Raw genomic sequence first — 55,061 nt, forward strand, 5'->3', positions numbered from 1 at the left:
CACCTACACCGACATCTTCAGCGACTGGCTCTGCGATATGGCCGCCGTCGAACCCAGGCTGCTGGGCATCACCCCGGCGATGCGCGAAGGCTCGGGCCTGGTGCGCTTCAGCAAGGAATATCCCGAGCGCTACTTCGACGTCGCCATCGCCGAACAGCACGCCGTGACGCTCGCGGCGGGCATGGCCTGCGAGGGCAGCAAGCCGGTGGTCGCGATCTATTCGACCTTCCTGCAGCGCGGCTACGACCAGTTGGTGCACGACGTGGCGATCCAGAAGCTGGACGTACTGTTCGCGATCGATCGCGGCGGCGTGGTCGGCCCGGACGGGGCCACGCATGCGGGCAACCTGGACCTGAGCTACCTGCGTTGCGTGCCGCACATGGTCGTGATGGCGCCGGCGGACGAGAACGAATGCCGGCAGATGCTGAGCACGGGCTACCACTTCAATGGCCCGGCCGCCGTGCGCTACCCGCGCGGCACCGGCCCCGGCGTAGCGCTGCAGACGACGCTGGATACCCTGCCGATAGGCAAGGCGGACGTTCGCGTGCGCGGCAACCGCGTGGCGCTGCTCGCGTTCGGATCCACCGCTGCCGCTGCAGAACAGGTCGGTCGCGAGCTGGGCCTGACCGTGGTGAACATGCGCTTCGTGAAGCCGCTGGACCGCGACCTGATTCTCGAGCTGGCGAAGACCCACCAGGGCTTCGTCACCATCGAGGACAACGTGGTAATGGGCGGCGCAGGGTCCGGCGTCGCCGAACTGCTGAATGCCGAAGGCATCTCGCTGCCCGTGCTCCACCTGGGCCTGCCGGACGAATTCCAGCACCACGCCAGCCGTGAGGATCTATTGGCCGAAGCCGGTATCGATGCCAGCGGCATCCGCGCCAGCGTGCTGAAGCGCTGGCCTGTACTCGCGGCCACGCAGACACCGATGACCGCGGCGGGCTGAAGCCGCGCCGCGAGGTGAAGTGTCGCTGGTCCCGCGCAGCGCGCGTTACTCCGGCGCTTCCACCGTGTAGCCCCGCGCCTGCAGCGCCGCGAGATAGCCGTCGGGCTTCACCAGATCCCATACCGACAGCGTGGCGAAGGTGATGCGGTTCTTGCGCAGGGAGGCGTCCGCCATTTCGAGCCACTTCGCACGCACGCGGGCGTCGATATCGCGGACGCCGTGCTTGCGTGCCGTGTCGGTGTCGAACCACGCCGACTCGCAGGCGGCGCGCTCGTCGGCCCGGGCTCCATTGCGGATGGCCGTCCAGTCGCCCACCGCCCAGGCGCGCGCGCTGGCTGCGGATTGGGGGAGTTCGTGTTCGATCAGATCGAGCGTCTTCCGAAAGCACGCCAGGTCCTGCGGCTTCAACGTCTCCTTGCGGAAGTCCGCCAGGGCGCCCTTGGGGTCTTCCAGGGTGATCTTCAGCTGGGTCGGCGTGCGCTTCATGCCACGCGCCTTCAGCGCGCCCTCGATTACCGGGGTGACGACGCCGCCGGCATTCTGCAGGCCGCTGCGGGACAGGGCCTTGCCATAGAGTTCATAGACCGCAATCAGGGGACGCTTCTTCTCGACGCCGCCGTCGCGCCCCATGTAGCGCTGCTTCAGCACGGACCAGCGCGCGTACAGTTCCGGCGGAAGGACGTCCTGCAGCTTTTCGCCATCAGGATTCTTGGCGGCCTTCAGCGCCGAGGGCAGCATCGACAGGCCGCGGAAGAATCCGACATCGGCATTGACCGTCACGCCTGGCGGACCGAGGACCTCATCCGCCAGCTGCAACACCTGCGTCACTTCGTCCGATCGCCACGTCATGCCCTTGGGGAGCGGCGACTGGGTACCCAGCAGATAAAGCAGATGGTCGCCATGGCGCACCTTCCAAAGACCCGGCCCCGGCTGCATACCGGAGACGACGACCGCCTCCATGTCGATCACGCCTTTTTCGTCCACCACGACCGTGTCCGCACCGGTCGCTCCCGCATCCTGCGCGATGGCGATACCCGGCATCAGTGACAGCGACAGGCAAAGCAGCACTCGGTTGAACGACAGACGCATCCTGGCGACTCCATGTGGAAGAGTCGCGAGTGTGCCCGTGCCCAGGCGAACCGGCATGCAGTGCCGCGCAGCCGGGCGGGGAATCGTTCAGGCGACCTTGCCGCCCGCCTCCCGCAGCGTCCGCGCTACCTCGCTGCCGCTCTGCATCAGCTCGAACCCCTGCCAGCTGAAACCCGGCGATACCGAACAATCGACCAGCGTGAAAGCGCCCAGCGAACGTGCGCTTTGCCACACGCCGGCCGGCACGACCTGGTTGGATTGCCCGCCCCGCGCGGAGGTGTCCAGCTGGACCCGCGTCAGGGTGCGCTGGTCGGGATCGAACATCGACAGTTCCATCGGACTGCCGTCGTGCCAGTCCCAGACCTCGGTCGCGTCGACGCGGTGCCAGCGGGTCACCACGCCTTCCGGCAGCAGGAACTTGATGGCGGTCAGCGCGGGCCGCTCGATTCCGTTGACCTCGGTGCGCTTGGCGGACTCGTAGACGCGCCGGAAGTAGCCTCCTTCCGGATGCGGCGCCAGTTGCAGGTCACGGATCAGGGCATCGGTCATCGAAGGCATGGTCGGTCCTGCGCGTGATAACCGTGGGCCATCCTGCACGGCGGCGGACGACGGGCACAAAAAAGCCCACGCATGTGCGCAGGCTTGATGTCGAACCGCGATTGGTCGGGACGGCCGGATTTGAACCGACGACCCTCTGCCCCCCAGGCAGATGCGCTACCAGGCTGCGCTACGCCCCGAATCTCGCGGATCGGCCCGCCTTGCGACGGGCCGCGCATTATAGCCGGAATTCTTCGGCGACTCCCAGCAGGAGCGCCGCCATGCCTCACCGGCGGAGCAACTGGAGGATTTCCTCCAGCTCCATCCGCACCTGGCGCACGATCTGCGCGCTCATCGCCGATTCCTGCTTGGCGCCCTCACCCTCGAGGCGCAGGCGCGCGCCGCCGATGGTGTAGCCCTGTTCGTACAGCAGGCCGCGGATCTGGCGCACCATCAGCACGTCATGGCGCTGGTAGTAACGGCGGTTGCCGCGACGCTTGGCGGGCTCCAGGCTGGGGAACTCGGTCTCCCAGTAACGCAGCACGTGCGGCTTCACGTCGCACAGCTCGCTCACTTCACCGATGGTGAAGTAGCGCTTGGCCGGAATCGGCGGAAGCTCGCGGTTACTGCCCGGATCCAGCATACGTTTCCACCCGCTCCTTGAGTTTCTGCCCCGGCCGGAACGTCACCACGGTGCGCGCCGAGATCGGGATCTCTTCACCGGTCTTGGGGTTGCGGCCCGGACGCTGGTTCTTGCGCCGCAGGTCGAAATTGCCGAACCCGGACAGCTTCACCTGCCGACCCTGCTCCAGCGCCTCGCGCAGCACGTCGAAGTACGCATCGACGAATTCCTTCGCCTCGCGCTTGTTCAGGCCGACCTCGTCGAACAGACGTTCGGCCATTTCCGCCTTCGTCAAAGCCATGGATTACTGCATCCCCATTGCGGCCGTCACCGGCCCAGCCACTGCCTTCACACGCTTCATCCGCGGATCTTCGCGCCATGCGCGGCGTCGATCGCGGTGACCACGGCGGCCACGACCTGCGCCACCTCGCTCTCAGTGAGAGTGCGTGAGTTGTCCTGCAAAATCAAGCCCATAGCGAGACTCTTTTGACCGGATTCGACCCCTTGTCCCACGTAGCGGTCGAACAGCTGCACGTCCCGCAGCAACGGCCCCGCCGCCGCTTTCGCAGTGGCGGCGAGCGCCGCCCAGGACACCGTCTCCGGGACGACGAACGCGAGGTCCCGGCGGACGGACGGGTAGCGCGACAATTCCATCGCGCGCGGCAGCGCACGGACGCTCAACGGCGCTACGTCCAGTTCGAACGCGAACACCTCCGCATCCAGGTCCAGCCCGCGTTGCAGGCGCGGATGCAGTTGCCCGATCCAGCCCAGGCGCACACCGTCGCGGTAGACGTCGGCCGACCGGCCGGGGTGCCCATGGACGGCGGTCGAGGGACGGAATTCGAGGTTCGCGCCGGCCAGCGACGCCACGCTTTCCAGATCGCCCTTGAGGTCATGGAAATCGACCTTCCGCGACGCCGCGCCCCACTGTTCGCCGAGCGCCTCACCGGTGACGGCCGCAGCGATGCGCAGCGTTTCGACCGGCGCATCGCCGGGTCGGACCGGCGCGTGGAACACGTTGCCGATCTCGAACAGGCGCACGCGGCCCGCCTGGCGCGCGGCGTTGCGCTGCAGCGCAGCCACGACACCAGGCAGCAGCTGTGTGCGCATGATCGCCAGTTCCGCGCTGAGCGGGTTGGCCAGCGGCACGGCACCGTCGCTGGCGTTCCACTGCGAAAGCCATTGAGCGTCGACGAACGCGAAATTGACGGTCTCGAAATAATCCCGCGCCGCCAATTGGCGACGCACCATGCCCGGTTCGACCCTCGTCTCGCTGGGGGCCGCAATGCGGGTCGCGCCGCCGGGCAGTGTGGTGGGCACGCGGTCGTAGCCGTGGATCCGCGCGAGTTCCTCGATCAGATCTTCCTCGATGGCGAGATCGAAGCGCCGGCTCGGCGCAACAACGCGCCAGCCTTCCGCAACCGTGGTCGCCTGCAGGCCAAGGGCACGCAGGATGCGTTCGATCTCGGCATCGGGAATGTCCACGCCCAGCACGCGTGCCACGCGCGCGCGGCGCAGCAGGATGGTGGCGGCCTGCGGCAGGTGGTCGGAAAGCACGGCCTCGGTGGTCGGACCGGGCACGCCACCGGCCACATCCAGTATCAGGCGCGTGGCGTATTCCACCGCGATACGCGGCAATTCCGGATCCACGCCGCGCTCGAAGCGATGGCCGGCATCGGTGTGCAGGCCGAGTTTGCGGCTGCGCCCGATGATGGCGGACGGCACCCAGTGCGCGGCTTCAAGGAAGACATTGCGCGTGGCGTCGGTGACCCGTGTATCGAGCCCGCCCATGATCCCGCCGAGCGCGACGGCGCGCGCGCCATGGCCCCCCTGTCCATCCGAAACGACCAGGAAATCCTCGTCGAGCACGGCCGTGCGGCCATCGAGCAGGGCAACGGTCTCCTCAGCGCGCGCAGGACGCACGACGATGCCGCCCACCAGGCGGTCCTTGTCGAAGGCGTGCATGGGCTGGCCCAGCTCGAGCATCACGTACTGGGTCACGTCGACCAGGAAACTGATCGGACGCACCCCACTGCGGCGCAGGCGTTCGGCCATCCATACCGGGGTAGCTGCCTGGGCGTTGACGCCTTCGATCACGCGGCCGGCGAAGCGCGGCACCTTCGCCCCGGCCTCCAGCGCAACTTCCATCGTTACCGGGCTCTGCGCGTGCACCGGCGCGTCGTCCAGTGGCTTCACTTCACTGCCCAGCGAGGCCGCCACGTCGTACGCGATACCGCGCACGCTGAAGCAGTCGGCGCGGTTCGGCGTCAGCTTGATCTCGATGCTGGCGTCGGGCAGGCCGAGATAGCCGGCGACCGGCGTGCCGACGGGCGCGTTGGCGGGCAGTTCCAGCAGGCCGGAGGCATCGGCGTCGATGCCGAGTTCCTTGGCCGAGCACAGCATGCCGTTCGATTCCACGCCCCGCAGCTTGGCCGCCTTGATGGCGATGCCGCCGACATTGGCGCCGACCATCGCCAGCGGCGCGATCAGACCCGGGCGCGCGTTCGGCGCGCCGCATACGATCTGCAGCAGACCACCCTGCCCCGCATCCACCTGGCAGACCTGCAGGCGATCGGCTTCGGGATGCTTCGCGCATTCGACGATGCGCGCGACGATGACGTTTTCCAGACCCTCGCCCAGCACCGTGACGTCCTCGACCTCCAGGCCGATGGCAGTCAGCGTTGCGGACAGCTCATCGCGGCTGGCTTCGGTGGGGACGTGGCTGCGCAACCAGTTTTCAGAGAACTTCATCGTTCGTTGTCCGTAGGGCGGGTCCGGGCCCGCCGCCTTCAAGAGTCAGATATCGAGGGGTGCGTGCGGTGCGACGCGTTACGCGAACTGCTTCAGGAACCGCACGTCGTTCTCGAAGAACGCGCGCAGGTCGTTGACGCCGTAGCGCAGCATCGCGAAGCGCTCCACGCCCAGGCCGAACGCGAAGCCGGTATAGCGCTCTGGGTCGATGCCGCAGTTCCGCAGCACGTTCGGGTGCACCATGCCGCAGCCCAGCACTTCCAGCCAGCGCGTGCTGCCGTCCGGCTGCTGCCATGCGATGTCGACTTCCGCGCCCGGCTCGACGAAGGGGAAGTAGCTGGGGCGGAAACGCATTTCGAAGTCGCGCTCGAAGAACGCGCGCACGAACTCGGCCAGCGTGCCCTTGAGGTCGGCGAACGTGGAGTGCTCGTCCACCAGCAGGCCTTCGACCTGGTGGAACATCGGCGAATGCGTCTGGTCGCTGTCGCTGCGATAGACCTTGCCCGCCGCGATCATGCGCAGCGGCGGCTGATGGGCGTCCATGTAGCGCACCTGCACACCCGAGGTATGCGTGCGCAGCAGGCGGCCGTCGCCGAAGTAGAACGTGTCGTGCATGGCGCGCGCCGGATGGTGCGGCGGGAAATTCAGCGCCTCGAAGTTGTGCCAGTCGTCCTCGATCTCGGGACCGTCGGCCAGCTCGTAACCCAGGCGGCCGAAGATGTCGGCGATGCGCTCAAGCGTACGGCTGATCGGATGCAGGCCGCCGCGGGTGCCGTTGCGGCCGGGCAGCGTGATGTCGATGGTCTCGCCCGCCAGGCGCGCATCGAGGGCGGCGTCTTCCAGCACGGACTTGCGCATCGACAAGGCGTCGCCGATCGCATCCCGCGCACGATTGATGGCTTCGCCCGCCGCCTTGCGCTGGTCGGCGGGCAACGCGCCCAGTTGCTTCAGCTGGGTGGTGATGCTTCCGCTCTTGCCCAGCAGGGCGACACGCAACTGCTCCAGCGCATACGGCGACTGCGCCGCTGCGATGTCGGACAGGGCTTGCGTGGACAGGGATTCGATATCGCTCATTGGATGTCCATGAGAGGGTGTTTTCTCGTGGGAGCGACGTAAGTCGCGATGAGGCGCACGGAACGCCCATCGCGACTTACGTCGCTCCCACAGGGCAGAACCACAAAAAACAATGGGGAAGGACTCGCGCCCTTCCCCACGTGTTTCCGGCGATCGACTGCCGGAGTGCTTTACGGTGGAGACGCGGCTTACGCCGCGAGTGCGCCCTTCGCCTTTTCAGCCAGGGCCGCAAAACCGGCCGCGTCGTGCACGGCGATGTCCGCCAGCACCTTGCGGTCCAGGGTGATGCCAGCCTTCAGCAGGCCGTTCATGAAGCGGCTGTAGCTCAGGCCATTGATGCGGGCCGCCGCGTTGATACGCGTGATCCACAGCGAACGGAAGTTGCGCTTCTTCTGCTTGCGGCCGATGTAGGCGTACTGCTGCGCCTTGATGACCGCCTGCTTGGCGACGCGGAACACCTTGCGACGGGCGTTGTAGTAGCCCTTGGCCAGGGTGAGGACCTTCTTGTGACGGCGACGCGCCATCACGCCACGCTTAACTCGTGCCATGTCTCAGTCCTCAGAGGTAGGGAAGCATGCGGTTCAAACGGCCGCTGTCCTCGGCGCGAATGATATTCGTCGCACGCAGGCCGCGCTTACGCTTGGTCGCTTTCTTGGTGAGGATGTGGCTACGGTTGGCGTGGCCAGCCTTGAACTTGCCGGATGCGGTCTTGCGAAAACGCTTCGCCGCCGCCCGGTGGGTCTTGATCTTGGGCATTGCTATGTCCTTGACGGGTTTATGTCACTGATCCGGGCGGCACCCTTTCAACGCTTTGCGGCTGCGCCGCGAAGACTGAAAGGCCACTCTTTCCATCCATGCCCATATCGGCTTTTAAGTCGTTGATTCCAGAACGGAACCCCCGACGGGTCCATCGGCTGCGAGCAGCCTCCCGGCGTACCGGGCCGCGTATTATGCCCGCTGCTGTTTTCTCTTGCAAATCCGGCCACTTAGCGGAAAAGCGAAAGGCGCCTTGCGGCGCCTTCCCCTCACCCTTTGCCCTCTCCACGCTTGCGGGGCGAGGGGAACAGTAGGCGTCAGCGGCCAAGCCGCTGACATCACTTCTTCTTGGGGGCGATCATCATGACCATCTGACGGCCTTCCAGGCGCGGACGGGACTCGATGACGATCTCGTCGCCCAACTCGGCCTCGATGCGCGCGGCCATCTCGCGACCCAGCTCCTGGTGGCTCATCTCACGGCCACGGAAACGGATGTTGACCTTGACCTTGTCGCCTTCTTCCAGGAAGCGGCGGATGTTGCGCATCTTGATCTGGTAGTCGCCCTCGTCGGTGACGGGACGGAACTTGAGTTCCTTGATCTCGACCTGCTTGGTCTTCTTCTTGGCTTCGTTGGCCTTTTTCTGCATTTCGAACTTGAACTTGCCGAAGTCCATGATCTTGCAGACGGGCGGTTCGGCGTTCGGCTGGATCTCGACCAGGTCCAGGCCTTCGTCTTCCGCCTTGGCCAAGGCTTCGTCGCGCGAAAGCACGCCGATCATCTCGCCATCGGAACCGATCACGCGCACCCGCGGCACGCGGATCTCGTGATTCTTGCGGTTTTGCTTGTTGTCAGGGGTGCTGATGTTGCAGTCTCCAGGGAGGGGTGCACCGGTCCGCGATGGACCGGAACCTTATTGCGCGGCGTGCTCGCTGCGCAAGCGTTCGGCGAAGGCGGCAACGGACATGCTGCCCAGGTCTTCCCCGGAACGCGTACGCACGGCGATGGCGCCATTCTCCTTCTCGCGGTCGCCGACCACCAGCAGGTATGGCACCCGCTGCAGCGTGTGCTCGCGAATCTTATAGCCGATCTTCTCGTTCCGCAAATCGGCCGCCACCCGGAAGCCTTGATTTGCAAGGGTTTTCCTGACCTCGGCCACGTAATCGGCCTGGGCGTCGGTGATATTCATCACGACGGCCTGCTGAGGGGCCAGCCAGGACGGGAATGCACCAGCATGGTGCTCGATCAGGATGCCGATGAAGCGCTCCATCGACCCCACGATCGCCCGGTGCAGCATGACCGGGTGCTGGCGCTGGCTGTTCTCGTCCACGTACTCGGCGCCCAGGCGGCCCGGCATCATGAAGTCCACCTGCATCGTGCCCAGCTGCCAGGTCCGGCCGATGGCGTCCTTCAGGTGGTACTCGATCTTCGGGCCGTAGAAGGCGCCCTCGCCCGGCAGTTCCTGCCACTCCACCCCGCAGCTGCGCAGGGCGGCGCGCAGGGCGGCCTCGGCCTTGTCCCAGGTAGCGTCGTCGCCCAGGCGGGAATCGGGGCGCAGGGCGATCTTGATCTGGATGTCTTCGAAACCGAAGTCCGAGTACACCTTCAGCGCCTGCTGGTGGAACGCCGTGACCTCGGCCTCGATCTGGTCTTCCGTGCAGAAGATGTGGCCGTCGTCCTGGGTGAAGCCGCGCACGCGCAGGATGCCGTGCAGCGCGCCCGATGGCTCGTTGCGATGGCAGGCGCCAAACTCGCCGTAGCGGATCGGCAGGTCGCGGTAGCTGTGCAGCCCCTGGTTGAACACCTGCACGTGGCCGGGACAGTTCATCGGCTTGACCGCGTAGGTGCGGTTCTCCGACTCGCTGAAGAACATGTTTTCCTTGTAGTTGTCCCAGTGGCCGGACTTCTTCCACAAGGCGACGTCGAGGATCTGCGGGCAGCGCACTTCCTGGTACCCGCTGTCGCGGTAGACCTTGCGCATGTACTGCTCGACCACCTGCCAGATGGCCCAGCCCTTCGGGTGCCAGAACACCAGCCCCGGTGCCTCTTCCTGCAGGTGGAAGAGCTCCTGCTGCTTGCCGATCTTGCGATGGTCGCGCTTCTCGGCTTCCTCAATGCGCTGGATGTAGGCCTCCAGCTGCTTCTTGTCGGCCCAGGCCGTGCCGTAGATGCGCTGCAGCTGCTCGTTTTTCGCGTCGCCGCGCCAGTAGGCGCCGGAAATGCGGGTCAGCTTGAACGCCTTCAGGAAGCGCGTATTGGGCACGTGCGGGCCGCGGCACATGTCCACGTATTCCTGGTGGTAGTACAGGCCCATGGCCGTCACCTCCGGACCCATGTCCTCGATCAGCCGCAGCTTGTATTCCTCGCCACGTGCCTTGAAGACGTCGATCACCTCGGCGCGCGGCGTCATCTTCTTGATGACGTCGTAGTCCTGCGCGATCAGCTCCTGCATGCGCTGCTCGACCGCCGCCAGGTCTTCCGGCGTGAACGGGCGCTCGCTGTAGATGTCGTAATAGAAGCCTTCGGCGATGACCGGGCCGATCACCATCTTCACGTCCGGATACAGCTGCTTGACCGCATGGCCGACCAGGTGCGCGCAGGAGTGGCGGATGATCTCCACGCCCTCTTCGTCCTTCGGGGTGATGATGCGCAGCGCGGCATCGTGGTCGATGATGTCGCTGGCATCGACCAGCACGCCATCGACGGCACCGGCCACGGTGGCCTTGGCCAGGCCGGCGCCGATGGACTGGGCCACCTGCATGACGGAGACGGGATTCTCGAACTCGCGGCGGCTGCCGTCGGGGAGCGTGATCGTGATCATCGGTTGGGCTATCCAGTTGCCTGCGAACAGGGCTTTGGCATCGGAAAGTCCGGCCATGGATGGCCGGGCTGGTGTTCAGGGACGAACGAACGACATGAAAAAAGCGCCACGAGGGCGCCTACGGGATGCAGTGCCTCGGGCAATACCAGGTTCAGGCGGTGGTAGTGCTCATGTCGCACGCTCGGCCGGCGTTTCCGCGGGCCACCTCGTGAATACGGATGGCGCATCGGGCTGGCCCCAGAACTCCGGAATCCACGCTTTGGAAGCGTGGTGGGCGGTACAGGGTTCGAACCTGTGACCCCTACCATGTCAAGGTAGTGCTCTACCGCTGAGCTAACCGCCCGGTCTGCCCTTTGCAGGGGCGCGAATTCTAGCCCGGAAGCAGGGTCGCCGACAACCGCTGCGAACAGGGCATGCATCACCCCCCCAGGCTGGCCGCCTTGAGGCGCTGGATCTGATCGCGAAGGCGGGCCGCGTCCTCGAACTCCAGGTCGCGGGCGTGCTGGTACATCTGCTGCTCCAGCGCCTTGATCTTCGCTACCGCCTTGGCCGGATCCATCACCCCGTACTCGGCAGGTTCTTCCGCCACGCGACGCGCCTTGCCGCGGCCCGTCTTGCCCTCGTTGGCCGCCTCACTGCGGGCACCTTCCAGGATGTCCACGATGGGGCGCGCCACGGACTTCGGCGTGATGCCATGCTCCTGGTTGTACTCCACCTGCTTCTCCCGGCGACGACTGGTCTCGTCGATCGCCGCCTGCATCGAGCGGGTCATCTTGTCCGCGTACAGAATGGCCTTCCCGCGCAGGTTGCGCGCGGCGCGGCCGATCGTCTGGATCAACGAGCCCGTGGAGCGCAGGAATCCTTCCTTGTCCGCATCGAGGATAGCGACCAGCGACACCTCCGGCATGTCCAGGCCCTCGCGCAGCAGGTTGATGCCGACCAGCACGTCGAACTTGCCCAGACGCAGGTCGCGGATGATCTCCACGCGCTCCACCGTGTCCACGTCCGAGTGCAGGTAGCGCACCTTGATGCCGTGCTCGCCCAGGTACTCGGTCAGGTTTTCCGCCATGCGCTTCGTCAGCGTGGTGACCAGGACGCGGTCGCCCCACGCCACGCGCTCGTTGATCTGGGACAGGAGGTCGTCGACCTGCGTGCCTACGGGACGGATCTCGACTTCCGGGTCGATCAGGCCGGTGGGCCGCACCACGAGTTCGACGACCTCGCCCGCGGACTCGCGCATTTCATACGGTCCCGGGGTGGCGGACACATAGATGCTGCGGGGCGAACGCGCCTCCCATTCCTCGAAGCGCAGTGGGCGGTTATCCAGTGCCGAAGGCAACCGGAAGCCGAACTCCACGAGCGTCTCCTTGCGCGACCGGTCGCCCTTGTACATCGCGCCGATCTGCGGAATGGTGACGTGCGATTCGTCGATGACCAACAGCGCATCCGCCGGCAGGTAGTCGAACAGCGTGGGCGGCGGCTCGCCCGGGGCCTTCCCGGTCAGGTGGCGCGAGTAGTTCTCGATGCCGGAACAGAAGCCGACTTCGGCCATCATTTCCACATCGAACTGGGTCCGCTGCGCCAGGCGCTGGGCCTCGACCAGCTTGTTCTGTGCGTACAGCTGCTCCAGCCGGTCCTTCAACTCGATCTTGATCGTCTCGATGGCCGCCAGCACCCGCTCGCGGGTCGTCGCATAGTGGGTCTTGGGATACACCGTGTACCGCTGCAGCTTGCGCAGCGACTCGCCGGTGAGCGGGTCGAACAGGCTGATGCCCTCGACCTCGCCGTCGAACAGCTCGATCCGCACGGCCTCGGCATCGCTTTCGGCCGGATGCACGTCGATGATCTCGCCACGCACGCGGAACGTGCCGCGCTGCAGCTCGTACTCATTCCGCGTGTACTGCAGTTGGGTCAGGTGGCGGATCAGCTCGCGCTGGTCGATCCGCTCACCCACCGACAGGATCAGCCGCAGCGACAGGTAGTCTTCCGGCGCGCCCAGGCCGTAGATCGCGGAGACGGTCGCCACCACCAACGCATCGGGGCGCGACAGCAGCGTCTTGGTCGCCGCCAGCCGCATCTGTTCGATGTGCTCGTTGATCGAGCTGTCCTTCTCGATGAAGGTGTCGCTGGATGGCACGTACGCTTCGGGCTGGTAGTAGTCGTAATAGCTGACGAAATACTCCACCGCGTTGTGCGGGAAGAACGCCTTGAATTCGCCGTACAACTGGGCCGCCAGCGTCTTGTTGGGCGCCATGATCAGCGTCGGCTTCTGGACCTGCTGCACCACGTTGGCGATGGTGTACGTCTTGCCCGAGCCCGTCACGCCGAGCAGCGTCTGCTTCGCCAGCCCGGCCTGGAAATTCTCCACCAGCTTCTCGATGGCGCGCGGCTGGTCGCCGGCCGGCGAGTAGGGGGAAACGAGCTGGAAACGGTCGGTCATGGTGCACAACCCAGAGGCAAGCGAACGAGTATAGCGAGGGGGCGTGACGAGAGCCGCGGCGAATTCCTACATGCGGACAGGTCTGGACCTGATGGCGAGCAGATCAAACGACCGCGAACCTGACCCCACCCCATTCAAAAGGAGCTGTCGATGGCAAGGATGCCCTCGCTTCCCGCCCGGAGGAGTCCTATTGGCTCCACCATGCATACCCAAGGTTTCACTCTGATGGAAACCGCTGTGACCCTTTCCGTCCTGGCGCTCATGGTCGCCATCGGCCTGCCGTCGATGAGGGAGTTCCGGGCTCGACAGCAAGCCAATGCGACCGCGAACCTGTTGGTGTCCCACTTCGCATCGGCGCGCATGACGGCCATCAGCCACAACGTGCCGATCGTGGTATGCCCCAGCGATGGCGCCGGCACGTGCCGACAGGACACCGACTGGGGAGGTCATTGGCTCTCTTTCCGCGATCCGGACGGCAATCGCCAGCCCGACGACGGTGACGACATCTACAGAAACGAGACCGTGGTGGAAACACCCTTCATCCGTATGATCTCGACCCAGGGACGCCGACAGGTCCGCTACCAACCCACCGGCATGAGTTACGGCACCAATCTGACCATCCGGATCTGCTACGACGGCCACGTGGCCAGCAGCGTCATCATGAACAACAGCGGTCGAGCCCGTATCGTGCGAGGCGACCTCTCCACGGCGTGTTGAATGCCCTGCGGGGACCGGACTAGCGATGGCTGCCGGACATCCCGCGAGATTACCGGGTACAAAAGCCAAGGCTTGTCCCCGCCGGAATCGCTGGCTACAATACGCGCCCCCGCCCGAATAGCTCAGCCGGTTAGAGCACTTGACTGTTAATCAGGGGGTCGTTGGTTCGAGTCCAACTTCGGGCGCCACATTCAAGAAAAGCCGCATCGAGAGATGCGGCTTTTTTTTGATGACCGACGGTCAGACTGGTCCTGTGATCTACCAGCAGCCGGTCGTCGCCGGCGAACGGGTACCGGCCTGATTGATGGTGAGGGTGCCACAGCTGTCGCCCGCCTGCTTACCTATCGGCGTCGCGCTCAACGTGTAGGAACGCGCGGCCACTGCGGCGGGCGCCACCGTGTAGAACTGGGCGGTGTCCCCCTCGCAAGCGAAGGCTGCTGGCGACCCCGCCCCGTCGTAGGCGAGGGCGGTCGTGTAGAAACGCTCCATCTGCTGGGCGGCCTGCATGAGGCACGCCGTTCCTGCCGCACGACGGCTCTTGCGAATGTGTTCGTTATACGCAGGCAGCGCGATCGAGGCGATGATGCCGATGATCGCCACTACGACCATCAACTCAATCAGCGAGAATCCGGCGTGGGCCCCTGCCTTCGCACCCTGGCGCATAGATCTATCCATCTGCATCTCCATCCGTCAGTCCCTCCGAAGCTCGCGCCATGACGCCCGATCCCACCGTGGCCGGGCTGTCTGCGGTGAATTCAAGCCACTGCCTCCCGTGCCACCCACGACCAGCAGACCCCTGAGCAGGTTGGGAAGCGTCGGCATGCCGTTGCCCACGTTCACCGAACCGACCGGCAGACCTCCGCTCACGGACGTGTCGTCCGTACCATTCCTGCCATCGAGGTCGAAGTAGGACATGCCACCGCTCGTGCCGGTGAACGCATCCAGCGCGTTGATGTAACCCGTGCCGTTCGCATTGCAGGCATCGCCGGAGGGAATCACGCTGGCAGTGACCATGAACCGCGCCGCAAGCTGCGCATCCTGGATGATTCTCTCACCACGCACAGGCAGATCGATGTACCACCCCTTCGAAGCGGCGGGAAGCGCCGACTTCGACTCGAATGCCCGCACGTTACCTTCGGTCACCTGGATGGTGCGGGGCGTAAGGCTCGCCCGGGTAAGGCTGGCACCTTCGTCCACGAAACCATACATCGTCTGCACATCGACATTCGTGGATTGCGCGTCCTCGGCTGTCAGGTAACGACCGGTACCGAAGAATACCCAACGCTTCTTCGTAACAGGATGGATGCCCAGGGCCACCGCACCACTGATGGGCTGCGCCTTGCCGCCGGCATCCTGAGCGGTAAACAGCCGCGTTGCGCTCCAGGCACCGGGGGTCGGACTGGTCAGATCGAACTTCCATACATTGCCCAACATGTCGCCGGCGTAGACATATGCCAATGTCCGGCCATCAGGCCCGTAAATACCCGTAGGCGTCGAAAGCCCATTGGGCAATGCGGTGGAACCTACGCCAGTGTCGATCTCGCGGATCACGGCGCCTGTATCCGCATTCAACACCATCAACACAGCGCGCTCGTTGGTACTGTTGATGCCGTTGGCAGTCACCACAGCTGCCACGCCGGTCTGAACCCGTGCAAAGAAAGGCTTGCCGAGTATCAGGCCCATGTTGGCACCCGACGCACGCTCCCACTTGTAGACGGACGTTGCGCTCGCTGCTGCCGGATTCGTCACATCCAACGCGTAGAGTCCCTTGCCCCCCTTGCCCAGCGTTCCGACCAGCACGTTCCGGTTTGACGTCACCGCACGATTGCTCACTGCAACCGGCCCATCGACGAAAAACTTGTGTGCGTAGTCACCGCGACTCAGCGTCGACAGGTGGTTTATGTTGATGATGCTCGGAACGTAGGAAAACAGTTCCACGCCCGTCGCAGCATCGAACGCATGCAGCATGCCGTCGTTGGCACCCACATAAAGGGTGTTGGTCTCCTTCACGTAAGCAGGCGACGACCCGATGATGTCACCGATCTTGGTGGCGATTCGGTTGCGCAGTACGCCCCCGCCCGTATGCTCCTCGAGTCGCTCTTCGCCCTTGATGTAGTTCGCATTGTCGGACGCGCTGACCGGATAATTCAATGTGCTGCCCGTGCGGGCCAGCAAAGGCAGCTGCGTAGCGGAGGGGAACGTCGTACCGCTCGTACCGGTGGAGGTGAAAACCTTGCGGCTATTCCACGCCGGCAGCGTGGCCGCCCAGCTGATCGTACTGGCCACACCCGAAGCGGTGACCGAGCGTGCGGTCACCTCGCCCGTCCAGCTTCCTGGGACATAGCTGGCATTGAACACTTGAGCGCCCGTATCCAGCGACACCGTATTGCTTGCGACGTTGGAAAATGAGCTTGCACGCCCACGGATCTCGCTCAACGCACTACGCAGTGCCCGGGCGAAATCTTCGGCGTTGTTCGCCAACACGAACGTACCGCGACCGTTCACTGCCGCGTGCCACAAATCGTCGATGCTGGGAGGCTGGTTGTTCGTGGGGAATGGCCAGGTCTTCGTGCCCGCTGTGATTGCCGGCAGGTCCGTCTCAGGATTCAGCGTACCCGCGGCGCCGAGCGACACCGAAAAGGTCACCATGTGCTGCCAGAACGCAGGGTTGGCCGTGGACGTGGGCACCACGTTATCGAGGTCCGGGCGCAGATCGGTCTTCCAGTACCGCATGGCGATATCGGCCAGAGTACTGGAATAGGCGCTCCTGTAAGGAAGCGACGGCGTATAGGTATAGGGTGCGCCGCTGGGATTTGCGATTTCCGCGCCCGCGACATTGTCCTCTTCGCCGACGGCGTTCCATCCGTCGCTATCATTCCGATAGCCATCGGTCGTCAGAATGGTGAAGTTCTGGCGGCAGGCAAACTGATCCTCGCCCCAGGGGCCCGTGTTCGATCTGTCCGTGGCGAAGTACTGACCCGCTTGGTACAAGGCTTCGCGCAGTGGGGTATTGCCGCCACCGGTCTCCGCGTAGAGCCGCTGATACCAGGCCGTCTTGTTGTTGTTCGCACCGGTAGGTCCACTAGGATCCTCGAACAGACCCTTGTTGCGCGTCACCGGGATAGGCTTGCCTTGCTGGATAGGATGACCACTCCAGCTTACGCCGCCGCTCGAGCCACTGCTGGGCGTATTGCCGGTGATGTTGCGATAACCCACGCGATACTCGGAGCCGATCTCGGCAAAGGCACGCCCCGAGGCCGCTTTGGCGATCTTGTAGCGGGTGCGATGGTAGGAATACCAAGTCGCATAATTGATCAGCTCATCCGCTTCCGAACGGGCAGTCGGCCTGACTCGGTCACAGTTCCGGAAATTGTTGCCGGTGTCCGTAGAGCACCCGCGGCCGTCAAGACCCCGGTTGTACGGGAAGGATGTCCCCACCCGTGGGCCGAAATCGCTCCGGATGATCGCACCATCCGAGTGAATCTGATAACGCCAGAAATTGGTCTGATCGTTCAGATTTCCGGCCGGATTCTTGACGACGTAAAACGTCTCGTTGATGAACGCACCCCCGGTATCGACATTCAGATACAGATCGATCGTGCTGTTGTCGAAAGGCGGAATGCGCTCAGTACCCGCATAGGCTCTGCCGAAATCCTGGCCCCCCGTCATGGTAGCGCCCGTCGAGTCCACCCAGGGAAGATAAGTGGTGGCGGGGTTGTAGGCGATGAGGTTGTGCAGGTAGCTGCTGCGCCGCCAGCCAGAGGGCGCACTGTCTGGCAAGTAGTCGTTCCGCATGGAGCCCGAATTATCGAGGACGAACAGGATATTCGGCGGAATGCGCGCGCCCACGGTGAGCGGCTGGTCGGGGATGGCGATGCCAGCATGAGCGGGCAACGTCAGCAGTGTGACCAGGAAAGCCACGAGAAGGCTCCGCCAATCAGGGCGGCGCGCAACGTTTTGACGAAGGCGGAAAGTGCGATCGGTTTTCATGGCTCATCCGGAATACGGCTGATGACGGTGGCTTGCACGAGTACGTCGGCGCGGCCGGCGGCACGGCTGCGTGCGGTCACGCGATAGATGGGGTTGGCGCAGTTCAGGAGCGTGCCCGAAGTGGAATCGCACCCGCCGGGTTGGCCAGGCCCCGTACCGATGTATTCGATCCAGTATTCGGGCGCTTCGGGGATAAGTACGTTGTCATAACTGTTGGCGGGCACAGCGGTCCAGGCAGGCGCCGATCCGCTAGGGCAGACTCCGTTCACGCAGGGCGAACCGACCGCAGGCGTCTGTGTGTCCCAGTTTCCGACGCCCAGCACCTGGTCCTGTCCGAAGCGCAACGCGCCCTCCGCCGCCTGGAAGGCAACGCTCCGGTCACGGAGATTCGCCGCCATGAGCTCCTGCATGGCCGAACTACGCATGATCACCAGTCCTAGGATGGCGGTCACGACCAGCAGTATCAGTACCACGACCAGTGCAATACCCTGCTGGCCCGAGCGCGAAAATGCAGGCGACGTTCGGCAGTAACTCCGGCTCATAGCGTACGCGCCCTCAAGTTGACAACATTCGAGACCTGACGTGTGATCGCAGCGCCGTCGTCACCCACCCCACTCAGCGTGAGGATGATTCGCACCGAGACAACATCGTCGCCAGCGACGTTCGCGTAATTGGCCGCACCGCGCTGCAAGTACTGGAACGCGATGGCCTGCACGCCGTCGATAACCTCTTCGGCCGCTCCGCCCATGCGGCTCATGTACAACGAATTGCCTGGGCGACCGCCCCCGCTCGCCGCGACAAACCAATTGACGTCGCGGAAACGTGCCATCGTGACGGACGGCAACAGCGCCGCGTCGTTGACCGGATAATCAGGCAGCGCCGCGAAGGTAACCGTATTGGCGCTCACACCGGTTGCCGTGACCACGTGCGTGCGGTTGCTGTTGCACAGGACAATCATGTCGCCTATCGAAAACGCACGTGTGGCGTCAGCGATGTCCTGATTGTTCAGCGTCACCGACGTGCTGGTCGTACCCGTAACCCGGTAAGCAGCGTCATCGCCAGCGAAAACACGAAGCGTCGTGGCGGTGCCCGCGAGCGGCGCAGTGTTCAGGCGCGTCGCCTGGAAACTCGCGCCCTCCACTGCGGAAAAGCGGGAGCATGCGCTTCCCCCTGCAGAACGGATGTCGCGGGACATCAACTCGAAGGCGATGCGGGCGTTTTCCTGCACGCGGTTCAAACCCTCATTGGAACGATAGGTAGCCTGGTTCGACTGCAGGATGGCAAGCGCTGCGCCGGCCACCAGCAACCCCAACACCAGGGCGACCATCAGTTCGATCAGACTGAAGCCTGCCGCATCGCTGCGCGACGGCCTGCCGACGGCGTCACGCATGCTCATATGGTCGTCCTCGTGACGATGGTGCGGGTCTGCCCGCCGCCGGCGCGCGAATCGTCCCACTGGACGGTGATGACGCATGCCTGCGGGCACCCCTGGATCTGGCCGCACGTGGTGGCGTCGGCCGCATTGTTGGTGATGTTGAGCTTGAGATCGCCGATCCAGTTCCGCAGGTCGTTCTGCGCCAGCGTACCGGCAGCACCTTGTGCGCATACCATCCCGCCGGTGTTGTAATTGACGGCGTTGGCGCGATTGGAACGCATCGCGTCCAGGATCGCATTGGTCTGCATGATCGCCTGACTGGTCTCCAGTGAACTCTGACCACCCCGCAACGCCACGGACTGCATGGCGGCGACGCCGAGCAACCCGATGCCCAGCACGACGACGGCCACGAGCACTTCGATGAGACTGATGCCGCGGGACGCGCGAAGGGACTGCGACCGGCTGCGCCGAGAAAATGAATGTGCGCGACTGGGGTACTTCACGGGCAAGCGCCTCCGCCGTTGTTCCTGTTGGTCACGACATGACCCGCCATGCTGACTGCGATCACGCGCTGGTTGTCGGCCGGCTTGTCGGTGGGGATGCAGACCGTCAGCACGGACCCCGCCGCAAGGAGACCAGCCGAATTGAAGGTGAGTCCAGCCGCGGGGCCCGCCAGATCCAACGTAGCCGGGAAAATCCCTCCCCGGATGGTCGCCAGCGTTGCGTCACGGTTGTTCCGCCCTACCACAGCCCAGCCTCGCCAGCCCGCTCCTGCCGTGCAGGTGATGCCGTCGTTGCTGCCGCACAGCACCACCGGGGCGCTGCGGCGGATGGCCTCCGCACGGGCGAGCTGGATAGCGGCGGTAAGCTCGCCCGCTGTGCTGGAGAGGCGATTTGAATTCATGAGCGTGACCATGGCGGGCGAAGCCACCGCTGCAATCAGGGCGATCACCGCGATGGTCACCATCAGCTCGATCAGCGTGAAGCCCCGGCAGCGGCGCCGCCAGGTGTGCTGGGTACCGCGCGGGGTGGGTTGTAGTGCGGGCATGCCATTCCCCTAGTGGACGGCTCACGCTAGCGTCCCGGCCCGTGGGGTGCCACCCTTTCCGGAACGAACGGCGTAATCCGGCGACTCAAAGGCGGGCGGAGGCCAGCCGACGCAGAGCTTGGGGCATCATGGGAATCTGTCCCGGATGCCTCGTCTCATGACTAACCCGTCCCCACCGAGCGCGCTGGCGCCGCTCGACACTCTCTGGCAGGCACGGACCCTGGTCTGGGTATTGTTGGCGGGTGAAGCCCTCGCGGCCGTGCTTGCCATTGCCCCCAACCATGAAACCGACCGCCTGACCTTCTTCGGCGTCGCCTCCCTGGCCATCCAGTGGATATCACTGACATCACTGAGCCTTCTCTATGTGTTCCGCACCCGATTGGCGAAACTCAGCCCCCCTGCTGTCGCACAGATCGGCTTGGTCGCCCTGTTGCTCAGCACCTGGATGGTCATCGTGTTGGCATGGCTGACGCTGGGCGATCTCGCGCTCATGCCACCCGGTGCGTGGACAGGTTTTGCGCTACGCGTGACGGCGATCGCACTGATCATGGGCCTGCTGGGCCTGGCTGCCTTCCAGGCGCAATGGAACGTCATGCAACTGGCCATCGGCGCCGAGCACGCCAAGCTGCAGGCACTCCAGGCACGCATCCAGCCGCACTTCCTGTTCAACACGCTCAATACGGGCATCTCGCTGCTCCACGCCAAGCCCGACCTGGCGGAGCAGTTGCTGCTCGATTTGTCTGACCTGTTCAGGGCAGCACTGTCGCAACGCGCCTCCCTGAGCCTGGCAGAGGATCTCTCGCTGGCGCGCCGGTATCTCGAGATCGAACAACTCCGGCTGGGTGAGCGTCTGACCCTGCACTGGGAGGTTCCCGACGTGCTCCCACAGCTTCAGGTGCCCACCCTGTCCGTCCAGCCCCTGGCGGAGAATGCGATCCGTCACGGCATCGAGCCGTCAACCTCGGGCGGCGAGCTGAGCCTGCGGGTCGGGCTGGATGACGGCCATCTGCAGATCACCGTCGCCAATACCCTGCCTTCCAGCACGGCACGCGCCGCGCCGGGGCACCAGGTCGGCCTGAGCTCCGTCCGCGCCCGCATCCATGCGTTGACGCAGGGACGGGGCAGCGTGGAAACGACGACAGCGGACGGTCGCTATACCGCGATCATCCGCCTGCCGCTGGACGCCTGAGGCGTCTCAGGTCACCACCCGGTAGCAGGGCTGGTACTCGCCGGCGATCTTCATGCGCCGCTGCTCGACGAACGCGCGCAGCAGTTCGTCCAGGGCCTGCATCATCGGCGCATCGCCGTGGATCTCGAACGGGCCGAACTCCTCGATCCGGCGCATGCCGTCCTCCTTGACGTTGCCGGCGACGATGCCGGAGAACGCACGCCGCAGGTCGGCCGCGAGGTCGTGCACGGCACGGCCCGGCCGCAACTGCAGCGCTGCCATCGCCTCGTGCGAGGGGACGAAGGGCTGCTGGTAGTCCTCGGGGATCTGGATGGCCCAGTTGAAGAAGAACGAATCCTTGTGCCCGATGCGGTATTCGCGCACCTTGCGGATGCCGGCACTCATCTTCTTCGCCACGGCGACCGGGTCGCCGATGATGATCTCGTAGCGCTCGGCCGCGGCATCGCCGAGCGTCAGCCGGATGAAGCGGTCGATCTGCTCGAAGTAAGGCGCCGCGATGGTCGGGCCGGTCAGGATCAGCGGGAACGGCAGGTCGGCGTTGTCCGGATGCAGCAGGATGCCCAGCAGGTAGAGGATTTCTTCCGCCGTGCCCACGCCGCCGGGGAACACGATGATGCCGTGGCCGATGCGGACGAACGCCTCGAGGCGTTTTTCGATGTCCGGCATGATCACCAGGTGGTTGACGATCGGGTTGGGCGATTCGGCCGCGATGATCCCCGGCTCGGTCACGCCGATGTAGCGCGTCTTGCTGCGGCGCTGCTTCGCGTGCGCGATGGTCGCGCCCTTCATCGGGCCCTTCATCGCACCCGGACCGCAGCCGGTGCAGATATCCAGGCCGCGCAAGCCCAGTTCGTAACCCACCTGCTTGGTGTAGAGATACTCGTCGCGCGAGATGGAGTGGCCACCCCAGCACACGACCAGGTTCGGATCGCTGGGCTTGAGGATGCGCGCGTTGCGCAGCAGGCCGAACACCGCATTGGTGATACCGGCGGAGGATTCCAGGTCGGCCGCGTACTCGGGGCCGAGTTCGATGGCGGTATAGGCCAGGTCGCGGACCACGGCGAACAGCAGTTCGGCGATGCCGCGGATGATCTCGCCATCGACGAAGGCCATCGCCGGCGCGTTGATCAGGTCGATGCGCACTCCGCGGTCCTGCTGCAGGACCTGGATGTCGAAATCCGGATACAGATCGCGCGCCGCGCGCGGATCGTCGGACGCGCTGCCGCTGGTCAGCACCGCCAGTGCGCAGCGGCGCAGAAGTTCGTGCATGCCGCCGCTGGATGCGTCGCGCAGTCGTGCCACTTCGGCGCGGGAAAGCACGTCCAGGCCGCCGCGCGGATAGATGCGTGCGTCCTGTACCGGCAACGCCCTCGATGCCGTCTGGTTCATGGAAAGTCCTGTCTTCGTTCGTCAGAGGCGGGACTTTAGCGCAGTCGCGCGGGCAAGAGGAGGCTGACCAAAAGAAAACGGCCGGGTTTCCCCGGCCGTTCGTGTTGCGTTCCGCGGTAAGGCAGCGGATCAGAACTCGTACTTGAAACCGACTTGCAGGGACCACTGCGAAATGCCGTTGGTCTGGCTGTCGGCATTGGTCGGGATACCGAGGGCGGTCGCCTGGCCGAACTCCGTGCCGCTGCGGTAGCCGTACACGTACTTGCCGTTGTACATGCCCTGCAGCGTGGCCACTGCGTTGTTGGCGTTGAAGCCGTAGTCGATGACGTGGCCCCAGTCCTTGTTGATCAGGTTGCCCACGTTCTGGATGTCGATCCAGAGCTTGGACTTGTGACCCTTCATGAAGCCCGGCAGCTCCTGGCTGATGCGGACGTCGAACGTGTTCACCCAGCTGCTGGTGAAGCCATTCTCGGGGGCGTACGTACCGGCGTAGCGGTTCAGGCCATCCTGGCGCGACAGCCAATCCCAGAACGCCTGCTCCATTGCCGCGTTGGCGGTGAACTGGCCGGTCGCGCTCAGGCTGCCGAACAGGACGTCGCCAGGGCCGGCGGGCACGTAGAACAGGTCGTTGAAGGTGCGGTTGTCGCCATTGGCATCGCCCGAGAAGATGTAGCTGTACGGACGGCCGCTGCGGCCTTCGTAGAACAGGCCGACCTGGGTGGCGTAGTCACCGAAGAAGTTGTGCGTCCAGTTCAGCGAACCGCTGAAGCGGTCCTTGATCTCGTAACGCGCCGTGCTGCTGGTCGGTTCGTTGATGCTGAAGCCCAGCTGCGAACCGTAGCCCGAACCCGCGGTGGAGCTGGTCAGCGCCGACACTTCCTCGGCGTTGGTACGCGTGTAGCCCAGGCTCCAGGACCAGTCGCTCTCGCTCGACGCCGGCTTGGTCAGCGAGACCGTCAGCTGCTGTCCCTTGCCCTTGTTGGTGTTCTCCAGCAGGAAGACGTCGCCGAAGTAGGTGTTACGACCGGTGCGCGCGCCATTGGGCGAGAGCAGGCCGGTGCCGGCGCTGGTGTTGCCGAACGGACGGCCGCTGTTCGGGTTCCAGTACAGCACGCGACCGTCCGGACCCACGTAGCCCGGGCCGACGTTGAGGCTGCGGTAGAACAGGCCGTTCTTGACGTCGGTCAGCAGCAGCTCGGCGGAGGCCACGACACCGTTCCACGGCGTCTCGACGTCGATGGCCAGGTTGGCCTTCCACACCGACGGCAGCTCGAAGTCGTCGCTGATGGCATTGACGTTGCGCACGCCCGTACCGCCGGCGGGCACGTTCTGGTCCAGGCCATCCGGACTGAACGGAACCAGCGTCGGGTTGGTGTTGTTCTGGTAGGAGATGTAGTTCATGCCCGTGTTGCTGTAGGCATTGCCCACCCACACCTGCGGAGCATCGCCCTGGAACAGGCCGATACCGCCGCGCAGCTGGGCCGGACGCTCCCAGTCGAAGGTGTAGTTGAAGCCGAAGCGCGGCTGGATGATGTAATCGCCGTTATAGGTGTTGTTGTTGGCGATGCCGAAGCCACCGGTGTAGGTACCGCCGGTGCACGCGGCGTTCGTCGTGCCGGGAGCGGCGGCGAAGCACGCGTTGAACGGCGCGGCCGGGCTGGCGCTGGGCTTGTCGGCGCGCACGCCGAGCGTCAGCGTCAGGTTGGGCGTGACGTACCACGTATCCTGCACGAAGAAGCCGAGACCCTTGTTCTTGTAGCGCGCGGCGATCATGCCGGGGTCGGTCGGGTTGGTCTGCAGGTCGTAGTCGAAGTAGCGACCGTTGATCAGGTTGCTGAAGTCGGACGTACGGGTGCCGCCGACCAGCGGACGCGGAACGTAGAAGCTGTAGTTGCCCCAGTAGTCCTGCAGGAAGAAGTTGTAGATCTCGTTTTCGCTGTACTCGGCGCCGAACTTGATGTCGTGGTCGCCGACGGTCCAGGTGGCCGAACCGAAGTAGTTCCAGGTCTCGGTGAGCAGCGCGTTGCCCGGCGAGCTGCGCTCGGTACCCAGGCGGATCGCGTCCAGGCCGCTGAAGCTGTTGCTGCTGGTGCCGATCGGGTTGTCGTTGCCGTTGCCGGTGACGCCATCGTCGAAATAGACCTGGATGGTCGGCGCGGTGGTCGGGCTGACACGGACGGCCGAATAGTCGCGGTAGGACACCTTGAACTCGGTCGAGAACGTGTCGGACCAGTCGCTGAACAGCTGGCCGACGTAGCTTTCCACGGTCTTGACGTGGTTGTACCAGTTGGAGCTGAGCGACAGGATGCTGGCCGTGGAGGCTTCCGGACGCACGCGGTTCTGCTCGAGCTTGCTGTAGCGCAGGCTGGCGCGGTGCGCGTCGCTGATGTTCCAGTCCAGCTTCAGTGCGTACTCTTCCAGCTCGGTATCGCCGGCGCCGGTCAGGTCGCCCGGCTCGAAGCCCCACACATCGCGCGCGATGCGCTGCACTTCCGCCAGGTCGGTAGGGCTGAAGTCGGCGGTGCCGGCGGCCAGCGGGTTGGTGCCCTGGCTCTTGCCGGCCGGGCCGATGTTGGTCTGCTTGAACTTCTCGTAGTTGGCGAAGAAGAACAGCTTGTCCTTCACGATCGGGCCGCCCAGGGTGACGCCCCAGGTGGTCTCGTCGTCGTACTCGTCGAACGGCAGGCCGGTGACGTCGAGCGAGCTGCCGGCGATGCGCGCCGGGTAGTCGCCGAACCAGTCGCCATCACGGTAGGTGCCGTAAACGGAGCCGTGGAATTCATTGGTACCGGACTTGGTCACGGCATTGACGTTGGCGCCGGCGGCACCGGCCATGGTGACGTCGTAGTTGGACAGGTTGATGTCGATGGCCTCGATGGCCTCCATCGACACCGGCTGGCGCTGCGTCGGCATGTTGTTGCCTTCCAGGCCGAACGTGTCGCTGGCCGACACGCCGTCGATGGTGATCTTGTTGAAGCGCGGGTTCTGGCCGCCGGCGGTGATGCTGCCCGAGGCGCGGTCGCTGAAGGTCACGCGCGGATCGAGGCGCATGAAATCCTGGATGTTGCCGTTCATAGACGGCAGGTTCTCGATGGTCACGCGGTCGACGCTGGTACCCGAACCCATCTTCGTGGCGCTGAACACTTCCGAGCCACCCGAAAAGCCCACGGCGGTGACCGTCTCGAGCGTGGTCAGGTCGCCGGTCAGCGCCGCATTGACGGTGCTGGTCTGGTTGAGCTGCAGGTAGATGTTGTCTTCAGTCTTGGTGCCCGAACCCGGCTTGGTGATCGTCACCTGGTAGGGACCGCCCACACGCAGGCCGCGCGCGGTGTAACGGCCGCTGGCATCGGTGGTGGCGCGGCTGACCGTACCGGATTCGATGTGGGTGATGGTCACTTCAGCACCGGTGACGGGCTGGCCGCCATTGTCGGTGACCAGGCCGCCCACACCGGCCGAGGTGCTCTGCGCGAAGGCAGGCGCGGCGGCGAGTGCGACGACGAGGCCAAGGCTGAGCTTGGACAGGCGAAGACGACGGGATTGGTTCATCGGATAAACCTCGGTACGGGAGTGATGTGGCGAAGCTGGCTGACAGGACGTGCGGAACCGCCCGGTGGGGTCGGTTCTGGAGGGCGTGCTAGGGGTTCCCATGGCCCACGCGGCGTCCGCGGAGGTTAATAACAGGTTAACACGATAGGACCATTTTGTGACCGCGGCATGACAATATTCCGCACCGCAGCATGACACTGCAGCGACTCGCGGAAGGCACGCGTCAGCCCCGCTGGCAACAGGCCCGGAGACCCGCCGTCATCAGATGTTGGGCGGGGTCAACTTCAGGTAGGTGCCCACCCCATCGAGCACCATTTGGACGGAAATGGCGACCAGAAGCATGCCCATTAGCCGCTCGATCGCGGTCAGCACGCTCCTGCCCAGCCACTTGTACAGCACGGTCGCGGAGAACAGGATCACCGCGGTGGCACCCCAGGCCAGCAGCAGGGCCAGGCTCCAGTCGCCAAGACGGGACGGGTCGTTGCTGCCCATCAACATCACGGCGGCCATGCCCGAGGGGCCGGCCACCAGCGGGATAGCCAGCGGCACGATGAAAGGCTCGCCGCCGGGGAGTTCGCCCATTAACCCCTCGGGACGCGGGAAGATCATCCGCACGCCGATCAGGAACAGCACGATGCCGCCGGCGATCGCCACCGACTCCTGCCGCAGGTGCATCATTTCGAGCGCGTACTTGCCGCACCACAGGAACAGCATGAGTACCGCGAGCGCGATCAGCAGTTCGCGCACCACGACGATGCGCTGGCGACGCGGCGGCAGCGGCTTGAGCACGCTGAGGAACACCGGGACGTTGCCCAGCGGATCCAGGATCAGGAACAGCAGCAGGGCCGCCGACAGGACGGTCATGCCCGTACCTTCCATATCTGCCCCCTGTGCGTGGCGCCTGCCGATGACAGCAGGGTGACACAGGCGGAGGCGTATTCCTTCGCCTCGCACGCCTGCGCGTCGGTGTCGTCGGCGTACGCGCGCGCGCGGAGCCCGGTGCGCATCGGCCCCGGCTGCAGCGCGGACACCCGCACGGGGCTGGTGGCCAGTTCGGCATGCAGCATGCCGACCAGCGATGTCAGCGCATGCTCGGCCACGCCGTAAGCGCCCCAATAGGCCTGCCCGACACGCGACAGGTCGTCGACACTGAAGACCACAGCCGCGTCGGCCGACTGCTTGAGCAGGGGCAGGCAGGCCTGCGACAGCCACCAGGGCGCAGTGAGGTTCACATGCACGACGCGCGCGAATGCCGCCGGATCGGTGTGTTCGAGCGGGGTCAGCCCCTTGAACTCGGCCGCGCAATGCAGCACGCCGTCCAGCCGGCCCAAGCCAGCATGCAGGCGATCGGCGAGTTCTGCATAGTCGTCGGGCGTGGCACCTTCGAGGTCCAGCGGGTAAAGCAGCGGTTCCGCACCGACTTGGGCCACCGCGTCGTACACGCGGTTCAACTTGGGCACCTTGCGTCCGAGCAGTACCACGGTGGCGCCCGCCTCAGCACACGCCACCGCTGCGGCACTGCCCAGGCCACCATGGGCACCGCTGACCAGCACGACGCGCTGATCGAGCGCACGCGGCGCGCGCGTGGGGAGGCCGACCAGACTCACGGAGCGAAGGCCTCGGTCACGATCCGCCGCAACTCTCCGGATTCGTGCAGTTCCAGGGTGATGTCGCAGCCGCCGATCAGTTCGCCATTGATGAAGAGCTGGGGAAAGGTCGGCCAATTGGAGAAGCGCGGCAGGTTCGCACGGATCTCCGGCTCCTCCAGCACGTTGATGACGTGCAGGTGTTCGGCACCGGCATCGCGCAGCGCATGCACGGCACGGCTGGAGAAACCGCACATCGGGAACTGCGGCGTGCCCTTCATGAAAAGGACGATCGGGTGGCCATCCACTTCGGCCTGGATGCGTTCCATCACCGGCATGCTGATTTCTCCTTCCTTGACGGTTTGGCAACCACCGTCGGGTACACTTTCGGTCCGTTCCGCCGGCTGCGCCTGCGGATTGCATAGTGTAAGCCTTTGCATCGCCCACCGATGCCGGGCATCCCCCTTTGACCCGCCTAGCGTAAGGAACCGAGCCATGGCCATCGAACTGCCCCCCCTGCCCTACGACCGCACCGCGCTGGAGCCGCACATTTCCGGCGAAACGATCGACTTCCACTACGGCAAGCATCACAAGACCTACGTCGACAACCTCAACAAGCTGATCGAGGGCACCGAGTTCGCCGATGCATCGCTCGAGGACATCGTGCGCAAGTCGCAGGGCGGCATGTTCAACAACGCCGCGCAGGTGTGGAACCACACCTTCTACTGGAACTGCCTGAAGCCCAACGGCGGCGGAGAGCCAGGCGGCAAGCTGGGCGAACTGATCAACAAGGCGTTCGGCGATTTCGCGAAGTTCAAGGAAGAGTTCACCAAGACCGCCATCGGCACCTTCGGTTCCGGCTGGGGCTGGCTGGTGCAGCGTCCGGACGGTTCGCTGGCGCTGGCCAGCACGTCGAATGCGGCCACCCCGCTGACGGGCGAAGACAAGCCGCTGCTGACGATCGACGTGTGGGAGCACGCCTACTACATCGATTATCGCAACGCGCGTCCGAAGTACGTTGAATCGTTCTGGGCCCTGGTCAACTGGGACTTCGTGGCCGGCAACCTGCGCTGATCGCGGGCGCCTGCACGCTTCGGAAACGGCCGGGGAAACCCGGCCGTTTTTTTTTGCGACGCTGGCTGGCCGATGAATGCGGCGAGGCCACGCGTCAACAACGGCGCGTGCGCGGGCGTTCCAGGAGCCGTGGTCCCAACCCCGAGGAGAACACCATGGCACTGCGTTACGGATTGGCTGGATCCCTGCTTACCGTCCTGCTGGCGATGTCGGCGAACGCCGACGCGGCGCCACGCGACCGCGACAACAATCCGCCCGGCCCGGCCGGCGGCCGCGGCACCAACTGGGAGAATCCGCCCGGCTGGAAGGGCGGCCCGGGCGCGTCGCCCGATCGCCGCTGGTACCGGCACGGCGGCAAGCGCTACGAGTTCGTCGTAGGGAAGAACGGCTACTACTTCAATCCCCAATACGGCTATTGGCATCCCCGCTACGGCCTGTGGAACCAGGCCAGACGTTGCTGGCTGGACCTCGACAACAACCCGCCGGGACCGCACGGCGGCCGTGGTACCAACTGGGAGAATCCGCCCGGCCCGAAGGGCGGGCCGGGCGCATCGCCCGACCGCTTCGGCCGCTGCCGCTGAGGAGCGATGCCGCACACATCAGAACGGCCGGATGATCCGGCCGTTCTGCGTTTCCCGCCGATGATCGCCCGCGTCAGCCGGTCAGGCGCGCAATGACCGGCGCCACCTGCGCCTGGCGCTCAAGTGCGACACCGATGCGGGCCAAGGCGTGGGCGAGCGATGCGGCATCGTCGGCGCGGACCGTGGCGTGGCCCACCTTGCGCCCCTCCCGCGGCTCCTTCCCGTAGTCGTGCCAGTGGCCGCCGGCCTCCTGGAGTACGGACGACGCCTCCGGCATCTCACCGATCCAGTTCAACATGCAGGCGTGGCCCATCACGCGGGTGTCGCCCAGTGGCAGGCCCAGCACGGCGCGCAGATGGTTCTGGAACTGCGACGTCTCCGCACCTTCGATGGTCCAGTGGCCGGAGTTGTGTACACGCGGCGCCATCTCGTTGGCGAGCAGTTCGCCGTTCCGGTAGAACAGTTCGAGCGCGAACACGCCCACGTAGTCGAGCGACTCCGCCAGCCGCCGTGCGTGCGCACATGCCGCTTCGGCGAGTGCCGCATCGACGTGTGCCGGCGCAAGGCTGGCCGACAGCACGCCGTCGACATGCCAGTTTTCGGTCAACGGCCAGGTGCGGAATTCGCCATCGCGGCCACGCACGGCCACCACGGACAGTTCCCGCTCGAACGGGATGAAGGCTTCGACGATCAGGCCGACGGTCCCTGCCTGCGTCCCCAATGCCTTCCACGCCGCATCCACGTCCGCCGGCGACTTGATGCGGAACTGTCCCTTGCCGTCATAGCCCAGGCGACGCGTCTTGAGGATGCACGCGCCTCCGAGTCGTTCGACCTCGCGGCGCAGTATCTCGAGGCTGCCGACATCGGCGAAGTCGCCGACCGGAATCCCCAGCTCGCGGAACAGGCTCTTCTCGACCAGGCGATCCTGCGCCACCGCCAGCGCGCGCGGATTGGGGAACACCGGTACGCGGCCGGCGAGCCACTCCGCGCTCTCCGCGGGCACGTTCTCGAAGTCGAAGGTGGCCACGTCGACTTTCGAAGCGAATTCGGCCAACGCCGCTTCGTCACGATAGTCGCCCACCAGCAGCGGGGCGAACTGGCCGGCGCACGCATCCGCGGCGGTATCCATCACGAGAAAGCGCAAGCCCAGTGGCGCGCCGGACAGCGCCAGCATGCGCGCCAGTTGCCCACCGCCCAGGATACCGACGGTCGTCATAGCGGCTGGCGCGGATCGTCGTGCGCCATCACGTCGTCGGTCTGGCGGCTGCGGAACGCCGCGAGCGCGGCACCGATGGCCGGATGCTCCGGCGCCAGCAGCGCCGCGGCGAACAGGCCGGCATTCGCTGCCCCGGCATTGCCGATGGCGAAGGTCGCCACCGGAATGCCCGCCGGCATCTGCACGATGGACAACAGCGAGTCCATGCCGTTGAGCGCCTTCGACTGCACGGGTACACCCAGCACCGGCACGGCGGTCTTCGCGGCGAGCATGCCCGGCAGATGGGCCGCGCCGCCTGCACCGGCGATGATGGCGCGCAACCCGCGCGAGGCGGCTTCGTCGGCGTACGAGAACAGCACGTCCGGAGTCCGATGCGCCGAGACCACTCTCACCTCGTAAGGAACGCCGAGCGCATCCAGCTTCTGCGCAGCGTGCTGCATGGTCTCCCAATCGGACCGGGAACCCATCACGATGCCCACGATGGGGCGGGAAGCACTGGCGGTCATGGCCGTCCTCTGTCGCAAAGACGTATTCTACCCTCCTGACCGAACCGCTGATCGAGTCCCCACATGGACCGCAAACTGCTCGACCTTCTCTGCTGCCCCGCCACCCGCCAGCCCTTGGCCATGCTCGAAGCGCGCGGGCTGGAAGCGCTCAACCGCGCCATCGGCGAGGGACACGTCAAGCGTGCCGATGACACCACGCAGGCCGAGCCGCTGCGCGAGGCGCTCGTCACGCACGACCGCAAGACCGTGTATCGCGTCGAGGACGGCATTCCCGTGCTGCTGGCCGAGGAGGCGATCGCCACCGCGCAGGCGGGGGACTTCCCCTCGCGATGAGCACGCGCCCGACGCCGCCGCCCGCGGATGCCATCGCGTCGGATGTGGCCCGCGCGCTTGCCGAGGACATCGGCAGTGGCGATGTCACCGCCGCCCTGCTGCCCGACGCCGCCGACATCGCTTACCTGCTCTGCAAGGAGGCAGCCATCGTGGCGGGCAGTCCGTGGTTCGAGGCCTGCCATCGCGCACTCGATCCGGAGGTCCGCATCGACTGGCGCGTGCGGGACGGCGACCGGGTGCAGCCCGGCACCGTGCTCGCCACGCTCGCCGGGCGCACGCGCGCGCTCGTCACTGCCGAACGTTCTTCGCTGAATTTCATGCAGACCCTCAGCGGCACCGCCACCGCCACCGCCGCCTATGTCGACGCGGTGCGGGGCACGGGGTGCACCGTCCTGGATACGCGCAAGACGCTGCCGGGCTTGCGGTTGGCGCAGAAGTACGCGGTCCTCTGCGGCGGTGGAAGGAACCATCGCGTCGGTCTCTACGATGCGGTGATGCTCAAGGAGAACCATGTGCGTGCCGCCGGATCGCTGGCCGCCGCCATACGCACGGCTCGCCAAGCGCAGCCGTCGTTGCCGCTGATCGTGGAAGTGGAAACCCTGGCGCAGCTCGACGAAGCACTGTCCGAGGGCTGCGAACGCATCCTGATCGACGACTTCGACGCCGATACGCGTCGGGAAGCCGTCCGCCGCGCGAAGGCGGCTCCCTATGCGGGCCGCATTCCGCTGGAGGTGTCGGGCGGCGTCGACCTGACCACGCTGCGGAGCATCGCTGACGACGGTGTCGACTTCGTGTCGATCGGCGGCCTGACCAAGCACGTGCACGCCATCGACCTGTCGATGAAACTCGGTCCCGCACCGTGAGGCCGGCATGTCGCCGCTGAGCGCCCTGCTGTGGCTGATCGCGGCCGGCGCCGCCTTCGCCTACTGGAATGCGGCGCGCGCGGCGGCCGAGCGCGCCATCGCGCTGGGGCGGAACGCCTGCGAAGCTGCCGGGGTCATCTGGCTCGACCAGAGCGTGCATGCCAGCGGGTGGCGCCTGCGCCGGGGCGAGGATGGGTGGCTGGGCTTCGAACGCAGCTTCCGCTTCGAGTACTCGCACGACGGCATCGACCGCCATGTCGGACGCCTGGTGCTGCGCAAGGGGCAGCTGGTCGCCTTCGTCGGACCGGTCACCCCGTCGGTGACGTCGATCGAGCGGCACTGACCGCCGCAGACGGCGGACGCCCGACGCAACGGACTTACTTCACCACGCGCAGGAACGGCGGACGCTTGCCGCCACCGGGCGGCGGGGTGTCGTCATCGGGGGGCGAGTCCTGTGCATGCGCGGCATCCTCGTGGTCGCCGCTCGCCTCCGCGTCGTGCGGGACGTCGTCCGGCAGCGCCATGCCCTGCCCTGTCTCGCGCGAATAGATCGCCAGCACCGCGCTGATCGGCACATGGACCGCGTAGCTCACGCCGCCGAAGCGGGCGGTGAAGCTGACCGCATCGTTGTCGATCATCAACCGCACCACGGCGCGCTCGGCGATGTTCAACACCACCTTGCCTTCCTTTACCGCGCTGGCGGGCACCTGCACGCCGGCCATCGTCGCGTCGACCAGCAGGTGCGGCGTCATGCCGTTGTCGGCGATCCACTCGTTCAGGGCCCGCAACAGGTACGGGCGATGGCTGGTCATGCGGGAAGAGGCGTCGGTCATTTCACTTCTCGGCAGCCAATCGCATCGCGTCGGCCTGATCCTGCACGGCAGCCGGTCAGGCCGGGATTTCGCGCAGCTTCTTCTCCGCATCCGTCAGGCTGCGCAGGAAGCCGGGGTGCCGGAAGATACGGTTGCCATAGTCCTCGATCGCCTTGCCGTCCTTGGGCAGCGGCACCTCCAGCGACGGCAGGCGCCAGATGATCGGCGCCATGGCGCAGTCGGCCAGGCTCATCTCGGGATTGAGGAAGAACTTGCTCGCCTTGAACAGCGGCACGGACGCCGTCAGGAGTTCCTTCAGGCGCTTGCGACCGGCTTCCGCCTGCTGCTTGTTGCCCAGCTGGATGGCCTGCACCTGCGGCACCCAATCGTGCTCGATGCGCAGCATGGCGAGGCGCAGGCGGGCGCGTGAAAGCGGATCCACCGGCATCAGCGGCGGATGCGGATAGCGCTCGTCGAGGTATTCACTGACCACCGACGCGGCGTAGAGCACCAGATCGCGCTCCACCAGCGTGGGCACGGAATGGTAGGGATTCAGATCGATGAGATCTTCAGGCGGGTTCTGCGGATCCACCGGCACCAGGTCGTAGCTCACGCCCTTCGCGGCGAGCACCAGCCGCACGCGGTGGCAGAGCACGTCATCGGTGGAGGAAAACAACGTCAGTGTATTGCGCATACGTGGGCTCGCAGCCATTCACGGCTCTCCGACGACCGGAATCCGCCGATCGCACCGACGCCGTCGGCCCCTTGCCGAAGGTCGCCCCGGTCCCTGAGTGTGCAATCCCCGCCGGAAAAAGCCAAGCAACCCCAATGCCCGGCAACTCCGTCTACGGCGCGGGCGTGTGCCCGCGCCGTGGCGGCAGATGCGGCGTCCTTAGTGGACGTCCTTCCAGTACTCCTCCTTCAGGAGGTAGGCCAGGAACGTGAGTGCCGCCAGGAACAGGATCACCCACACGCCGATGCTCTGGCGCTTCAGGGCCGCCGGCTCGCCGACATACTCCAGGAAGTTGGTGATGTCGCGCGCAGTCTGGTCGAACTCACGCGCGTCCTGCCGGCCGGCCTGCGTCACCTTCAGGCTTTCCACATGGCGCTCGCCGGTGGCCGGATCGACCGGACCGAATTCGGCGTGCTGCAGGCCCTGCAGCTCCCACAGCGGGTTGGGCATGGAGGCGTTGGGGAACAGCTTGTTGTTCCAGCCCAGCGGACGCGATTCGTCCAGGTAGAACGACTTCAGGTAGGTATAGATCCAGTCACTGCCACGCACGCGGGAGATGACGCTCAGGTCCGGCGGCATCTTGCCGAACCACTTCTCGCCACCCGCGGCCGGCATGGACACCTGCACCTGTTCGCCGAACTTGGCGCCGGTGAAGTTGAGGTTGTTCATCACCTCGTCTTCGGTCAGGCCCAGGTCGTCGGCGATGCGCGAGTAGCGCATGTACTTCAGCGAGTGGCAGCCGGCGCAGTAATTCATGTACAGCTGCGCACCGCGCTGCAGCGACGCGCGGTCACCCAGGTCGTTGCCGGCCTGAAGCGTGGCGCCGCCCTCGGCGGCGAACGCGGAGAACGAGATCAGCAACCCGCTGGCGAACACAGCTAGGCGAGAGGCGAAAGTCTTAGTCATGCGTCGTCACCCGCTCGGGCACTGGCTTGGTCTTGTCGATCTTGGTCCAGATCGGCATGGTCAGGAAGAACAGGAAATAGAAGCCGGTCAGGAAGCGGCCGATGATGGTTTCCACCGGATCCGTACCCGGGCCCGCACCGATCTTGCCCAACCAGACGAAGCTGATCGCGAACAGGCCCAGCAGCACTTTCGACAGCACGCCGCGGTAGCGGTAGGACTTGACCTTGGCGCGGTCCAGCCAGGGCACCAGGAACAGGATCGCGATGGCGCCGAACATCACCAGCACGCCGCCCAGCTTGTTGGGCACCACGCGCAACATGGCGTAGTAGGGCGTGTAGTACCACACCGGCTTGATATGCGCCGGGGTGACCAGCTTGTTCGCTTCGCTGAAGTTGTCGTGCTCCAGGAACCAGCCGCCCATGGCCGGTGCGAAGAACACGATGAAGGCCGCCAGGATCAGGAAGCAACCGACGTAGAACCCGTCCTTGACCGTGTAGTACGGATGGAACGGCACGCCGTCCGCCGGGGCGGTGGGCGACCAGCGGTTGCCCTTCGGCCCCTTCTTGATCTCGACGCCGTCGGGGTTGTTCGAGCCGACTTCGTGCAGGGCGAAGATGTGCAGCACCACGAGCAGCAGCAGGACCAGCGGCAGCGCGATGACATGCAGCGCGAAGAAGCGGTTGAGCGTGGCATCGCTGGGCAGGTAGTCGCCCATGATCCACTCGGTCAGGCCGTTGCCGATCACCGGGATGGCGCCGAACAGCGAGATGATGACCTTGGCGCCCCAGAACGACATCTGGCCCCAGGGCAGCACGTAGCCCAGGAAGGCTTCGGCCATCAGCACCAGGTAGATCAGCATGCCGAGGATCCACACGAGTTCGCGCGGCTTCTGGTACGAGCCGTACATCAGGCCGCGGAACATGTGGATGTAGACGACGATGAAGAACAGCGACGCGCCGGTGCTGTGCATGTAGCGGATCAGCCAGCCCCACTCCACGTCGCGCATGATGTATTCGACCGAGGCGAAGGCTTCCGCCGCGCTCGGCTTGAAGTGCATCGTCAGGAAGATGCCGGTCAGGATCTGGTTGACCAGCACCACGATCGACAGCACGCCGAAGATGTACCAGATGTTGAAGTTCTTGGGCGCGTAGTACTCGCTCATGTGCTTGCGGTACACGGGCATGAAGCCCGGCGCGCGCGCGTTGAACCAGTCCACTACGCCATCGGCGGCGCGGGTGATGATGTTCGCCATGGCTTACGCGCCCCCTTGCGGATCGAGGCCGATCACGATGGTGTTGTCGTCCTGGTAGAAGTGCGGCGGCACCACCAGGTTGGTGGGTGCGGGCACGCCCTGGAACACGCGGCCGGCCATGTCGAAGCGCGACTTGTGGCAGGGGCAGAAGTAGCCGCCCTTCCAGTTCGGATCGTACGGCTCGGGCTTGATCTCGGCGGCCATTTCCGGCGAGCAGCCCAAGTGCGTGCACAGGCCGACCAGCACGGAGACTTCAGGCTTCAGCGAGCGCGTCTCGCCGGTGATGTACGACGGCTGCTGGTCCTTGTTGGTCGACTGCGGGTCGCGCAGGTTCGCATCCAGCGTAGGCAGCGCATCCAGGATCGCCTTGGAACGCTTGACGATCCAGATCGGCTGGCCGCGCCATTCCAGGATCAGGCGCTGGCCTTCCTGCAGGCCGGTGAGATCGGCGGTCACCGGAGCACCGGCCAGCTTGGCCCGGGCGCTCGGATTCCACGACTTGATAAAAGGTACAGCTGCAATGCCGGCACCCACTGCACCCACCACCGCGGTGGTCGCAGTCAGGAACCGGCGTCGGCCCGTATTCACAGGCCCATTGACCCCATCGATGGCCATCCGGCACTCCGCAAAACAATCAGGTAGCAAAAAAGGCTGCCAAGGCCGCACCCAGACACGGACGCGGGCCGCAAAAGACGGCAAAGTGTAACGGATGGCTTAATGGGCCGACAACGGCTGCCGTGGAATCAATGGCTTGCGTGCGCCCGAGGCGCCCGCCACGACTCAACGCGCGGCGACCGCCTGGCGGTAGCGGTCGGCCAGCACGGCGACGCGCTGCACGTAGCGCTGGGTTTCCTTGTACGGCGGGACGCCGCCATGGCGGTCCACTGCGCCTTCGCCTGCGTTGTAGCCGGCGGCCGCCAGCGTCAGGTTCCCATTGAAGCGCTTGAGCAGCCAGGACAGGTACTGCGCGCCGCCGCGGATGTTCTGGCCGGCATTGTAGGAGTCGGTCACGCCGAACCGGCGCGCCGTGGCCGGCATCAGCTGCATCAGGCCCTGGGCACCCGCATGCGACAGCGCCATCGGGTTGTAGGACGACTCGGCGTGCATGATCGCGCGCAGGATGGCCTCCTCCACGCCGAACTCGCGCGATGCCGCAGCGATTTCGGCCTGGTAGGCGGAGGTGTTCAGCCGCAGCCGGCCGAAGTCGACGCCGGGGTTGCCGCAGGCGAAACACGTTTCGATGTAGCTGTACTTGATGGTGCGCAGGCTGGCCACCTGCGTGCCGCCCTGCGGGCGCGCGCTGGTGTAATGACGGACGCCGTCCTTGATGTACGAATAGACCTGTCCGCTGACCACGCGGCGCGGACCGGTCGCGGCAGGCGCCGGCGCCGGGACGGCGGCCGGGACGATGGCACTGGCGGAATCCGACAGGGCGGGCGAGACGGCGGCGCCGATGGCCGGCGTTGCCTCGGCGGGCCGGGACACGGAGGCGACCTGGGTCGGGCGACTGCGTTCGGGCGTGTAGCGGCTCACGACTTCGCAACTGGAACCACTGACGCGCTTGCTAACATACGCCGGCACGCCGTCGGCGCCGGTGCACTTGTACAGCGTGCCCGCGCTGGCCGGCAGTGCGGTCAACGCGGCCAGCACGGCCAGAAGCGTCAGAGTCCCCCTCATGCCGCGCAGTGTCCCGAATTCCCGGGGGATTGCCAAGTCCTTGTCCAACAAAGGGTTCCTCCAATCTGTGCGGCCGGTCGGAGTTCCAACAGCCGGCGGCACGGCGGCCAGGGATGGCCTGTTACCCGCTATCAACGCCATCCGGTACGGGTTCCGGCCGCCCCCAGCGCGTAAACTACGCGGCCCTGCCCGCCCCACCCGACTGGATTAAGCGCCATGACCGGGACGCAAGCCCCCGCACTGCCGACCACGGCCGGCCCTGCCGTGACCGACCCCGCACTCGTCCCCCTGCCCGTTGGCCGCGCCCGCGTGCCCGATCAGGTGCGCGGCAAGCTGTACATCAAGACCCACGGGTGCCAGATGAACGAGTACGACTCGGCCAAGATGGCCGATGTGCTCGCCGCCTCCGACGGTCTCGAGCTGACCGACAACCCCGAGGAAGCGGACGTGGTGCTGGTCAACACCTGCTCCATCCGCGAAAAGGCGCAGGAGAAGGTCTTCAGCCAGCTCGGCCGCTGGAAGGCGCTGAAGGCCGGCGGCCGCGACGTCATCATCGGCGTCGGCGGCTGCGTGGCCTCCCAGGAAGGCGAGGCGATCGTCAAGCGCGCGCCTTACGTGGACCTGGTGTTCGGCCCGCAGACCCTGCACCGCCTGCCGGAACTGATCCGCGCCCGCCGCGAACAGAACAAGCCGCAGGTGGACATCAGCTTCCCCGAAATCGAGAAGTTCGACCGCCTGCCCGAGCCGCGCGCCGAAGGTCCTTCCGCGTTCGTGTCGATCATGGAAGGCTGCTCGAAGTACTGCTCGTTCTGCGTGGTGCCCTACACCCGCGGCACGGAAGTCAGTCGACCATTCGAGGACGTGCTGGTGGAAGTGGCGCAGCTCGCCGCGCAAGGCGTGCGCGAAATCAACCTGCTCGGCCAGAACGTCAACGCGTATCGCGGCCCCTACGGCGACGGTGAGGTCGCCGACCTGGGCCTGCTGATCCGCACCATCGCCGAGATCGACGGCATCGGTCGCATCCGCTTCACCACCTCGCACCCGCTCGAGTTTAGCGACTCGCTGGTGGACGCCTACCGCGACGTGCCGCAACTGGCCAACTTCCTGCACCTGCCGGTGCAGGCGGGCAGCGACCGTATCCTCTCGGCGATGAAGCGCGGCTACACCGCGCTCGAGTTCAAGCAGAAGATCCGCAAGCTGCGCGCCGTGCGGCCCGACATCTCGATCAGCTCGGATTTCATCGTCGGCTTCCCCGGCGAGACCGATGCCGATTTTGAGAAGACGATGAAGCTGCTCGAGGATGTCGGCTTCGACCAGAGCTTCAGCTTCATCTACTCGCGTCGCCCGGGTACGCCCGCCGCGGACCTGGAAGACGACACGCCGGACGCCGTGAAGCATGCGCGCCTGGAGCGCCTGCAGCAGCACATCAACGCCTACGCCGCGGGCATCTCGCAACGCATGGTGGGCACGGTGCAGTCGGTGCTGGTGGAAGGCCCGTCGAAGAAGAACGCGACCGAGCTGACCGGCAAGACCGAGAACATGCGCTCGGTGAACTTCCCCGGCCATCCACGTCTGGTCGGCCAGTTGGTCGACGTGGTGATCACGGAAGCGCTGACCAATTCGCTGCGCGGCCGCATCGCCGGCACCGACTGACGTCGCACCTCAGCCGACGGCAGGCAGGAGCACGCCGTCGCGCTCGTTGTCCCAGATCATGTGGATGATCTTCCAGCCATCCTCTCCCTTGTAGAGCTGGATGCTGTTGATGCCGCGGCGTTCCGCCACCGCATCGCCGGGCGCGTGGCGGGCCTCGTAGGCGCTCCAGACGTGGGCGATGTTGCCGAACACGCGGATCTCGCGCCCGGTCTCCACCTCGAAGAAATCCATCTCAGCCAGCAGTGCGTCGGCGTTGGCACGGTATTCCGCCAGCGAGAAAGACAGCCGCCATGGCGTTCCCTGCGCATCCACGCCCGTGCGGATCTGGCGGCAGTCGGGATGGAAGACATCGTCCTGCGTCGACCAGTCGCGCGGACCCGCCGGACCCGAGATCATCGCGTACATGGCATCCACCACCGCACCGATCGCTGCGTCGTCCATCGCTCGCCCCTCTTGCCGGAAGGTCGCCAGCCTATCAGTCCAGCCGCTTGCGGAACCGCAGGATCGCCGCCGTCATCATCACCGTGGTGAAGCCCAGCAAGGCGAGCACGTCCGGCCATAGCTCCCACAGGCTGGCGCCTCGCAACATCACGCCGCGAATCAGGCGCAGGAAGTGGGTCAGCGGCAGTGCCTCGGCGATCCACTGCACGACCTTCGGCATGCCGGCGAACGGGAACATGAAGCCGGACAGCAGGATCGACGGCAGGAAGATGAAGAACGTCATCTGCATCGCCTGGAACTGCGATTTGGCGCCGGTGGAGATCAGCAGGCCGAGCGTCAGGTTCGCGACGATCAGCAGGCAGGCGGCGATGTAGACGTGCAGCAGGCTGCCACCCAGCGGCACCTGGAACAGCCACATGCCCAGCGCCAGCACCACCGTGGTCTGGACGAAACCGGTGGCCACGTAGGGCAACACCTTGCCGATCATCAGTTCTGCGCTGCTGACGGGCGTGGCGATCAGCAGTTCCATGTTGCCGCGCTCGCGTTCGCGCACGATGGCCACGCCGGTGAACAGCACCATCGTCATCGTCAGGATCACGCCGATCAGTCCCGGCACGATGTTCACCGCCGAGCGCCGCTGCGGGTTGTAGAAGCCGACCACGCTGATCGTGCGCGTCGCCAGCGGGCTGCTGCTGCCGTCCAGCGGCATCTGCGCCAGTTGCGCGGCAGCGCTCTGCACGGCGTTGTCGCTGCCGTCGACGAAGATCTGCACGGCCTCGCGGCCTTCCGCCCGGCGGCGCTCGTAGTCCGGCGGAATCACCACGCCGATGCTGATCTCGCCCTGGCGCATCGCCTGCACGAGTTCCTGCGGCGTCGCAGCTTCCTTCGTCGGGGTGACCACGCCGGTGGCGACGATGTCCATCATCAGCGCGCGCGACGCGGCCGTGCGCGACTGGTCGGCGATGCCGGCGGACAGGTCGCGTAGGTTGGTGTTGATCGCGTAACCGAACAACAGCAACTGCATCACCGGGATGCCCACGATCATCGCCAGGGTGATGCGGTCGCGCCGCATCTGCCGCAGTTCCTTCACCATCACGGCCATCAGGCGGCGGAACTTCATGCGGTCTCCTCGCGCGCAGGCTGGCCGCGCGTGGCGGAGACGAACACGTCTTCCAGATTGGCCGGCGCCGCCGACACCTCCGCGCTGATGCCAGCCGTGCGCAGGCCCTGTGCGATGCGGTCCGCGGCCTGTCCGTTCTCGGCCAGCAGCACGCGCAGCACGTTGCCGATCTGCGCCACGCTGATCACGCCGGGCAGGCCGACGAGGACTTTCTGCGCCTGGCGCGGCTCCGGCGCGTCCACGACCAGCGTGCGTCCGGCGAGCTCCCCCGTCAGCGCATCGGGCGTGCCGTCCGCGACCAGCACGCCACGATCAAGGATGGCGATGCGATGGCAGCGCTCGGCCTCGTCCATGTAGTGCGTGGACACCAGCAGCGTGGTGCCGGCGTCGGCGAGCTCGAAGAGCTTTTCCCAGAAATCGCGGCGCGATTCGGGATCGACCGCGCTGGTCGGTTCATCGAGGAACAGCAGCTCCGGCGAATGGATCACCGCGCCCGCGAGCGCGAGGCGCTGCTTCTGCCCGCCGCTCATCGTGCCGGCCAGTTGCTTCTGCCGGTCCTGGAAGTGGTACTGCTCGACCAGTTCATCGATGCGACGCCGCGCCTGCGCACGCGGGATGTCCTGCACCGCTGCGAGGAACTCGAGGTTCTCGCGGACAGTGAGGTCTTCGAACAGCGAGAATTTCTGCGTCATGTAGCCAATGCGCGTACGCAGCTGCTCGGCTTGTTCCGGGATGCGCAGGCCCAGCACTTCGATGGCGCCCGCGGTCGGCGTCAGCAAGCCACACAACATGCGGATGGTGGTGGACTTGCCGGAACCATTCGGCCCAAGGAAGCCGTAGACATTCCTACGCGGCACCTGGAGGTCGACGCCGTTCACCGCAACCAACGCACCGAAGCGCTTGGTCAGCCCGCGGACGCGGATCGCCATTCCCTCGTCATTCGTCGCCATCGGACACCACATGCAGCGGCGCGCCTACCGGAAGGCTGGCGGCGTCCTTGCCCAGGCTGATTTCAGCGAGGTAACTCAGACGCGCGGCGTCCTGACCGGTCAGCGCGAAGTACGGCGTGAAGCTGGGCTCGCTCCGGATCATCCGCACGCGGCCCGCGTGTGTCGCACTCTCGCCCCCCAGGCGCACGCGCACGGTGTCGCCGACTTTCAGCCGGTTGCGTATCGCCTGCGGCAGGTACACGCGCGCATACGGCGCATCGCCGACCAGCATGACCGCGAGGGGCGCACCGACCGGCGCCTGGTCACCCAGCTTGTAGGGAAGGCTGTCGATGCGGCCCGCACGTGGCGCGACGATGGTGAGCTTTTCCAGCGTCACCGCCTGCACCCGTGCCTGTGCATCGGCCGAAGCGACGGCGGCCTCGCCTTGGGCGAGCTGTTCGACGCGCGTGCCGTGCTCCAGCTCCAGCAGCGCAGCCTGCGCCACGCGCACTTGTGCCTGCGCGCTCTGCGATGCCGCGCGCGCACGATCCACCTCGGAGGCCGCCACCAGGCGCTGGCGTCCCAGCGGTTGCAAGCGCGCGTAATAGGCATCCGCATCCCGGACTTGTGCCTGCGCAGCGGCCAGGCTGGCACGCGCCTGGGCGATGGCCTCGACGCGTGGGCCGGCGCGCAGTTCTGCCAGGGCTTCGCGACTCTGCGTGGCTTGCGCCTGTGCGGCGGCCAGTTGCGACTGGGTGCGCGCCAGTTCGAGCTGCAGCAACGGCGCGCCTGCGGCCACCTGCTGGCCTTCGCGCACGTCGATGCGCACGATTTTCTCGGCGACCGGCGACGGCAGCGTCACCCGGTCCCACTCCAGCGTGCCGAGCGCCTGCGGCGCATCCGGCTTGCAGCCGGCCAGCACCATCAGCGCGATCGCGAGGGTCGCGCGGGTCGGTTCATTTCGCATGGTCGAGCTCCAGGCCGCGGTCCAGCAGCACCAGCGTGTGCCGGCGCAGGTCGTCGAAATCGATGTCGTCGGCGCCGAACAACTGGCGCCAGATCGGCGCGCTGGCCATCGGGAACATGGTCAGCCCGATCAGCGAAACCATCAGCAGGCGGGGATCGAGGTCGGGGTTGAGTCGTCCGGCCTGCTGTGCGGCGGCGAAACGACCCGCCATCATCTTCGGGAGCAGCGGGCCGACCTGGCCGATCATCACCTCGCGCAGCGCGCCGCCCTCGCACAGGATTTCGCGCACCCAGAGGGTCGGCAGCCAGGGATGCTGCGCGACCACGCCGCCGATGCCCTGCACGAACCCGGCCACCAGCCCCGCCACGTCGCCCTCACCCGCCTGCATCACCGGTGTGCGCATCTGCGCCACCACCGGCAAAAGCCGCTCGGCCACGACCGCCGCTTGCAACTGGGCCTTGTCACCGAAGTAGTAGTGCACCAGCGCCGGGGTCACGCGGGCTTCGCTGGCGATATCGCGCAGGGAGCTGGCGGCGATTCCCTTCCTGACGAAACAGCCCAGCGCGGCGTCGAGCAGCGTCTCGCGGAGATCGGCGGATTCGGCGGTCGGGCGACGGCCGCGCGCGCGCCTGCGCGGCGTGGCGGTCGTTGTGCCGTTGGCGGCCATGTCGGTCTTGGGTGGTTTCGAAGAGGTCATGACTTTATTTAATTTATGATTTAATTAAATTTCAAGCGACATCCGACGAGCGGCGCGTGATGGTCCGCCTCATCGCCGCCGGGTTACGCTGCCGCCCGTCCTTGTATCCAATGGAATCGCCGCCATTTCCCCCGACAGCCCGCGCCTGTGGGTGTTCACCCTGGAAGCCCGTCCGCAGCCCGACAGCCCTGATTTCGTGGAAGCCGGCGGGGCCTTCGTCACCTGCTACCTGCGCCCGGATTTCGTGCCGGATCCGATGCATCGCGCCATCGCCTTCGTCCGCGAACAGGGATGGGAGGTCGTCGCCGTGGAGGACGAACCCGTGCGGATCGAGCGCCATGACGCGCCGGAGGAGGAACACTTCGACCAGGCCCTCGTCGACGACGAGGTCTACGTCTTCCACCAGTGGCCGGTGGACGACGCGGACGAGCACACCCGTCACTAGCGCCACGCCTTGAGACCCCTGCCTGCCCCATGACCGCACCCAGCCACCACGAATTCACCCTGCAACCCGAGAACGTCGAGCGCCTGGCCAACCTGGCCGGTCCGTTCGATGCGCACCTGCGCCAGATAGAACTGCGCCTGGGCGTGGAGATCGCCAACCGCGGCGCCATCTTCCGCGTCACCGGGCCGGAGAAGTCCGCTGCGGCGGCAGAGAAGCTGCTGCATGCGCTGTACGAGGAAACCGCCAGCGAGACCTTCGACAGCGAAGCCATCCACCTGCGACTGAACGCCGCCAACGTCGACCGCATCGCCGACGAGGACTACCAGCCACAGGACGTGGCCATCAAGGTCAAGCGCGGCACGGTGCGCGGCCGTGGCGCCAACCAGGCCAAGTACCTGCATGCCATCGCCACCCATGACATCAACTTCGGCATCGGTCCGGCGGGCACCGGCAAGACGTTCCTGGCCGTGGCCAGCGCCGTCGAAGCATTGAACGAATCGCGCGTGCAGCGCCTGATCCTGGTGCGCCCGGCGGTGGAGGCCGGCGAGAAGCTCGGCTTCCTGCCCGGCGACCTCACCCAGAAAGTCGACCCCTACCTGCGCCCGCTGTACGACGCGCTGTACGAGATGCTCGGCGTGGAAAAGGTTGTCAAGCTGCTGGAGAAGAACGTCATCGAGATCGCGCCGCTGGCCTACATGCGCGGCCGCACGCTCAACGACGCGTTCGTGATCCTGGACGAAGCGCAGAACACCACCATCGAACAGATGAAGATGTTCCTGACGCGCATAGGGTACGGGAGCACCGCCGTCGTCACCGGCGACCTGACCCAGATCGACCTGCCCAAGCACCAGAAATCCGGCCTGAAGGACGCGCTGGAGGTACTGCGCGGCGTGGACGGCATTTCGTTCAACTTCTTCACCAGTCGCGACGTCGTGCGCCATCCGCTGGTCGCGAAGATCGTGCGGGCTTACGATGCACGCGACGGCAAGGACGCGGAGATGGAACCGGCCGCGTGACGAACGCGGTCGAGCTTGCCCGACCGCTTTGCCCCGCAGGATGATGGCGCCACGAGCAGTCGAGCGGGCTCGACTCTACCGAGACATACCCCATGACCCAAGGTCCCGTCCGCCTCGAAGTCGCCGTGAACTACGCCCTGCCGCGTGTCGGCATCCCGTCCGCGGTGAGTTTCCGCAAGTGGGTGGCGGCGGCGCTGAAGGGCCGCATCCGTGAGGCGGACCTGGCCATCCGCATTGTCGACAGCAAGGAAGGCCGCGCGCTCAACCGGCATTACCGCGGGCGCGACTATGCGACCAACGTGCTGAGCTTCCCGGCGGAGATGGCGGAAGGCGTCAAACTGCCGAAGGGCGTGAAGATGCCGCTGCTCGGCGACCTGGTGATCTGCGCGCCGGTCGTCGCGCGCGAAGCGAAGGAACAGAAGAAGCCACTCGCCGCGCATTACGCCCACATGACCGTGCACGGGACGCTGCACCTGCTCGGCTGGGACCACGAGGACGACAAGGAAGCCGAATGCATGGAACAGCTCGAGCGCGGGATCCTGGCCGAACTCGGCATCGCCGACCCCTACGCGGAAGACTGATCGCATGCGTCGCACGTCCTTGTCCGCCCCGTTGCTGGCGCTGCTGCTCCCGCTGTCCGCCACCGCGCAGGAAGCATCCGTCGACCTCGCCGCCCTGATCGAATGCCGTGGCGACCTGGCCCGGCTCATGGCGTTGGCGCCGGCGCTTGAAGACCCGCTAAAGGCGGTCGCCCAGGGCTGGCAGCCGTTGCCGCAGGCGAACATGTTCATGACCGAATATCGGCTGGCGTCGCCGATCCGGGTGTTCGGGCACCAGACAGCCCACATCGCGTTTTCCGGCGGTGGCGTGGTCGCCCTGCTGGACCTGCCCGATCCACGCACCCTGGCCAGGCAACTGGCGCTGGAGACCGCCATCGACACGCCCGAGAAGGCGATGTTCGGCAAGGAAGTCCGCAGCGAGGAAACCCTCGACCCGGACACCGGCAAGGTCATGATCGACTCGGCGGTGCTCAACGTCAGCAACGTGTCGTCGCACCCGGGCAAGACCCTCGTCGGCTGCAGTTACAGCCTGGACCTGCTGGAGGACGAGCCCGCGGACACGCCTGCCGACCCCGGCCAAGCGCCTGCGCCAGCGGTCCAACCGGGTTAGACTGGCCGCCACGCCCCGCACGGGCGACCTTTCCGAAGAGATGTCAGAAGACGACAGTACCCTCGCGCCGGATGGCTCCGACAAACCGTCGGAGAAGCGGCGCACCTGGCTGGACCGCCTCAGTTCGGCGTTTTCCGGCGAACCCAGCACACGCGACGATCTGGTGGCCATCCTGCGCGATGCGCAGTCCGACGGCCTGATCGCGGGCGACACACTGAAGATGATGGAAGGCGCCATCGCGGTCGCCGACCTGACCGTGGGCGACGTCATGGTGCCGCGCGCGCAGATGGTCTCGCTGCCGGTGGAGGCGCGCTTCCTTGATCTGATGAAGGATGTGGTGGAGTCCGGCCATTCGCGCTTCCCGGTGCATGGCGAGAACAAGGACGAGATCCTCGGCATCCTGCTGGCCAAGGACCTGCTGCGCGGCGTCGTCGCCGACAACGGCCCGGGCAGCGTGCGCGAGTTGCTGAGGCCCGCGGTGCTCATTCCCGAATCCAAGAAGCTCAACCTGCTGCTGAAGGAGTTCCGGCTGTCGCGCAACCACATGGCGATCGTCGTGGACGAATACGGCGGCGTGGCGGGCCTGGTGACCATCGAGGACGTGCTGGAGCAGATCGTCGGCGAGATCGACGACGAACACGATGACGCCGAGGACGGTGCCGCACTTATCGCGGCGCAGGCCGACGGCCAGTTCGTCGTGGATGCCTTGACGCCGATCGCCGATTTCAACGAGCGCTTCGGCGCCGACTTCCTCGACGACGAATACGACACGGTCGGCGGCCTGGTCACCGCCGCCATCGGCCACCTCCCGGAAACCGGCGAGGAACTGACACTCGGACGCTTCATGTTCCGCGTGGCGCGTGCCGATGCGCGGCGCGTGCACGCCTTCCACGTCGGCGTGCTGGCCGATGCGTAGCGCGGCCACGCGCCTGGCGCTGCTGGGCGCACTGTGGTTGCTGGCGGCGACGGCATGGGCGGCACCGCGGATCGGCGTGGCAACGATGCAGCCGGGCGAGGTGTTTTTCGAGCGCTTCGGCCACAACGCCATCGTGGTGATCGATCCCGCCAGCGGCGATGCGATCTCGTACAACTTCGGCTTCTTCGATCCGGGCGAAGCGGACTTCGTTGGCAACTTCGCCCGCGGCCACATGATGTATTACCTGGTCGCACTGCCGTTCGAACAGGACCTGACGCAGTACCGCGACAGCGGACGCGGCGTGTCGCTTCAGTGGCTGGACATCGAGCCCGCGCAGGCGCAGGCGCTGGCCGATGCGTTGGCCGAACGGGCCAAGTCCGAGAACGCGCGCTACCGCTACGACTACTTCACCTCCAACTGCTCCACCCAGGTGCGCGACGCGTTGGACGCCGCGCTCGGCGGCCGGCTGAAATCCCAGCTGGCCGGACGCTCGCGCGGCAACACGTTCCGCAGCGAGGCCGTGCGGCTCGCCTCGCCCGCGACGTGGATGTGGCTGGGCTTCGACCTCGGGCTGGGTCCGAATGCGGACAGGCCCATGTCCCGATGGGAGGAAGCGTTCGTGCCGATGCGCCTCGCCGACAGCCTGCGCGAGGCGAAGAATGCCGTGGGTCGACCGCTGGTGCAGTCGGAGATGCAGTTGCTGCCGCACCGCATCGCGGCAGAGCCTGTCGAGACGCCCCGCCGCTGGCTGCCGTGGCTGGGTGCGGGCGTGCTGGTTGCGATCGTCATGGCACTGGCGGGTCGACGCTGGCCGCGCGCGCTCGTCGCCGTGGCGCTGCCGTTCTGGCTCGTCTGCTTCATCGGCGGCTCGCTGCTGGTCTATCTGTGGGGTTTCAGCGACCACTGGGCCGCGTGGGCGAACCGCAATCTGCTGCTGCTCAATCCGTTGTGCGTGCTGCTCATCCCCGGCGCAATTGCCGTGCTGCGCCGCCGCACGCCGCCGCGCTGGTTCGGTTGGTTGCTCGTGGCCATCGGCGCGGGTGCGCTGGCCGCGTGGTTCCTGCACTGGCTGCCGTTGCGGCTGCAATACAACCAGACCTGGATCGCCCTGCTGCTGCCGGTGCACCTGGCGCTTGCATACGTATTCATGCCGCGACGCTTGTCGCACTGAGCCCCGCCACGCACGATGCGGCCCTCTGCCTATCGCGAGGGTCGCATGCTCCGTTTCCTCTCCACGTTTGTCGTGCCCCTGACGGTCGTGTTCGCCGTCGCCTCCTCCGCGCACGCCGGCCCCGGCCCACGCGTCACCTCGCCGGACGGTTCCCTCATCGTCGAGCTGTCCACCGACAACGATGGCCGCCCCGCGTACGCGGTATCGCGCAAGGGCCAGCCGGTCATCGCACCGTCGCGGCTCGGCTTCCTGCTGCTGGACGCGCCGAAGTTCGAGCGCAACATCGAGATCGTGCAGCCGCGTACGCGCGCGTTCGACGAAACGTGGGAGCAGCCCTGGGGCGAGCGCCGCTTCATCCGCAACCACTTCAACGAACTGACGGTCACGCTGAAGGAGAAGGCCAAGCCCTTCCGCAGCTTCGACGTGGTATTTCGCGTGTTCGACGACGGCGTCGGCTTCCGCTATCGCTTCCCGAAGCAGCCCGGCCTGGAGCAGGTGAAGATCAGCGAGGAGCTGACCGAGTTCTCGCTGGCCCGTGACGCGACCGCGTGGTGGATTCCCGCCGGGGAATGGAACCGCGAGGAATACCTGTACCACCGCACGCCCGTGCAGCAGGTCGGCGATGCGCAGACGCCGATCACGTTCAAGTTCGAGGACGGCACCCACCTCTCGATCCACGAAGCCGCGCTGGTCGACTACAGCGGCATGAACCTGACCCGCGTCGAAGACCGAAAGCTGAAGGCCGCCCTGACACCGGGCATCGGCGAAGGCAAGGTGGTGCGCGCCGCTCCGTTCGACACGCCCTGGCGGACGCTGCTTCTGAGCGATGATGCCGCCGGTTTGGCGATGTCGTCCCTGACCCTCAACCTCAACGAGCCCAACGCGCTCGGCGACGTGTCGTGGGTGAAGCCGATGAAGTACGTCGGCGTGTGGTGGGAGATGCACCTGGAGCTGAAGAGCTGGGCCTCCGGCCCCAAGCACGGCGCCACCAACGAGAACGTCCGCAAGCACATCGATTTCGCCGCGAAGCACGGTTTCGGCGGCGTGCTCGTCGAAGGCTGGAACGTGGGCTGGGACGGCGACTGGTTCGGCAACGGCGAGGATTTCAGCTTCACGAAGTCGTATCCCGACTTCGACCTCGAAGCGCTCAGCCGCTACGCCCGCTCGAAGAACGTGGTGCTGATCGGCCACCACGAGACTTCGGGCAACGCCGCGCATTACGAGTCGCAACTCGATGCCGCGTTCGACCTGTACCAGCGCGTCGGCGTGCCGGCGGTGAAGACCGGCTATGTGGCCGATGCCAGCCAGGCCAAGGTCACCGGCACCGACGGCAAGCGCCACTATGCGTGGCACGAGGGACAGGACATGGCGCGCCACCACCTGAAGGTGGTGACCGAGGCGGCGAAGCGCCATATCGCTGTCAATCCGCACGAGCCGATCAAGGACAGCGGCCTGCGCCGCACCTATCCGAACTGGATCACCCGAGAAGGCGCGCGCGGCATGGAGTTCAGCGCCTGGGGCCAGCCCGGCAATCCGCCGGAGCACGAGGCCAACCTGGTGTTCACCCGCCTGCTCGCCGGGCCGATGGACTACACGCCGGGCATCTTCGGCATGAAGACGCGCTCCACCGACGGCATTGCCACCACCTGGGCCAAGCAGCTCTCGCTGTATGTCGTCATCTACAGCCCGCTGCAGATGGCCGCGGATCTCCTCGAGAACTATGAGAAGAACCCGGCGCCGTTCCAGTTCATCAAGGACGTGCCGGTGGACTGGGACGACACCCGCGTGCTGAACGGTGAAGTGGGCGACTACGTGACCATCGCCCGCAAAGAGCGCGGCGGCCCGAACTGGTACCTCGGCGCGCTGACCGACGAAGACGGCCGCACGCTCAGCGTGCCGTTGTCGTTCCTCGACGAAGGCCGTCGTTACACCGCGCAGATCTACCGCGACGGCGACAAGGCCAACTGGAAGACCGCGCCGCAGGACATCGCGATCGAGGAGCGCAGCGTGACGCGCGGCGACACGCTGACGCTGAAGCTGGCACCGGGTGGCGGCCAGGCGATCCGCTTCGTCGCCCAGTGAAGTGGACCTGGTTGTGGGAGCGACGTAAGTCGCGAACCAGGATCAGCGATGTACTAGACCGGCCATCGCGACTGACGTCGCTCCCACAACAGCGGACCGGGCTTGTCGGACGCGGCTCCGTGGCGCACGATTCCCGCCATGAATGATCTCGCGACCGTCGACACGAAGCCCGCCCTGCCCCAGTGCGTCATCAACTGCGTGGTATACGACAAAGGCGGGAAGCGACGCGATATCAGCCTGGACGAGATCAGCGATGTGCTGGCCGTCGACGACGGCAGCTTCATCTGGGTGGGGCTGTACGAGCCGGCGGACGCCATCCTGGAGAAGCTGCAGGAGGAGTTCTGCCTGCACGACCTTGCCGTCGAGGACGCGCAGAACGCACACCAGCGACCGAAGCTGGAGGCCTACGGCAACTCGCTGTTCGTGGCCGTGCATACCGCGCAGGTGGTGGACGACCGCATCAGGTTCGGCGAAACCCACGCCTTCCTCGGCCCGCGCTACCTGGTGACCGTGCGCCACGGCGCGTCGCTGTCGTATGCGCCGGTGCGCGAGCGCGTGCAGCGCGAACCCGACCTGCTCGCGCTCGGTCCGTCGTATGGACTCTATGCGGTGCTCGACTACATCGTCGACAACTACCGGCCGATCATCGACCAGTTCAAGCAGACGCTGGACACGCTGGAGAAGGACATCTTCGCCGACACCTATCGCCGGGTGACGGTGGTGAAGCTGTACGAACTGAAGCGCGAGCTGACCCAGATGCGTCTGGCGGTGGCGCCGCTGCAGGACGTGCTGGCGCAGCTGACCCGCTCGCAGAGCACGCTGATCCCCGAAGAGGTGCGGCTGTACTTCCGCGACGTGCAGGACCATGTGCTGCGTGTCAACGAATACACCGACACGCTGCGCGAAATGCTGACGACGGCACTCAGCGTGAACCTCTCGCTGGTGACGCTGGCCCAGGGCGAGATCGTCAAACGCCTGGGTGCCTGGGCCGCGCTGCTCGCCGCGCCCACCCTGATCACCAGCTGGTACGGCATGAACTTCGAACACATGCCGGAACTCGGCGGACGCTTCGCCTACCCCGTCCTGATCGCGGGCGTGGCGCTGGCGTGTTTCGGCCTGTACCGACTGTTCAAGCGCTCTCGCTGGCTCTGATGCCAGTACGCTTGCGGACTGCGACCAAAGTCGAAGGCTGAATCGGCCATTACGGATTGACCGGCCTCGTGCATGGGGCGACCCTTGTCCCGACTTGTCGGAGGGTTCCCGAATGAACGGTTTTTCCAAGATCGGTTGGGCAGCGCTCGCGCTGCTCGGCGCGGTGTGCCTGGGCGTGGTGGCACTGCGCCAGGGCGAGCAGATCAGCGCGCTGTGGATCGTCGTGGCGGCGGTGTCCATCTACTTGGTGGCGTACCGCTACTACAGCCTGTACATCGCGAAGAACGTGATGGGGCTGGATCCCACCCGCGCGACCCCCGCCCACATCCACAACGATGGCCTGGACTACGTGCCCACCAACAAGCACGTGCTGTTCGGCCACCACTTCGCCGCCATCGCAGGTGCTGGCCCGCTGGTGGGCCCGGTGCTCGCCGCGCAGATGGGCTACCTGCCCGGCATGCTCTGGCTGATCGCCGGCGTGGTGCTGGCGGGCGCGGTGCAGGACTTCATGGTCCTGTTCATCTCGAGCCGTCGCAACGGCCGTTCGCTGGGTGATCTGGTTCGCGAGGAAATGGGCCAGGTGGCAGGCACCATCGCGCTATTCGGCGCGTTCCTGATCATGATCATCATCCTGGCGGTGCTGGCGATGATCGTGGTGAAGGCGCTGGCCGAAAGCCCGTGGGGCATGTTCACGGTGATCGCCACGATGCCCATTGCGATCTTCATGGGCATCTACATGCGCTACATCCGCCCGGGGAAGATCGGCGAGATCTCGGTGGTCGGCATCATCCTGCTGCTGCTGGCCATCTGGTTCGGCGGCAAGGTCGGCGCGCATCCCACGTGGGGTCCGGCGTTCACCTTCACCGGCACCCAGATCACCTGGATGCTGATCGGCTACGGTTTCGTCGCCGCCGTGCTGCCCGTGTGGCTGCTGCTGGCGCCGCGCGACTACCTGTCGACCTTCCTCAAGATCGGCGTGATCGTCGCGCTGGCCATCGGCATCGTCATCGCCAGCCCGGAAGTAACCTCGCTGAAGATGCCGGCGTTCACGCAGTTCGCCAGCACCGGCGATGGCCCGGTGTGGAAGGGCGGCCTGTTCCCGTTCCTGTTCATCACCATCGCCTGCGGTGCGGTGTCTGGCTTCCATGCGCTGATTTCCTCGGGCACTACGCCCAAGCTGCTGGCCAACGAAACGCATGCGCGTTACATCGGCTACGGCGGCATGCTGATGGAATCCTTCGTCGCCATCATGGCGCTGGTCGCGGCTTCGATCATCGAGCCGGGGGTGTACTTCGCCATGAACAGCCCGGCTGCGGCCATCGGCACGACCGCGGTGGACGTGGCCGCGAAGGTCAGCAGCTGGGGCTTCGTGGTGACGCCGGAAATGCTGACGCAGACCGCGCAGAACATCGGCGAAGGCACGATCATCTCGCGCGCCGGTGGCGCACCGACGCTCGCGGTGGGCATCGCGGTGATCCTGCACGACGCGCTGCCGGGCGGCGACGCGATGATGGCGTTCTGGTACCACTTCGCCATCCTGTTCGAAGCGCTCTTCATCCTGACCGCGGTGGATGCGGGCACGCGTGCCGGCCGCTTCATGCTGCAGGACCTGCTGGGCAACTTCATTCCGCCGCTGCGCAAGACGGACTCCTGGGGCGCGAACGTCATCGGCACCGCCGGCTGCGTCGCGCTGTGGGGTTACTTCCTGTACCAGGGCGTGGTCGATCCGCTGGGCGGCATCAACACGCTGTGGCCGCTGTTCGGCATCGCCAACCAGATGCTCGCCGGTATCGCGCTGATGCTGTGCACGGTGGTGCTGTTCAAGATGAAGCGCGACCGCTACGCGTGGGTCACCGTCGTCCCCGCGATCTGGCTGCTGATCTGCACGACCTACGCGGGCCTGATCAAGATCTTCGACAGCAACCCCGCGGTCGGCTTCGTCGCCCAGGCGAAGAAGTACCAGGCCTCCATCGCCGACGGCCAGCTGCTCGGCGCGGCCAAGAGCATGGGTCAGATGCACCAGGTGGTGATCAACAGCTACGTGAACACCGGCCTGACCGTGCTGTTCCTGTTCGTGGTGTTCAGCGTGTTGCTGTATGCGGTCAAGGCGATCCTGAAGGCGCGCGCCAGCAGCGTGCGTACCGATCGCGAGTCGCCGTACGTCGCGCTGACCGACGAACAGCAGAAGGCCTGGCTGTAAGCCATGGGCACGGAACTCGTTCCGCTCTCGCACTTCGCCACGCACAAGCGTGTGTGGCGGAGGCTGGTGCAGACCGCGCGGCTATGCTGCGGCGTGCCGGACTACGACAACTACGTCCGGCACGTGCTGGAGAAGCACCCGGACCGCGAGCCGATGGATTACAAGACGTTCTTCCGCGAACGGCAGGAAGCGCGATTCGGCGGCAGGAGCGGGTTCCGCTGCTGCTGATCGATTCCGGCAGGCAAACAAGAAAGGGCGAAGCCAGTGGCTTCGCCCTTTTTCCATTGCTCCCTTGTAGGAGCGACGTAAGTCGCGACGTTGATGCTTCCGGTCGCGACTTACGTCGCTCCTACAGAAAAGCGTGCGTCAACCCTGCCCCGCCATTGCGCGCAAGCCAACGCCGACCGCGTACGCCGCCACCGTTCCAGTCGCATAGCCCAGCGCACCCAGCAACGCACCGACCGGCGCGAGCGAGGGATGGAACACCGACGCCACCACCGGGGCCGATGCCGGCCCGCCGATATTGCTCTGCGAGCCCATCGCGAAATAGAAGAACGGCACGCGCAGCAGCTTGGCGAGGAGCACGAGCAGCGCGATGTGCACCAGGATCCAGATCAGTCCCAACGCCAGCAGCCAAGGCTTGTCGGCAAGCGAGCCGATGTCCATCTGCATGCCGATGCAGGCGATCAGGATGTACAGGAACAAGGCGCCGATCTTTGACGCGCCCGCGCCATCCAACGTACGCGCACGCGTCAGGCTCAGGCCAAGACCGATCAGCGTGGAGAGCACGACGACCCACACGAAAGGCTCGTGCAGACTGACCTGCTTCGCCCACGAGACGTTCTCAGCGAACCAGGACGATGCCGGCCCCGCAATGGCGTGAGACAGGCCGACCGCCCCGAAGGCGATGCCGAGGATGACCATGAGGTCGGACAATGACGCGACACGTTCGTGCTGCTTCTGATAGCTGGCGAGCCGTTGCTTCAGGTCTTCGATGGCGCGCGTATCCGCACCCGTGCGTGCATCGATCGCCTGCGCGCGGTTGGCGAGGAAAATCAACACGGCCATCCAGACGTAACCAACAGAAACATCGACGACGACGAACTGTCCGAAGGTCGTTTCATTGACATCGAAGATCTCCTTCATCGCCAGCATGTTGGCGCCGCCACCGATCCAACTGCCTGCCAACGCCGCCATGCCGCCCCAGGTGTCGCCGACGACGGTTTCCGGGTGAATCAATCCCATCAGCCAGAATGCCGCCCAGGCGCCAATCAT

55 protein-coding genes and 3 tRNA genes (2 of these 58 only partly in view) are annotated in these 55,061 nt (G+C 65.8%); 20 read left to right on the forward strand and 38 right to left on the reverse strand.

The features are described from left to right. Positions 1-946: the 3' portion of a 1-deoxy-D-xylulose-5-phosphate synthase gene (gene dxs, locus ACSQ19_RS02675; protein ID WP_435999829.1), read on the forward strand. 962 nt of this gene lie to the left of the window's left edge; the window shows 946 of its 1,908 coding nt (coding positions 963-1,908); the start codon falls outside the window, past its left edge; it ends in the stop codon at positions 944-946. A 45-nt stretch (positions 947-991) separates the two neighbouring features. Here the strand turns inward: dxs and ACSQ19_RS02680 are convergent, their stop codons facing one another. From ACSQ19_RS02680 to uvrB, 13 genes are all read right to left on the reverse strand, one after another. After that, the gene (locus ACSQ19_RS02680; protein ID WP_435999831.1) at positions 992-2,035 is read right to left on the reverse strand and encodes a TraB/GumN family protein; all 1,044 of its coding nucleotides are present in this window, start codon (positions 2,033-2,035) and stop codon (positions 992-994) included. Between the two features lie 87 nt (positions 2,036-2,122). After that, on the reverse strand, positions 2,123-2,593 hold the full coding sequence (locus tag ACSQ19_RS02685) for a cupin domain-containing protein (protein WP_299342684.1): 471 nt from the start codon (positions 2,591-2,593) through the stop codon (positions 2,123-2,125). A 102-nt stretch (positions 2,594-2,695) separates the two neighbouring features. Beyond that, positions 2,696-2,772 (reverse strand) — tRNA-Pro (locus ACSQ19_RS02690). Positions 2,773-2,858: 86 nt separating this feature from the next. Then, complete coding sequence (locus ACSQ19_RS02695) at positions 2,859-3,215, reverse strand: MerR family transcriptional regulator (RefSeq protein ID WP_055936060.1); 357 nt, start codon at positions 3,213-3,215, stop codon at positions 2,859-2,861. Next, a complete protein-coding gene (locus ACSQ19_RS02700; protein WP_055936063.1) occupies positions 3,196-3,495 on the reverse strand; it encodes an integration host factor subunit alpha in 300 nt (99 codons plus the stop codon). The genes ACSQ19_RS02695 and ACSQ19_RS02700 overlap by 20 nt, the downstream gene beginning before the upstream one ends. Before the next feature lie 56 nt (positions 3,496-3,551). Beyond that, a complete protein-coding gene (pheT, locus tag ACSQ19_RS02705; protein ID WP_435999835.1) occupies positions 3,552-5,945 on the reverse strand; it encodes a phenylalanine--tRNA ligase subunit beta in 2,394 nt (797 codons plus the stop codon). Between the two features lie 78 nt (positions 5,946-6,023). After that, a complete protein-coding gene (gene pheS, locus ACSQ19_RS02710; protein WP_435999837.1) occupies positions 6,024-7,019 on the reverse strand; it encodes a phenylalanine--tRNA ligase subunit alpha in 996 nt (331 codons plus the stop codon). Positions 7,020-7,207: 188 nt separating this feature from the next. Beyond that, positions 7,208-7,567, reverse strand: a complete 360-nt coding sequence (gene rplT, locus ACSQ19_RS02715) for a 50S ribosomal protein L20 (protein WP_299342678.1) — start codon at positions 7,565-7,567, stop codon at positions 7,208-7,210. A gap of 10 nt (positions 7,568-7,577) precedes the next feature. Continuing rightward, positions 7,578-7,775, reverse strand: a complete 198-nt coding sequence (gene rpmI / locus ACSQ19_RS02720; RefSeq protein WP_014160066.1) for a 50S ribosomal protein L35 — start codon at positions 7,773-7,775, stop codon at positions 7,578-7,580. 338 nt (positions 7,776-8,113) lie between these two features. Further along, on the reverse strand, positions 8,114-8,638 hold the full coding sequence (gene infC / locus ACSQ19_RS02725; RefSeq protein WP_299343815.1) for a translation initiation factor IF-3: 525 nt from the start codon (positions 8,636-8,638) through the stop codon (positions 8,114-8,116). A gap of 48 nt (positions 8,639-8,686) precedes the next feature. Continuing rightward, entirely contained in the window at positions 8,687-10,594 is a 1,908-nt protein-coding gene (thrS, locus tag ACSQ19_RS02730; RefSeq protein WP_436001072.1) for a threonine--tRNA ligase, read from the reverse strand. Between the two features lie 268 nt (positions 10,595-10,862). Then, positions 10,863-10,937 (reverse strand) — tRNA-Val (locus ACSQ19_RS02735). A gap of 75 nt (positions 10,938-11,012) precedes the next feature. Then, a complete protein-coding gene (gene uvrB, locus ACSQ19_RS02740) occupies positions 11,013-13,034 on the reverse strand; it encodes an excinuclease ABC subunit UvrB (protein ID WP_299342676.1) in 2,022 nt (673 codons plus the stop codon). A gap of 237 nt (positions 13,035-13,271) precedes the next feature. Between uvrB and ACSQ19_RS02745 the strand changes: the two genes are divergently transcribed. After that, positions 13,272-13,751 (forward strand): GspH/FimT family protein, encoded by a 480-nt coding sequence (locus ACSQ19_RS02745; protein ID WP_435999841.1) that lies wholly within the window; start codon positions 13,272-13,274, stop codon positions 13,749-13,751. Positions 13,752-13,862: 111 nt separating this feature from the next. Further along, positions 13,863-13,939: transfer RNA gene (locus ACSQ19_RS02750), tRNA-Asn, on the forward strand. 70 nt (positions 13,940-14,009) lie between these two features. Here the strand turns inward: ACSQ19_RS02750 and ACSQ19_RS02755 are convergent. Genes ACSQ19_RS02755 through ACSQ19_RS02780 form a run of 6 tightly spaced genes read right to left on the reverse strand, consistent with a single transcriptional unit; the run spans position 14,010 to position 20,164 of the window. Further along, positions 14,010-14,438 (reverse strand): type IV pilin protein, encoded by a 429-nt coding sequence (locus tag ACSQ19_RS02755; RefSeq protein WP_435999843.1) that lies wholly within the window; start codon positions 14,436-14,438, stop codon positions 14,010-14,012. Between the two features lie 3 nt (positions 14,439-14,441). Further along, the gene (locus ACSQ19_RS02760) at positions 14,442-17,741 is read right to left on the reverse strand and encodes a pilus assembly protein (protein WP_299346341.1); all 3,300 of its coding nucleotides are present in this window, start codon (positions 17,739-17,741) and stop codon (positions 14,442-14,444) included. Beyond that, positions 17,738-18,283 (reverse strand): pilus assembly PilX family protein, encoded by a 546-nt coding sequence (locus tag ACSQ19_RS02765; RefSeq protein WP_299346339.1) that lies wholly within the window; start codon positions 18,281-18,283, stop codon positions 17,738-17,740. The genes ACSQ19_RS02760 and ACSQ19_RS02765 overlap by 4 nt, the downstream gene beginning before the upstream one ends. Then, the gene (locus ACSQ19_RS02770) at positions 18,280-19,131 is read right to left on the reverse strand and encodes a PilW family protein (protein ID WP_435999846.1); all 852 of its coding nucleotides are present in this window, start codon (positions 19,129-19,131) and stop codon (positions 18,280-18,282) included. The genes ACSQ19_RS02765 and ACSQ19_RS02770 overlap by 4 nt, the downstream gene beginning before the upstream one ends. A 2-nt stretch (positions 19,132-19,133) precedes the next feature. Further along, positions 19,134-19,619 (reverse strand): type IV pilus modification PilV family protein, encoded by a 486-nt coding sequence (locus ACSQ19_RS02775; RefSeq protein WP_299346335.1) that lies wholly within the window; start codon positions 19,617-19,619, stop codon positions 19,134-19,136. After that, positions 19,616-20,164 carry a GspH/FimT family pseudopilin gene (locus tag ACSQ19_RS02780; protein WP_299346332.1) on the reverse strand — a complete coding sequence of 183 codons (549 nt, stop codon included), beginning with the start codon at positions 20,162-20,164 and terminating at the stop codon, positions 19,616-19,618. Before ACSQ19_RS02780 ends, ACSQ19_RS02775 begins: the two co-directional genes overlap by 4 nt. A 157-nt stretch (positions 20,165-20,321) precedes the next feature. On the opposite strand from ACSQ19_RS02780, the gene ACSQ19_RS02785 reads away from it, so the two are divergent. Continuing rightward, complete coding sequence (locus ACSQ19_RS02785) at positions 20,322-21,353, forward strand: sensor histidine kinase (protein WP_299346329.1); 1,032 nt, start codon at positions 20,322-20,324, stop codon at positions 21,351-21,353. Positions 21,354-21,359: 6 nt separating this feature from the next. Here ACSQ19_RS02785 and ppnN read toward each other — a convergent pair whose 3' ends face one another. The 5 genes from ppnN to grxD form a co-directional block, all read right to left on the reverse strand. Then, positions 21,360-22,742: a nucleotide 5'-monophosphate nucleosidase PpnN gene (ppnN, locus tag ACSQ19_RS02790; protein WP_299346327.1), complete on the reverse strand. Its 1,383-nt coding sequence runs from the start codon at positions 22,740-22,742 to the stop codon at positions 21,360-21,362. 129 nt (positions 22,743-22,871) lie between these two features. After that, positions 22,872-26,288: a TonB-dependent receptor gene (locus tag ACSQ19_RS02795; RefSeq protein ID WP_299346325.1), complete on the reverse strand. Its 3,417-nt coding sequence runs from the start codon at positions 26,286-26,288 to the stop codon at positions 22,872-22,874. A 261-nt stretch (positions 26,289-26,549) separates the two neighbouring features. Continuing rightward, entirely contained in the window at positions 26,550-27,152 is a 603-nt protein-coding gene (locus ACSQ19_RS02800; protein ID WP_299346323.1) for a YhgN family NAAT transporter, read from the reverse strand. Next, entirely contained in the window at positions 27,149-27,895 is a 747-nt protein-coding gene (locus ACSQ19_RS02805) for an SDR family NAD(P)-dependent oxidoreductase (RefSeq protein ID WP_299346320.1), read from the reverse strand. Before ACSQ19_RS02805 ends, ACSQ19_RS02800 begins: the two co-directional genes overlap by 4 nt. Continuing rightward, positions 27,892-28,212, reverse strand: a complete 321-nt coding sequence (gene grxD / locus ACSQ19_RS02810; protein ID WP_296278784.1) for a Grx4 family monothiol glutaredoxin — start codon at positions 28,210-28,212, stop codon at positions 27,892-27,894. The genes ACSQ19_RS02805 and grxD overlap by 4 nt, the downstream gene beginning before the upstream one ends. 157 nt (positions 28,213-28,369) lie before the next feature. Here grxD and ACSQ19_RS02815 point away from each other — a divergent pair, with 157 nt between their 5' ends. Together ACSQ19_RS02815 and ACSQ19_RS02820 are read left to right on the forward strand one after the other, a co-directional pair. Beyond that, positions 28,370-28,948, forward strand: coding sequence for a superoxide dismutase (locus ACSQ19_RS02815; RefSeq protein WP_296278785.1), 579 nt, complete (start codon positions 28,370-28,372; stop codon positions 28,946-28,948). A 155-nt stretch (positions 28,949-29,103) separates the two neighbouring features. Then, positions 29,104-29,529 (forward strand): hypothetical protein, encoded by a 426-nt coding sequence (locus ACSQ19_RS02820; protein ID WP_296278786.1) that lies wholly within the window; start codon positions 29,104-29,106, stop codon positions 29,527-29,529. Positions 29,530-29,602: 73 nt separating this feature from the next. On the opposite strand, the gene ACSQ19_RS02825 is transcribed toward ACSQ19_RS02820, so the two are convergent. Both ACSQ19_RS02825 and purE read right to left on the reverse strand, forming a co-directional pair. Continuing rightward, entirely contained in the window at positions 29,603-30,745 is a 1,143-nt protein-coding gene (locus ACSQ19_RS02825) for a 5-(carboxyamino)imidazole ribonucleotide synthase (RefSeq protein ID WP_435999851.1), read from the reverse strand. Continuing rightward, on the reverse strand, positions 30,742-31,251 hold the full coding sequence (purE, locus tag ACSQ19_RS02830; RefSeq protein ID WP_296278788.1) for a 5-(carboxyamino)imidazole ribonucleotide mutase: 510 nt from the start codon (positions 31,249-31,251) through the stop codon (positions 30,742-30,744). Before purE ends, ACSQ19_RS02825 begins: the two co-directional genes overlap by 4 nt. Before the next feature lie 63 nt (positions 31,252-31,314). Between purE and ACSQ19_RS02835 the strand changes: the two genes are divergently transcribed. From ACSQ19_RS02835 to ACSQ19_RS02845, 3 genes are read left to right on the forward strand one after another with little or no spacing between them, the layout of a single operon-like run. After that, positions 31,315-31,584 carry a Trm112 family protein gene (locus tag ACSQ19_RS02835; RefSeq protein ID WP_296278789.1) on the forward strand — a complete coding sequence of 90 codons (270 nt, stop codon included), beginning with the start codon at positions 31,315-31,317 and terminating at the stop codon, positions 31,582-31,584. Beyond that, positions 31,581-32,447: a carboxylating nicotinate-nucleotide diphosphorylase gene (gene nadC, locus ACSQ19_RS02840; protein WP_435999854.1), complete on the forward strand. Its 867-nt coding sequence runs from the start codon at positions 31,581-31,583 to the stop codon at positions 32,445-32,447. The genes ACSQ19_RS02835 and nadC overlap by 4 nt, the downstream gene beginning before the upstream one ends. A gap of 7 nt (positions 32,448-32,454) precedes the next feature. Then, on the forward strand, positions 32,455-32,790 hold the full coding sequence (locus tag ACSQ19_RS02845) for a DUF3301 domain-containing protein (RefSeq protein ID WP_296278790.1): 336 nt from the start codon (positions 32,455-32,457) through the stop codon (positions 32,788-32,790). A gap of 34 nt (positions 32,791-32,824) precedes the next feature. Here the strand turns inward: ACSQ19_RS02845 and ACSQ19_RS02850 are convergent, their stop codons facing one another. The 6 genes from ACSQ19_RS02850 to ACSQ19_RS02875 all read right to left on the reverse strand — a co-directional run bounded on the left by ACSQ19_RS02850 (position 32,825) and on the right by ACSQ19_RS02875 (position 37,827). Continuing rightward, positions 32,825-33,280, reverse strand: a complete 456-nt coding sequence (locus ACSQ19_RS02850; protein ID WP_296278791.1) for a ClpXP protease specificity-enhancing factor — start codon at positions 33,278-33,280, stop codon at positions 32,825-32,827. A 55-nt stretch (positions 33,281-33,335) separates the two neighbouring features. After that, positions 33,336-33,971, reverse strand: a complete 636-nt coding sequence (locus ACSQ19_RS02855; RefSeq protein ID WP_435999857.1) for a glutathione S-transferase N-terminal domain-containing protein — start codon at positions 33,969-33,971, stop codon at positions 33,336-33,338. 180 nt (positions 33,972-34,151) lie between these two features. Beyond that, on the reverse strand, positions 34,152-34,898 hold the full coding sequence (locus tag ACSQ19_RS02860; RefSeq protein WP_296278792.1) for a cytochrome c1: 747 nt from the start codon (positions 34,896-34,898) through the stop codon (positions 34,152-34,154). After that, a complete protein-coding gene (locus ACSQ19_RS02865; RefSeq protein ID WP_296278793.1) occupies positions 34,891-36,150 on the reverse strand; it encodes a cytochrome b in 1,260 nt (419 codons plus the stop codon). The genes ACSQ19_RS02860 and ACSQ19_RS02865 overlap by 8 nt, the downstream gene beginning before the upstream one ends. A 3-nt stretch (positions 36,151-36,153) precedes the next feature. Next, positions 36,154-36,765, reverse strand: a complete 612-nt coding sequence (gene petA, locus ACSQ19_RS02870; protein WP_299346303.1) for a ubiquinol-cytochrome c reductase iron-sulfur subunit — start codon at positions 36,763-36,765, stop codon at positions 36,154-36,156. Positions 36,766-36,930: 165 nt separating this feature from the next. Next, positions 36,931-37,827, reverse strand: a complete 897-nt coding sequence (locus ACSQ19_RS02875; protein ID WP_296278795.1) for a lytic transglycosylase domain-containing protein — start codon at positions 37,825-37,827, stop codon at positions 36,931-36,933. A gap of 216 nt (positions 37,828-38,043) precedes the next feature. Between ACSQ19_RS02875 and miaB the strand changes: the two genes are divergently transcribed. Continuing rightward, complete coding sequence (gene miaB / locus ACSQ19_RS02880; RefSeq protein WP_435999860.1) at positions 38,044-39,480, forward strand: tRNA (N6-isopentenyl adenosine(37)-C2)-methylthiotransferase MiaB; 1,437 nt, start codon at positions 38,044-38,046, stop codon at positions 39,478-39,480. Between the two features lie 9 nt (positions 39,481-39,489). Here miaB and ACSQ19_RS02885 read toward each other — a convergent pair whose 3' ends face one another. Genes ACSQ19_RS02885 through ACSQ19_RS02905 form a run of 5 tightly spaced genes read right to left on the reverse strand, consistent with a single transcriptional unit; the run spans position 39,490 to position 43,634 of the window. Beyond that, on the reverse strand, positions 39,490-39,921 hold the full coding sequence (locus tag ACSQ19_RS02885; RefSeq protein WP_435999862.1) for a hypothetical protein: 432 nt from the start codon (positions 39,919-39,921) through the stop codon (positions 39,490-39,492). Positions 39,922-39,955: 34 nt separating this feature from the next. Continuing rightward, positions 39,956-41,041, reverse strand: coding sequence for an ABC transporter permease (locus tag ACSQ19_RS02890; protein WP_435999864.1), 1,086 nt, complete (start codon positions 41,039-41,041; stop codon positions 39,956-39,958). Then, positions 41,038-41,964, reverse strand: a complete 927-nt coding sequence (locus tag ACSQ19_RS02895; protein ID WP_436001075.1) for an ABC transporter ATP-binding protein — start codon at positions 41,962-41,964, stop codon at positions 41,038-41,040. Before ACSQ19_RS02895 ends, ACSQ19_RS02890 begins: the two co-directional genes overlap by 4 nt. A gap of 13 nt (positions 41,965-41,977) precedes the next feature. After that, complete coding sequence (locus tag ACSQ19_RS02900; RefSeq protein ID WP_435999866.1) at positions 41,978-42,937, reverse strand: HlyD family secretion protein; 960 nt, start codon at positions 42,935-42,937, stop codon at positions 41,978-41,980. Next, positions 42,927-43,634, reverse strand: coding sequence for a TetR/AcrR family transcriptional regulator (locus ACSQ19_RS02905; RefSeq protein WP_435999868.1), 708 nt, complete (start codon positions 43,632-43,634; stop codon positions 42,927-42,929). The genes ACSQ19_RS02900 and ACSQ19_RS02905 overlap by 11 nt, the downstream gene beginning before the upstream one ends. Before the next feature lie 151 nt (positions 43,635-43,785). On the opposite strand from ACSQ19_RS02905, the gene ACSQ19_RS02910 reads away from it, so the two are divergent. From ACSQ19_RS02910 to ACSQ19_RS02955, 10 genes are all read left to right on the forward strand, one after another. Next, a complete protein-coding gene (locus ACSQ19_RS02910; RefSeq protein WP_299346283.1) occupies positions 43,786-44,079 on the forward strand; it encodes a hypothetical protein in 294 nt (97 codons plus the stop codon). 29 nt (positions 44,080-44,108) lie between these two features. Continuing rightward, the gene (locus tag ACSQ19_RS02915; protein ID WP_435999871.1) at positions 44,109-45,095 is read left to right on the forward strand and encodes a PhoH family protein; all 987 of its coding nucleotides are present in this window, start codon (positions 44,109-44,111) and stop codon (positions 45,093-45,095) included. A gap of 92 nt (positions 45,096-45,187) precedes the next feature. Further along, entirely contained in the window at positions 45,188-45,676 is a 489-nt protein-coding gene (ybeY, locus tag ACSQ19_RS02920) for an rRNA maturation RNase YbeY (RefSeq protein ID WP_296278803.1), read from the forward strand. A gap of 4 nt (positions 45,677-45,680) precedes the next feature. Then, positions 45,681-46,265: a hypothetical protein gene (locus ACSQ19_RS02925; protein WP_435999873.1), complete on the forward strand. Its 585-nt coding sequence runs from the start codon at positions 45,681-45,683 to the stop codon at positions 46,263-46,265. 40 nt (positions 46,266-46,305) lie between these two features. Continuing rightward, positions 46,306-47,181: an HlyC/CorC family transporter gene (locus ACSQ19_RS02930; RefSeq protein WP_296278805.1), complete on the forward strand. Its 876-nt coding sequence runs from the start codon at positions 46,306-46,308 to the stop codon at positions 47,179-47,181. Beyond that, a complete protein-coding gene (locus ACSQ19_RS02935; protein ID WP_435999876.1) occupies positions 47,132-48,352 on the forward strand; it encodes a lipoprotein N-acyltransferase Lnb domain-containing protein in 1,221 nt (406 codons plus the stop codon). Before ACSQ19_RS02930 ends, ACSQ19_RS02935 begins: the two co-directional genes overlap by 50 nt. A gap of 45 nt (positions 48,353-48,397) precedes the next feature. Continuing rightward, on the forward strand, positions 48,398-50,434 hold the full coding sequence (locus ACSQ19_RS02940; RefSeq protein WP_435999878.1) for a glycoside hydrolase family 97 protein: 2,037 nt from the start codon (positions 48,398-48,400) through the stop codon (positions 50,432-50,434). A 138-nt stretch (positions 50,435-50,572) separates the two neighbouring features. Continuing rightward, positions 50,573-51,586 carry a magnesium/cobalt transporter CorA gene (gene corA, locus ACSQ19_RS02945; protein WP_435999880.1) on the forward strand — a complete coding sequence of 338 codons (1,014 nt, stop codon included), beginning with the start codon at positions 50,573-50,575 and terminating at the stop codon, positions 51,584-51,586. Between the two features lie 112 nt (positions 51,587-51,698). After that, positions 51,699-53,786 (forward strand): carbon starvation CstA family protein, encoded by a 2,088-nt coding sequence (locus tag ACSQ19_RS02950; protein WP_435999882.1) that lies wholly within the window; start codon positions 51,699-51,701, stop codon positions 53,784-53,786. A gap of 3 nt (positions 53,787-53,789) precedes the next feature. Next, complete coding sequence (locus ACSQ19_RS02955; protein WP_142123676.1) at positions 53,790-54,014, forward strand: YbdD/YjiX family protein; 225 nt, start codon at positions 53,790-53,792, stop codon at positions 54,012-54,014. A 138-nt stretch (positions 54,015-54,152) separates the two neighbouring features. On the opposite strand, the gene ACSQ19_RS02960 is transcribed toward ACSQ19_RS02955, so the two are convergent. Next, positions 54,153-55,061, reverse strand: partial view of a DUF819 family protein gene (locus ACSQ19_RS02960; protein ID WP_435999884.1) — the 3' portion only. It continues 354 nt past the right edge of the window; 909 of the gene's 1,263 nt are visible here — the last part of the coding sequence; the start codon falls outside the window, past its right edge — the gene reads right to left on this strand; it ends in the stop codon at positions 54,153-54,155.

This window comes from Pseudoxanthomonas sp. LjRoot127, assembly GCF_964253495.1.
Taxonomy (GTDB): Bacteria; Pseudomonadota; Gammaproteobacteria; order Xanthomonadales; family Xanthomonadaceae; genus Pseudoxanthomonas_A.

What these genes read in the sequence shown, in the direction of transcription:
- ACSQ19_RS02680 (WP_435999831.1), bottom strand. Translation starts at nt 2,035, where the DNA reads ATGCGTCTGTCGTTCAACCGAGTGCTGCTTTGCCTGTCGCTGTCACTG.
- ACSQ19_RS02955 (WP_142123676.1), top strand. Translation starts at nt 53,790, where the DNA reads ATGGGCACGGAACTCGTTCCGCTCTCGCACTTCGCCACGCACAAGCGT.
- ACSQ19_RS02905 (WP_435999868.1), bottom strand. Translation starts at nt 43,634, where the DNA reads ATGACCTCTTCGAAACCACCCAAGACCGACATGGCCGCCAACGGCACA.
- ACSQ19_RS02890 (WP_435999864.1), bottom strand. Translation starts at nt 41,041, where the DNA reads ATGAAGTTCCGCCGCCTGATGGCCGTGATGGTGAAGGAACTGCGGCAG.
- ACSQ19_RS02770 (WP_435999846.1), bottom strand. Translation starts at nt 19,131, where the DNA reads ATGCGTGACGCCGTCGGCAGGCCGTCGCGCAGCGATGCGGCAGGCTTC.
- ACSQ19_RS02800 (WP_299346323.1), bottom strand. Translation starts at nt 27,152, where the DNA reads ATGACCGTCCTGTCGGCGGCCCTGCTGCTGTTCCTGATCCTGGATCCG.
- ACSQ19_RS02780 (WP_299346332.1), bottom strand. Translation starts at nt 20,164, where the DNA reads ATGCCCGCACTACAACCCACCCCGCGCGGTACCCAGCACACCTGGCGG.
- ybeY (WP_296278803.1), top strand. Translation starts at nt 45,188, where the DNA reads ATGACCCAAGGTCCCGTCCGCCTCGAAGTCGCCGTGAACTACGCCCTG.
- ACSQ19_RS02795 (WP_299346325.1), bottom strand. Translation starts at nt 26,288, where the DNA reads ATGAACCAATCCCGTCGTCTTCGCCTGTCCAAGCTCAGCCTTGGCCTC.
- ACSQ19_RS02935 (WP_435999876.1), top strand. Translation starts at nt 47,132, where the DNA reads ATGCGCGGCGCGTGCACGCCTTCCACGTCGGCGTGCTGGCCGATGCGT.
- uvrB (WP_299342676.1), bottom strand. Translation starts at nt 13,034, where the DNA reads ATGACCGACCGTTTCCAGCTCGTTTCCCCCTACTCGCCGGCCGGCGAC.
- ACSQ19_RS02925 (WP_435999873.1), top strand. Translation starts at nt 45,681, where the DNA reads ATGCGTCGCACGTCCTTGTCCGCCCCGTTGCTGGCGCTGCTGCTCCCG.
- nadC (WP_435999854.1), top strand. Translation starts at nt 31,581, where the DNA reads ATGAGCACGCGCCCGACGCCGCCGCCCGCGGATGCCATCGCGTCGGAT.
- ACSQ19_RS02695 (WP_055936060.1), bottom strand. Translation starts at nt 3,215, where the DNA reads ATGCTGGATCCGGGCAGTAACCGCGAGCTTCCGCCGATTCCGGCCAAG.
- petA (WP_299346303.1), bottom strand. Translation starts at nt 36,765, where the DNA reads ATGGCCATCGATGGGGTCAATGGGCCTGTGAATACGGGCCGACGCCGG.
- thrS (WP_436001072.1), bottom strand. Translation starts at nt 10,594, where the DNA reads ATGATCACGATCACGCTCCCCGACGGCAGCCGCCGCGAGTTCGAGAAT.
- purE (WP_296278788.1), bottom strand. Translation starts at nt 31,251, where the DNA reads ATGACCGCCAGTGCTTCCCGCCCCATCGTGGGCATCGTGATGGGTTCC.
- pheS (WP_435999837.1), bottom strand. Translation starts at nt 7,019, where the DNA reads ATGAGCGATATCGAATCCCTGTCCACGCAAGCCCTGTCCGACATCGCA.
- ACSQ19_RS02860 (WP_296278792.1), bottom strand. Translation starts at nt 34,898, where the DNA reads ATGACTAAGACTTTCGCCTCTCGCCTAGCTGTGTTCGCCAGCGGGTTG.
- miaB (WP_435999860.1), top strand. Translation starts at nt 38,044, where the DNA reads ATGACCGGGACGCAAGCCCCCGCACTGCCGACCACGGCCGGCCCTGCC.
- ACSQ19_RS02915 (WP_435999871.1), top strand. Translation starts at nt 44,109, where the DNA reads ATGACCGCACCCAGCCACCACGAATTCACCCTGCAACCCGAGAACGTC.
- ACSQ19_RS02875 (WP_296278795.1), bottom strand. Translation starts at nt 37,827, where the DNA reads ATGAGGGGGACTCTGACGCTTCTGGCCGTGCTGGCCGCGTTGACCGCA.
- grxD (WP_296278784.1), bottom strand. Translation starts at nt 28,212, where the DNA reads ATGCCGGTGATGGAACGCATCCAGGCCGAAGTGGATGGCCACCCGATC.
- ACSQ19_RS02850 (WP_296278791.1), bottom strand. Translation starts at nt 33,280, where the DNA reads ATGACCGACGCCTCTTCCCGCATGACCAGCCATCGCCCGTACCTGTTG.
- ACSQ19_RS02755 (WP_435999843.1), bottom strand. Translation starts at nt 14,438, where the DNA reads ATGGAGATGCAGATGGATAGATCTATGCGCCAGGGTGCGAAGGCAGGG.
- ACSQ19_RS02855 (WP_435999857.1), bottom strand. Translation starts at nt 33,971, where the DNA reads ATGGCTGCGAGCCCACGTATGCGCAATACACTGACGTTGTTTTCCTCC.
- ACSQ19_RS02785 (WP_299346329.1), top strand. Translation starts at nt 20,322, where the DNA reads ATGACTAACCCGTCCCCACCGAGCGCGCTGGCGCCGCTCGACACTCTC.
- ACSQ19_RS02685 (WP_299342684.1), bottom strand. Translation starts at nt 2,593, where the DNA reads ATGCCTTCGATGACCGATGCCCTGATCCGTGACCTGCAACTGGCGCCG.
- ACSQ19_RS02865 (WP_296278793.1), bottom strand. Translation starts at nt 36,150, where the DNA reads ATGGCGAACATCATCACCCGCGCCGCCGATGGCGTAGTGGACTGGTTC.
- rpmI (WP_014160066.1), bottom strand. Translation starts at nt 7,775, where the DNA reads ATGCCCAAGATCAAGACCCACCGGGCGGCGGCGAAGCGTTTTCGCAAG.
- ACSQ19_RS02765 (WP_299346339.1), bottom strand. Translation starts at nt 18,283, where the DNA reads ATGAGCCGGAGTTACTGCCGAACGTCGCCTGCATTTTCGCGCTCGGGC.
- ACSQ19_RS02845 (WP_296278790.1), top strand. Translation starts at nt 32,455, where the DNA reads ATGTCGCCGCTGAGCGCCCTGCTGTGGCTGATCGCGGCCGGCGCCGCC.
- ACSQ19_RS02825 (WP_435999851.1), bottom strand. Translation starts at nt 30,745, where the DNA reads ATGACGACCGTCGGTATCCTGGGCGGTGGGCAACTGGCGCGCATGCTG.
- ACSQ19_RS02835 (WP_296278789.1), top strand. Translation starts at nt 31,315, where the DNA reads ATGGACCGCAAACTGCTCGACCTTCTCTGCTGCCCCGCCACCCGCCAG.
- ACSQ19_RS02885 (WP_435999862.1), bottom strand. Translation starts at nt 39,921, where the DNA reads ATGGACGACGCAGCGATCGGTGCGGTGGTGGATGCCATGTACGCGATG.
- rplT (WP_299342678.1), bottom strand. Translation starts at nt 7,567, where the DNA reads ATGGCACGAGTTAAGCGTGGCGTGATGGCGCGTCGCCGTCACAAGAAG.
- corA (WP_435999880.1), top strand. Translation starts at nt 50,573, where the DNA reads ATGAATGATCTCGCGACCGTCGACACGAAGCCCGCCCTGCCCCAGTGC.
- ACSQ19_RS02820 (WP_296278786.1), top strand. Translation starts at nt 29,104, where the DNA reads ATGGCACTGCGTTACGGATTGGCTGGATCCCTGCTTACCGTCCTGCTG.
- ACSQ19_RS02940 (WP_435999878.1), top strand. Translation starts at nt 48,398, where the DNA reads ATGCTCCGTTTCCTCTCCACGTTTGTCGTGCCCCTGACGGTCGTGTTC.
- ACSQ19_RS02815 (WP_296278785.1), top strand. Translation starts at nt 28,370, where the DNA reads ATGGCCATCGAACTGCCCCCCCTGCCCTACGACCGCACCGCGCTGGAG.
- ppnN (WP_299346327.1), bottom strand. Translation starts at nt 22,742, where the DNA reads ATGAACCAGACGGCATCGAGGGCGTTGCCGGTACAGGACGCACGCATC.
- ACSQ19_RS02950 (WP_435999882.1), top strand. Translation starts at nt 51,699, where the DNA reads ATGAACGGTTTTTCCAAGATCGGTTGGGCAGCGCTCGCGCTGCTCGGC.
- pheT (WP_435999835.1), bottom strand. Translation starts at nt 5,945, where the DNA reads ATGAAGTTCTCTGAAAACTGGTTGCGCAGCCACGTCCCCACCGAAGCC.
- ACSQ19_RS02760 (WP_299346341.1), bottom strand. Translation starts at nt 17,741, where the DNA reads ATGAAAACCGATCGCACTTTCCGCCTTCGTCAAAACGTTGCGCGCCGC.
- ACSQ19_RS02900 (WP_435999866.1), bottom strand. Translation starts at nt 42,937, where the DNA reads ATGCGAAATGAACCGACCCGCGCGACCCTCGCGATCGCGCTGATGGTG.
- ACSQ19_RS02700 (WP_055936063.1), bottom strand. Translation starts at nt 3,495, where the DNA reads ATGGCTTTGACGAAGGCGGAAATGGCCGAACGTCTGTTCGACGAGGTC.
- ACSQ19_RS02930 (WP_296278805.1), top strand. Translation starts at nt 46,306, where the DNA reads ATGTCAGAAGACGACAGTACCCTCGCGCCGGATGGCTCCGACAAACCG.